Source organism: Xanthomonas indica (assembly GCF_040529045.1).
GTDB lineage: Bacteria > Pseudomonadota > Gammaproteobacteria > Xanthomonadales > Xanthomonadaceae > Xanthomonas_A > Xanthomonas_A indica.
The window spans coordinates 3,847,740-3,904,921 of sequence record NZ_CP131914.1 but is presented as its reverse complement, the minus strand read 5'-3'; the positions used below and the strand labels follow the sequence as shown (position 1 = coordinate 3,904,921).

The 57,182-nt window shown below is 70.9% G+C and carries 46 protein-coding genes and 1 other RNA gene (2 of these 47 cut by a window edge); 24 read left to right on the top strand and 23 right to left on the bottom strand.

From position 1 onward, the window contains the following. From Q7W82_RS16950 to Q7W82_RS16940, 3 genes are all read right to left on the bottom strand, one after another. Positions 1-997, bottom strand: partial view of an alpha/beta hydrolase gene (locus Q7W82_RS16950; RefSeq protein WP_242159455.1) — the 5' portion only. It extends 14 nt beyond the left edge of the window; the window shows 997 of its 1,011 coding nt (coding positions 1-997); its start codon is at positions 995-997; its stop codon lies beyond the left edge, outside the window. Positions 998-1,065: 68 nt separating this feature from the next. Next, positions 1,066-4,152: a ligand-binding sensor domain-containing diguanylate cyclase gene (locus Q7W82_RS16945; protein ID WP_242159454.1), complete on the bottom strand. Its 3,087-nt coding sequence runs from the start codon at positions 4,150-4,152 to the stop codon at positions 1,066-1,068. A 111-nt stretch (positions 4,153-4,263) separates the two neighbouring features. Further along, positions 4,264-5,646, bottom strand: a complete 1,383-nt coding sequence (locus Q7W82_RS16940) for an L-serine ammonia-lyase (RefSeq protein ID WP_010344168.1) — start codon at positions 5,644-5,646, stop codon at positions 4,264-4,266. A gap of 87 nt (positions 5,647-5,733) precedes the next feature. On the opposite strand from Q7W82_RS16940, the gene Q7W82_RS16935 reads away from it, so the two are divergent. Next, the gene (locus Q7W82_RS16935; protein ID WP_242159447.1) at positions 5,734-5,973 is read left to right on the top strand and encodes a glutaredoxin family protein; all 240 of its coding nucleotides are present in this window, start codon (positions 5,734-5,736) and stop codon (positions 5,971-5,973) included. Positions 5,974-6,049: 76 nt separating this feature from the next. Here the strand turns inward: Q7W82_RS16935 and Q7W82_RS16930 are convergent, their stop codons facing one another. Genes Q7W82_RS16930 through Q7W82_RS16920 form a run of 3 tightly spaced genes read right to left on the bottom strand, consistent with a single transcriptional unit; the run spans position 6,050 to position 7,872 of the window. Continuing rightward, positions 6,050-6,619, bottom strand: coding sequence for a YceI family protein (locus tag Q7W82_RS16930; protein WP_242159446.1), 570 nt, complete (start codon positions 6,617-6,619; stop codon positions 6,050-6,052). A 12-nt stretch (positions 6,620-6,631) separates the two neighbouring features. Beyond that, a complete protein-coding gene (locus tag Q7W82_RS16925) occupies positions 6,632-7,198 on the bottom strand; it encodes a cytochrome b (protein WP_242159445.1) in 567 nt (188 codons plus the stop codon). Then, positions 7,195-7,872 (bottom strand): YceI family protein, encoded by a 678-nt coding sequence (locus tag Q7W82_RS16920; protein WP_242159444.1) that lies wholly within the window; start codon positions 7,870-7,872, stop codon positions 7,195-7,197. The genes Q7W82_RS16925 and Q7W82_RS16920 overlap by 4 nt, the downstream gene beginning before the upstream one ends. Positions 7,873-8,103: 231 nt before the next feature. On the opposite strand from Q7W82_RS16920, the gene Q7W82_RS16915 reads away from it, so the two are divergent. Further along, positions 8,104-11,676 (top strand): ATP-binding protein, encoded by a 3,573-nt coding sequence (locus Q7W82_RS16915; RefSeq protein WP_242159443.1) that lies wholly within the window; start codon positions 8,104-8,106, stop codon positions 11,674-11,676. A 92-nt stretch (positions 11,677-11,768) separates the two neighbouring features. Beyond that, complete coding sequence (locus Q7W82_RS16910; protein ID WP_242159442.1) at positions 11,769-15,344, top strand: ATP-binding protein; 3,576 nt, start codon at positions 11,769-11,771, stop codon at positions 15,342-15,344. A 150-nt stretch (positions 15,345-15,494) separates the two neighbouring features. Here Q7W82_RS16910 and mdtD read toward each other — a convergent pair whose 3' ends face one another. The 5 genes from mdtD to Q7W82_RS16885 form a co-directional block, all read right to left on the bottom strand. Then, positions 15,495-16,925, bottom strand: a complete 1,431-nt coding sequence (gene mdtD, locus Q7W82_RS16905; RefSeq protein ID WP_242159441.1) for a multidrug transporter subunit MdtD — start codon at positions 16,923-16,925, stop codon at positions 15,495-15,497. Positions 16,926-17,042: 117 nt separating this feature from the next. After that, positions 17,043-18,044 carry an MBL fold metallo-hydrolase gene (locus tag Q7W82_RS16900; RefSeq protein ID WP_242159440.1) on the bottom strand — a complete coding sequence of 334 codons (1,002 nt, stop codon included), beginning with the start codon at positions 18,042-18,044 and terminating at the stop codon, positions 17,043-17,045. A gap of 344 nt (positions 18,045-18,388) precedes the next feature. Continuing rightward, complete coding sequence (gene hemE, locus Q7W82_RS16895; protein ID WP_242159439.1) at positions 18,389-19,456, bottom strand: uroporphyrinogen decarboxylase; 1,068 nt, start codon at positions 19,454-19,456, stop codon at positions 18,389-18,391. A 10-nt stretch (positions 19,457-19,466) separates the two neighbouring features. Beyond that, a complete protein-coding gene (locus Q7W82_RS16890) occupies positions 19,467-19,721 on the bottom strand; it encodes a WGR domain-containing protein (RefSeq protein WP_160946421.1) in 255 nt (84 codons plus the stop codon). Between the two features lie 66 nt (positions 19,722-19,787). Further along, entirely contained in the window at positions 19,788-20,741 is a 954-nt protein-coding gene (locus tag Q7W82_RS16885) for a helix-turn-helix domain-containing protein (RefSeq protein ID WP_242159438.1), read from the bottom strand. Between the two features lie 92 nt (positions 20,742-20,833). On the opposite strand from Q7W82_RS16885, the gene Q7W82_RS16880 reads away from it, so the two are divergent. From Q7W82_RS16880 to Q7W82_RS16860, 5 genes are all read left to right on the top strand, one after another. Next, the gene (locus Q7W82_RS16880) at positions 20,834-21,457 is read left to right on the top strand and encodes a cysteine hydrolase family protein (RefSeq protein WP_242159437.1); all 624 of its coding nucleotides are present in this window, start codon (positions 20,834-20,836) and stop codon (positions 21,455-21,457) included. Then, a complete protein-coding gene (locus tag Q7W82_RS16875) occupies positions 21,454-21,777 on the top strand; it encodes a cupin (protein WP_242159436.1) in 324 nt (107 codons plus the stop codon). The genes Q7W82_RS16880 and Q7W82_RS16875 overlap by 4 nt, the downstream gene beginning before the upstream one ends. 334 nt (positions 21,778-22,111) lie before the next feature. Next, positions 22,112-23,329 carry an efflux RND transporter periplasmic adaptor subunit gene (locus Q7W82_RS16870; protein ID WP_242159435.1) on the top strand — a complete coding sequence of 406 codons (1,218 nt, stop codon included), beginning with the start codon at positions 22,112-22,114 and terminating at the stop codon, positions 23,327-23,329. Further along, positions 23,326-26,526, top strand: a complete 3,201-nt coding sequence (locus tag Q7W82_RS16865) for an efflux RND transporter permease subunit (protein ID WP_242159434.1) — start codon at positions 23,326-23,328, stop codon at positions 26,524-26,526. The genes Q7W82_RS16870 and Q7W82_RS16865 overlap by 4 nt, the downstream gene beginning before the upstream one ends. After that, positions 26,526-27,968 (top strand): efflux transporter outer membrane subunit, encoded by a 1,443-nt coding sequence (locus tag Q7W82_RS16860; protein ID WP_242159433.1) that lies wholly within the window; start codon positions 26,526-26,528, stop codon positions 27,966-27,968. Before Q7W82_RS16865 ends, Q7W82_RS16860 begins: the two co-directional genes overlap by 1 nt. A 68-nt stretch (positions 27,969-28,036) precedes the next feature. On the opposite strand, the gene Q7W82_RS16855 is transcribed toward Q7W82_RS16860, so the two are convergent. Continuing rightward, positions 28,037-29,062 (bottom strand): alpha/beta hydrolase, encoded by a 1,026-nt coding sequence (locus tag Q7W82_RS16855; protein ID WP_242159432.1) that lies wholly within the window; start codon positions 29,060-29,062, stop codon positions 28,037-28,039. Positions 29,063-29,173: 111 nt separating this feature from the next. On the opposite strand from Q7W82_RS16855, the gene Q7W82_RS16850 reads away from it, so the two are divergent. After that, positions 29,174-29,992, top strand: coding sequence for an AraC family transcriptional regulator (locus Q7W82_RS16850; RefSeq protein WP_242159431.1), 819 nt, complete (start codon positions 29,174-29,176; stop codon positions 29,990-29,992). Between the two features lie 77 nt (positions 29,993-30,069). Here the strand turns inward: Q7W82_RS16850 and aroB are convergent, their stop codons facing one another. Further along, a complete protein-coding gene (gene aroB, locus Q7W82_RS16845) occupies positions 30,070-31,179 on the bottom strand; it encodes a 3-dehydroquinate synthase (RefSeq protein ID WP_242159430.1) in 1,110 nt (369 codons plus the stop codon). Beyond that, a complete protein-coding gene (locus Q7W82_RS16840; protein WP_017910873.1) occupies positions 31,176-31,718 on the bottom strand; it encodes a shikimate kinase in 543 nt (180 codons plus the stop codon). Before Q7W82_RS16840 ends, aroB begins: the two co-directional genes overlap by 4 nt. Positions 31,719-31,851: 133 nt before the next feature. Here Q7W82_RS16840 and pdxH point away from each other — a divergent pair, with 133 nt between their 5' ends. Together pdxH and Q7W82_RS16830 are read left to right on the top strand one after the other, a co-directional pair. Then, positions 31,852-32,451: a pyridoxamine 5'-phosphate oxidase gene (gene pdxH / locus Q7W82_RS16835; RefSeq protein ID WP_160946412.1), complete on the top strand. Its 600-nt coding sequence runs from the start codon at positions 31,852-31,854 to the stop codon at positions 32,449-32,451. 73 nt (positions 32,452-32,524) lie between these two features. Continuing rightward, entirely contained in the window at positions 32,525-33,325 is an 801-nt protein-coding gene (locus tag Q7W82_RS16830; protein ID WP_242159500.1) for a cobalamin-binding protein, read from the top strand. A 146-nt stretch (positions 33,326-33,471) separates the two neighbouring features. Here the strand turns inward: Q7W82_RS16830 and Q7W82_RS16825 are convergent, their stop codons facing one another. Continuing rightward, positions 33,472-34,857: an MFS transporter gene (locus Q7W82_RS16825; protein WP_242159429.1), complete on the bottom strand. Its 1,386-nt coding sequence runs from the start codon at positions 34,855-34,857 to the stop codon at positions 33,472-33,474. A gap of 101 nt (positions 34,858-34,958) precedes the next feature. Here Q7W82_RS16825 and soxR point away from each other — a divergent pair, with 101 nt between their 5' ends. Further along, the gene (gene soxR / locus Q7W82_RS16820; protein WP_242080790.1) at positions 34,959-35,396 is read left to right on the top strand and encodes a redox-sensitive transcriptional activator SoxR; all 438 of its coding nucleotides are present in this window, start codon (positions 34,959-34,961) and stop codon (positions 35,394-35,396) included. 1,024 nt (positions 35,397-36,420) lie between these two features. Here the strand turns inward: soxR and Q7W82_RS16815 are convergent. The 5 genes from Q7W82_RS16815 to Q7W82_RS16795 all read right to left on the bottom strand — a co-directional run bounded on the left by Q7W82_RS16815 (position 36,421) and on the right by Q7W82_RS16795 (position 40,014). After that, a complete protein-coding gene (locus tag Q7W82_RS16815) occupies positions 36,421-36,873 on the bottom strand; it encodes a DUF4426 domain-containing protein (RefSeq protein WP_242159428.1) in 453 nt (150 codons plus the stop codon). A gap of 21 nt (positions 36,874-36,894) precedes the next feature. Then, positions 36,895-36,969, bottom strand: a non-coding RNA gene (locus tag Q7W82_RS16810) — sX9 sRNA. 61 nt (positions 36,970-37,030) lie between these two features. Beyond that, positions 37,031-37,876: a pyrroline-5-carboxylate reductase gene (proC, locus tag Q7W82_RS16805; RefSeq protein WP_242159427.1), complete on the bottom strand. Its 846-nt coding sequence runs from the start codon at positions 37,874-37,876 to the stop codon at positions 37,031-37,033. A gap of 136 nt (positions 37,877-38,012) precedes the next feature. Continuing rightward, positions 38,013-39,041: a hypothetical protein gene (locus tag Q7W82_RS16800; protein ID WP_311195498.1), complete on the bottom strand. Its 1,029-nt coding sequence runs from the start codon at positions 39,039-39,041 to the stop codon at positions 38,013-38,015. Positions 39,042-39,357: 316 nt separating this feature from the next. Continuing rightward, positions 39,358-40,014, bottom strand: a complete 657-nt coding sequence (locus Q7W82_RS16795; RefSeq protein ID WP_242159498.1) for a YggS family pyridoxal phosphate-dependent enzyme — start codon at positions 40,012-40,014, stop codon at positions 39,358-39,360. 122 nt (positions 40,015-40,136) lie between these two features. Here Q7W82_RS16795 and Q7W82_RS16790 point away from each other — a divergent pair, with 122 nt between their 5' ends. From Q7W82_RS16790 to Q7W82_RS16750, 9 genes are all read left to right on the top strand, one after another. Beyond that, positions 40,137-41,174: a type IV pilus twitching motility protein PilT gene (locus Q7W82_RS16790; RefSeq protein WP_010344138.1), complete on the top strand. Its 1,038-nt coding sequence runs from the start codon at positions 40,137-40,139 to the stop codon at positions 41,172-41,174. A 127-nt stretch (positions 41,175-41,301) separates the two neighbouring features. Further along, the gene (locus Q7W82_RS16785) at positions 41,302-42,432 is read left to right on the top strand and encodes a PilT/PilU family type 4a pilus ATPase (protein ID WP_010344137.1); all 1,131 of its coding nucleotides are present in this window, start codon (positions 41,302-41,304) and stop codon (positions 42,430-42,432) included. Between the two features lie 148 nt (positions 42,433-42,580). Next, the gene (locus tag Q7W82_RS16780) at positions 42,581-43,861 is read left to right on the top strand and encodes a PQQ-binding-like beta-propeller repeat protein (RefSeq protein WP_242159425.1); all 1,281 of its coding nucleotides are present in this window, start codon (positions 42,581-42,583) and stop codon (positions 43,859-43,861) included. Then, a complete protein-coding gene (locus Q7W82_RS16775; RefSeq protein WP_242159424.1) occupies positions 43,858-45,357 on the top strand; it encodes a diguanylate cyclase in 1,500 nt (499 codons plus the stop codon). Before Q7W82_RS16780 ends, Q7W82_RS16775 begins: the two co-directional genes overlap by 4 nt. A gap of 281 nt (positions 45,358-45,638) precedes the next feature. Further along, positions 45,639-46,235, top strand: coding sequence for an MFS transporter permease (locus tag Q7W82_RS16770; protein ID WP_242159423.1), 597 nt, complete (start codon positions 45,639-45,641; stop codon positions 46,233-46,235). 197 nt (positions 46,236-46,432) lie between these two features. Then, the gene (locus Q7W82_RS16765; protein ID WP_353949522.1) at positions 46,433-47,107 is read left to right on the top strand and encodes a YitT family protein; all 675 of its coding nucleotides are present in this window, start codon (positions 46,433-46,435) and stop codon (positions 47,105-47,107) included. Between the two features lie 501 nt (positions 47,108-47,608). Further along, positions 47,609-48,994, top strand: a complete 1,386-nt coding sequence (locus Q7W82_RS16760) for a hypothetical protein (protein ID WP_242159421.1) — start codon at positions 47,609-47,611, stop codon at positions 48,992-48,994. Between the two features lie 37 nt (positions 48,995-49,031). Beyond that, positions 49,032-51,137 carry a LodA/GoxA family CTQ-dependent oxidase gene (locus Q7W82_RS16755; protein WP_242159420.1) on the top strand — a complete coding sequence of 702 codons (2,106 nt, stop codon included), beginning with the start codon at positions 49,032-49,034 and terminating at the stop codon, positions 51,135-51,137. Next, entirely contained in the window at positions 51,124-52,266 is a 1,143-nt protein-coding gene (locus tag Q7W82_RS16750) for an FAD-dependent monooxygenase (RefSeq protein ID WP_242159419.1), read from the top strand. The genes Q7W82_RS16755 and Q7W82_RS16750 overlap by 14 nt, the downstream gene beginning before the upstream one ends. Before the next feature lie 254 nt (positions 52,267-52,520). Here the strand turns inward: Q7W82_RS16750 and Q7W82_RS16745 are convergent, their stop codons facing one another. The 3 genes from Q7W82_RS16745 to Q7W82_RS16735 form a co-directional block, all read right to left on the bottom strand. Beyond that, on the bottom strand, positions 52,521-53,429 hold the full coding sequence (locus Q7W82_RS16745) for a DUF72 domain-containing protein (RefSeq protein WP_242159418.1): 909 nt from the start codon (positions 53,427-53,429) through the stop codon (positions 52,521-52,523). An 82-nt stretch (positions 53,430-53,511) separates the two neighbouring features. Then, positions 53,512-54,051, bottom strand: coding sequence for a DNA-3-methyladenine glycosylase I (locus tag Q7W82_RS16740; protein ID WP_242159417.1), 540 nt, complete (start codon positions 54,049-54,051; stop codon positions 53,512-53,514). Between the two features lie 14 nt (positions 54,052-54,065). Beyond that, a complete protein-coding gene (locus tag Q7W82_RS16735) occupies positions 54,066-55,859 on the bottom strand; it encodes a DUF4153 domain-containing protein (protein WP_242159416.1) in 1,794 nt (597 codons plus the stop codon). Between the two features lie 105 nt (positions 55,860-55,964). Here Q7W82_RS16735 and Q7W82_RS16730 point away from each other — a divergent pair, with 105 nt between their 5' ends. The 3 genes in view from Q7W82_RS16730 to Q7W82_RS16720 are tightly spaced (at most 19 nt apart) and all read left to right on the top strand, a layout consistent with a single transcriptional unit that may run on beyond the window. Beyond that, a complete protein-coding gene (locus tag Q7W82_RS16730; RefSeq protein ID WP_242159415.1) occupies positions 55,965-56,531 on the top strand; it encodes a YqgE/AlgH family protein in 567 nt (188 codons plus the stop codon). A 7-nt stretch (positions 56,532-56,538) separates the two neighbouring features. Next, positions 56,539-57,036 (top strand): Holliday junction resolvase RuvX, encoded by a 498-nt coding sequence (gene ruvX / locus Q7W82_RS16725; RefSeq protein ID WP_242159497.1) that lies wholly within the window; start codon positions 56,539-56,541, stop codon positions 57,034-57,036. A 19-nt stretch (positions 57,037-57,055) separates the two neighbouring features. After that, positions 57,056-57,182: the beginning of an aspartate carbamoyltransferase catalytic subunit gene (locus Q7W82_RS16720; RefSeq protein ID WP_242159414.1), read on the top strand. The gene runs 821 nt beyond the window's last position; 127 of the gene's 948 nt are visible here — the first part of the coding sequence; its start codon is at positions 57,056-57,058; its stop codon lies off the right edge, out of view.

Below are 57,182 nucleotides of genomic sequence, written 5' to 3'. Positions count from 1 at the left end.
CCAGCGCCTCAAGCAACGCGGCATTGAAGCGCTGCGGCGCTTCCACCTGCGGGGAATGGCCGAGGTCGTCGAAGGCGACCAGGCGCGCGCCGGGGATCGCCGCGGCCGCGCGCTTGCCCAGGGCCGGATAGTCGCCCAGGGTCGCGGCCAGCGCCGGTGGCGCCAGATCCTTGCCGATCGCGGTGCGGTCGCGCTGGCCGATGAACAGCGTGGTCGGTACGCGCAGTTGCGGGAAGCGCTGCACCACCGGCTGGTTGAACACCATGTCCGAGGTCAGCGCCTGGTTCCAGGCCACGCGGTCGCCGCCGGGGCCGGCGTACAGGCCCGCCTGCATGCTCACCCAGCGGTCGTACTCGGGCTTCCACTGTCCGCCGTAGTAGACGGTTTGCTGGTACTGCTTGATCGAGGCCGCGTCGGTCTTGCGCTCCTTGGCGTACCAGGCGTCGACGCTGCGCCAGGGCACGCCGGCCGCCTTCCAGTCCTCCAGCCCGATCGGGTTCACCAGGACCAACTGGCTTACGTCCTGCGGATACTGCAGCGCGTAGTGCGCGGCGAGCATGCCACCCATCGAATGGCCGACGAACGCGGCACCAGTCACTCCGGCCTGTTGCAGCAACGCATGGGTGTTGGCCGCCAGTTGCGCGAAGGTGAATTGGTAGGCCTGTGGCTTGCTCGACTTGCAGAAGCCGATCTGGTCCGGTGCCAGCACCCGGTAGCCCTGTGCCGCCAGCGCGGCGATCGTCGATTCCCAGGTCGCCGCGCAGAAGTTCTTGCCGTGCAGCAGCACCACCGTGCGGCCGTTCGGCGTGCCGGTCGGCGCCACGTCCATGTACGCCATCTGCAGCGGCTGGCGCTGCGACTCGAAGCGGTACCAGTGCACCGGGTAGGGATAGGCGAACCCTTCCAGTTGCGCGCCGTAGCGCGGCGATGCGTCGATGGCCGTGGCGGATGCGAGCGGCGACAGGGCGAGGGCGGCGAGCAGCAGGCAATGGCGCATGGGAGCGTGGCGGCAGGCGTGATGGAGCACGACCTTAGCCCGGCCTACGCGTGCGAGGCGTCAACGCGTTACGCCGGCGGCAGGCTGCCGCCGTTGTGCACCAGGGTCAGGCAGGCGTGGCGCTGCATCTGCCCCAGCGGTTCCTGCAGCGCCGCCAGCACCTGTTCGGCCTGCGCGCCGAGCACCGGCCGGTACGCGGCCCAGCCGTTGCGGCCCTTGGCCTTGGCCTGGTACAGCGCGCGATCGGCCAGCACCAGCAACTGTTCCCAGCCGAGCAGGTTGTCGGGATCGTGCACGAACGGAAATTCGGCCAGTCCGATCGAGCAGGTGACCCGGCCCTGGCGGCCGTGGTCGAACACGAACGGGTGCGCGGCCACCGCGCGGCACAGCCGTTCGGCGGCCATGGTGAGGTTCTCCCGCGGCGCCGAGCGCAGCACCAGCAGGAACTCCTCGCCGCCCCAGCGCACCACGTAGTCGCTTTCGCGGGTCAGCCGCACCAGCAACTGCGCCATCTGCTGCAGCACCGCGTCGCCGGTGTGGTGGCCGCCGCTGTCGTTGATCGACTTGAAGTGGTCGATGTCGATCAGCGCGAACAGCATGCCCGAGGACAGCATGTCCTCGTCGTTGGCGGCCATGCGCCGGTACAGGGCGATGTCGCTGGGAATGTGCAGCGACAGGTAGCGGCGGTTGCGCAGCTGGGTCAGTTCGTCGGTGAAGCTGGCCTCCTGCAGGCGCTGGTTGGCTGCCTGCAGCGCCTGCGTGCGTTCGCGCACCTGGCGTTCCAGGATCTCGCGCTGGCGCCGGTTGTGCAGCCGCGCCAGGCACACGGCAGACAGCAGCAGGACGAACGCGCCCAGCGCCAGCAGCAGCTTGTAGAACGCCGTTTCCTGGAAGCGCAGCGCGATGCGCAGCGGCAGCCGCGCCGGTGCCGCCGCCCACACGCCGGCATTGTTGCTGCCGGTGACCTCGAACACGTAGTCGCCGCCGGGCAGGTTGGTGTAGCTGACCGCGCGCTGGCGGATGTCGTCGAGGCTGCGCCAGCTGCGGTCGTAGCCGAGCAGGCGGTAGCGCAGCTCGACGTTCTGCGGCGCCTGGAACGAGGCGGCGGTGAACTCGAAGTCGAGGTCGCGCGCGGCTTCGGGCAGCGGCGCGGGCAGCGCCTGCGGCGTCAGCCACTGGCCCAGCGCGCGTACCCGCTCCACCACCGGCTGCGGCGCCACCGGATTCTTGACGATGCCGGCGGTGTCCAGGGCGACCACGCCGTCGCGGCTGGGCAGCCACAGCGCACCCTGCTCGATGAAGCCCTTGCCGTTGCCGGCGCCGTTGCAGCACATGCCTTGCACGCCGCCATGGCGCTGCGCGCGCTCGGTGAGCATCAGCTCGGCGTTCAGCGGCGCCTGCGGCGACGCGGCGTGGCGCTGCAGGTCGGCCAGGCGCACGCGATAGACCCCGCGCAGGCCGGCCACCCAGATCCCGCCGCGGCCGTCGTCGGCGATGAAGAAGGCGGCGTTCACCGGCAGCCCGTCCTGCTCGCCGAACGCGTGCCAGTGCGTCCCGTCGAACAACCACAACTGCTCGTTGAGGGTGCCGACCAGCCACTGCCCATCGGGCAGTTCGTGGATCGCGGTGATGTCGGCGCTGGCCAGCGCCGATCCCGGCGGGGCGAGGGCGACCAGGCGCTCGCCGCGCAGTTCGTACAGGCCCGACTGCGCGCCGATCAGCAGGCGGCCGTCGCGGGTCTCGTGGACCAGGCGCACGCGCGGATCGCGCAGGCCATCGGCCGTGCCGTAGCGGCGCAGCCGCGTGCCGTCGCTGCGGAACAGGCCGTCGTCGCTGGCGAACCACAGCCGCTGCGCGCGGTCGCGGACGATGCCGCTGACCTGTAGGTCGCGCAGCGGCGCCATCCAGGCCGGCTGGCTGAGCCGGCCGTCGCGGTACAGGGCGGCGCCGTGGCGCGTGCCGATCCACAGTTGCCCGGGTTCGGCCAGCAAGGTGTAGGGCGCCTCGTTGTGCAACTGCGCCAGACTCAGGCGCGGCTGGTAACGGCCGTCGCGCAGCTGCGACAGGCCGCTGTCGGTGCCGACCCACAGCGATCCGTCCGGATCGCGCGCCAGGGTCCAGACCAGTGCGTCGTCCAGCCCTTCGTGGGTGCTGTAGCGGCGGGTCCAGCCGTTCCACAGCCGGGTCGCGCCGTTCCAGCTGCTGCCCAGCCACAGGTTGCGCTCGCGGTCCTCGAAGATGGCGTTGACGCCGATGTTCGGCTTGCTTTCCGGGTTGCGTTCGACGATCGCGCCATCGCGCACGCGCAGCAGCGCGCCGGGCTGTCCCACCCACAGGTTGCGGTCGCTGTCCTCGAACAGGGCCTGCACCGCGCGTCGGCTCAGGCCGCTGGCATCGGGCAGCCATTGCCAGCGCCCGTCGCGGCGCAACAACAGGCCGTCGCGGGTGCCGGCCCAGACCGTGCCTTGCGCCTCCAGCAGGTGCTGCACCGGTGCGGCGCCGGCCTCCTGCGGCAGTGCCAGCGCCTCCGGCGCGTCCTGGCCGGCGACGAAGCGCAGCACGGCGCCGCGCGTCCCCACCCACAGCGCGTCGGCGCGCGGCAGCAGCGCAGAGGCGCCGCCGGCGATGCGGTAACGCAGCTGCAGGCGATCGTCCTGCACCGCGTACACGCCATCCTGCGCCGCGACCAGCACGGTGCCGCGCGCATCGGTGGCGATCGCCTCGATGTTGAGCAGCGGCGCCTGCGGATCCTGCGGCAGCAGCCTGGCGAAGCGTCCGTCGCGGTAGCGCGACAGGCCGCGGTAGGTGCCGATCCACAGGGTGCCGGCAGGATCGACGTGCAGCGCCTTGATCAGGTTGCCCGGCAGGTGCGCCGGCGCGCCCTCGTTGAACGGGGTCATGCGCACCCCGTCGAAGCGGGTCAACCCGCCCATCGTGCCGATCCACAGATAGCCCTGGCGGTCCTGCGCGAACGCCTGCACGCTCAGCTGCGGCAGGCCCTGGTCCAGGCCCCAGCCTTCACGCTCGTAGTGGTTGAACTGCTTGTCCGGCTGCAGTGCCCGCGCCTGCGGCACACACGCGCTCCACGCTGTCGAGAGCATGGCCAGCTGTAGCGCCAGCAGGCGCCAGGAGGCGTGTGGGAAACGCAAGAGCATGCCAATGCCGGATCGGCCGACGTCTCTTGCGTTAGCGGCATCGCCGCGCCGATCTTTATCCGCGCAGCGACGGGGACGCTGGCGATCGCACGGGCCAGCGTCCAAGGCGGCTCAGCACTCGATCACGTTCACCGCCAGCCCGCCGCGGCTGGTTTCCTTGTACTTGTCCTGCATGTCGCGGCCGGTGTCGCGCATGGTGCGGATCACCTTGTCCAGGGACACCTTGTGCTTGCCGTCGCCGCGCATCGCCATGCGACTGGCGTTGATCGCCTTGACCGCCCCCATCGCATTGCGCTCGATGCACGGAATCTGCACCAGGCCGCCGATCGGGTCGCAGGTCAGGCCCAGATTGTGCTCCATGCCGATCTCGGCCGCGTTCTCGATCTGCCCCGGCTTGCCGCCGAGCGCGGCGACCAGGCCGCCGGCCGCCATCGAGCAGGCCACGCCGACCTCGCCCTGGCAGCCGACCTCGGCGCCGGAGATGGAGGCGTTTTCCTTGTACAGGATGCCGATCGCCGCGGCGGTGAGCAGGAAGTCGAACACGCGCTGTTCGTCGGCGCCGGGGCAGAAGCGGTCGAAGTAGTGCAGCACCGCCGGAATGATGCCGGCCGCGCCATTGGTGGGCGCGGTGACCACGCGGCCGCCGGCGGCGTTTTCTTCGTTGACCGCCAGCGCGTACAGGTTGACCCAATCCAGCGTGGTCAGCGGATCGCGCATCGCCGCTTCCGGCTTGGACGACAGTTCGCGGTACAGCGCCGGCGCGCGCCGCGAGACGTGCAGGCCGCCGGGCAGGGTGCCTTCCTCGCGGATGCCGCGCGTCACGCAGGCCTGCATCGCGCCCCAGATCTCGCGCAGGCCGGCGCGGATCTCGTCCTCGCTGCGCCAGCACTTCTCGTTCTCGAACATCAGCGCGGCGATGCTCAGGCCGCTGCGCGCGGCCTGCGCCAGCAGTTCGTCGCCGCTCTTGAACGGGTAGGGCAGCGGCGTCTCGTCGGCGACGATGCGGTCGTCGGCGGCGTCGTCCTGGTTGACCACGAATCCGCCGCCGACCGAGTAGTAGTCGCGGGTGGCGACGACTTCGTCGTTGGCGGCATAGGCGGTGAAGCGCATGCCGTTGGTGTGGTACGGCAGCTTCTGCCGCTTGTTCATCGCCAGGTCGCGCTTCTCGTCGAAGGCAATCTCGTGCTGGCCGAGCAGGTTGATGCGCTTGCTGCCGCGGATGCGCTCCAGCGCGCCGGGAATGATGTCCGGGTCGATCAGGTTCGGACGCTGGCCTTCCAGGCCCAGCAGCACTGCCTTGTCGGTGCCGTGGCCGCGCCCGGTCAGGGCCAGCGAGCCGAACACCTCCGCACGCACCCGCACCACGTCCTGCAGGCGGCCCTGGTCGAACAGCCAGCGGTGCACGAAGCGCTCGGCGGCGCGCATCGGCCCCACGGTATGCGAGGAACTCGGCCCGATGCCGATCTTGAACAGGTCGAAGGTGCTGACAGCCATGCGCGTGCCGAAGGGGTGGGCGAAAGACCGTCTATTCTATGCTTCCGGCGTGCGGCACAGGTCCGCAGCGCAGCATTGGACGCGAGCATGTCCCTGACCCTGTACCAGCGCGACGACTGCCATCTGTGCGACCAGGCCCTGCAGGTGCTGGCGCAGGCGCGCGTGGCCGAGCCGGACAGCGTGTTCATCGACGACGACGCGGTGCTGGAGGCGCGCTACGGCGTGCGCGTGCCGGTGCTGCGCGCCGCGGACGGGCGCGAACTGGACTGGCCGTTCGATGCCGCCGGCGTGCGCGCGTGGCTGGCCGCGTTGGACGAACGCGCCTGAGCCGCGCATAAAAAAAGCGGCGGACCCGACGAGGAAATCCGCCGCTCAGCGGCCGCGCGCCGCGGCCTGTGGCGAATCACTTCGCCTTGAATACCACCTTGGTGCTGATCGCGGTTTCGTTGGGGATGATCTTGGTATCGGCCCAGTCGCCGCCGCCCACGCCGAAGTCCAGGCGCTTGACCGTGGCCTTGCCGGCCAGCACCGGTTGCGCGCCCGGGGTCCAGGTGAAGGTCAGGGTCACCGGCTTGGACACGCCGCGCAACTCCAGGGTGCCGTCGGCGGCGAACTGGTTGTTGCCCAGTGCGCGGAACTTGTCGGCGCGGTAGTGCGCGGTGGCGAACTTGGCGACGTTGAAGAAGTCCGGGCCCTGCAGGGTGGAGTCGCGGTCGTTGTTGCCGCTCTTGGCGCCGGCCAGCGGGATGGTCACGTCGAGCTTGGCGCCGGCCAGGTTGGCCGGGTCGAAGCTGAGCTTGGTGTCGAAGCCGGGGAACTGGCCGGTGAACACTTCGCCGTCGTACTTGCTGGCGAACACCAGGGTCGAGCCGGGGGCCTGCACATAGTCGGCGGCCTGGACCGCCGGAGCGGCGGCGAGCAGGGCCACCAGGCTGGCGGCGACGGCGGCGGGGGACGCGAAACGGGTCGACATCGAAACGGCTCCTCAGGACTTGGGGGTGAGCCAACCGCGCGGCAGCATCCGCGCCAGGGTGGCATCGCGTTGGAACAGGTGGTGGTAGAAGGCGGCGCCGGCATGCGCCAGGACCACCGCGATCAGCAGCCAGAAGCCCCACTCGTGCACCGCGTGCGACAGGTCGCGCAGATGCTCGTTCGGAGCGCTGAGCTTGGGCACGGCGACCAGGCCGAACCAGCGGAACGGGCGCAGGCCGCTGCTGGAGTCGTACAGCCAGCCGGACAGCGGGAGGGCGAAGATCATCACGTACAGCAGCACATGGGTGGCGCTGGCGATGCGCTCCTGCCAGCTGGGCGTGCCCGGCACCGGCTTGGGCGCGCCGGCGTACAGGCGCCAGCCCAGCCGCACGATCACCAGCGCCAGCACGGTCAGGCCCAGCGACTTGTGCGCGGTGTAGACCCAGAAATACTTGGGCGTCTTCGGCAGCTCGCCCATGGTCAGGCCGACCACGCCGAGCAGCAGGATCAGGGCGGCGATCAACCAGTGCAGGGTCTGGCTGACGCTCCCCCAGCGTTCGGCGCTGTTGCGTGCGCTCATGGCGTGTCGTCCTGCGCGGCCGGCGCCGCTGGCGCGGGGGTATCGGTGGGTGCGGCCGGTGTGCTGCTGCTCGGTGCCGGCTCCGGCTCGGCCTTGGCGCCGCCTTCGCGGGTGGCCTCGGCCTCGATGCGCAGGTCCACCGTGCCGCCGATCACCGACGGCCAGGCACTGATGCCGAAGTCGGCGCGCTGCAGCGTGGCGGTGGCGGAGAAGCCGGCGGTGCGGCGGAACGGCGGCAGCGGATGGCGCTTCACTGCGTTCAGGGTCACGTCCAGGGTCACCTCGCGGGTGACGGCGTGCAGGGTCAACTGCCCGATCACCTTGGCGTGCTGCGCGTCGATCGGCTCCACGCGGGTGGAGACGAACTGCGCCTCCGGGTAGTGCTCGCCATCGAGCAAGTTGTGCGCCAGCGCGGCGCGGTTCCATTTCTCGTCGCCCAGGTCCAGCCGCTGCAACGGCACCCGCGCCTGCAGCCGCGCGCTGCGCCAGTCGTCCGGGTCGAACACCAGGGTACCGGTGCTGCCGGACACGGTGCCCAGCGCCTTGGAGAACCCGGCGTGCTCGATCGCGAACAGCACCCGCGTGTGCACCGGGTCCAGCGCGTACTGCGCCGGCGCGGCGAAGACGGCGCCCGGCAAGGCCAGCAGGAGGGCCACGAGAGAGGGTTTGAGCATGGAGCGGCGCCGCGCGGGGAGGTCGCCGGATTCTAGTCACAGTCCGGCCCGGCTGCGTACCTGCGGCGCGTAACGGTTCGTTGCATGCCGCGACAGGTGTGATTTTTACGCCGGCGCGGGGTATAAGAACGCTGCCGCGGCGAGCGGCACACGGAGCGGCCGCCGCGCGCGTCCGGCCCCGGCAGTGCGCCGGTGTTCATCCGCCGACGTCCCTTGCCGGAGCCGATGTCCATGTCCCCCATCCCGCGTTCCCCACGCCCGTGGCGCCGCTGGGGGCTGCTGTGCCTGTTGGCGCTGGCCGGCCTCTGCGCCGACGCCTGCGCCGGCGTGCCGGAACTGCCGCGGTTCCGGGTGTTCTCCAGCGAGCAGGGGCTGCCGTCCAGCGACATCTCCGCGCTGCAGCTGGACCGCGACGGCTATCTCTGGATCGCCAGCGGCGACGGCCTGGCCCGCTACGACGGGCGCGAGTTCCGGGTCTGGCGCCACGACCCGGCCGATCCGGCCTCGCTGCGCTGCAACTACGTGCAGGACATGCACATCGACGCGCGCGACCGCATCTGGGTGGCCTGCGAGGGCGGCGGGCTGAGCGTGCTCGGCGCGGACCGGCGCGGCTTCCGCCACTTCAACATGGCCACGCAGCCGGCGATGCGCAGCGACGAGGTGTTCGCCATCGCCAGCCGCGGCGACGCGGTGTTCTTCGGCACCTACCGCGGCGGCCTGTACCGGCTGGGCGGCGATGGCCGGGTGCAGCGCATCCGCGCCGGCGACCCGGCGGTGGACGCGATGCTCGACAGCGCGGTGCTGACCCTGGCCTTCGACGATGCCGGGGTGCTGTGGGTGGGCACCTTCAAGGGCCTGCTGCGCTACGACGGCCAGCGCGTCAGCGCGTATCGCATCGACGACGGCGTGCCGGACAAGGCGCAGGTGATCACGTCGATCACCCCGCTCGGCGACGGCCTGTGGTTCAGCGGCAATACCGGCCTGTTCCGGCGCGACAGCGCCGGGCGCTGGCTGCGCGCGGACTGGGTCGACGCGCTGCACCGCGCGGTCAGCGCCATCGCCGAGGACGGCGCCGGCGGTTACTGGCTCGGCAATGGCGAGGGCCTGTGGCACAAGCCGGCCGACGGGCCGGCGCGGCGGGTGGATACCGGTGGCGCGGCGGTGTCCGGCGCCAGCGTGGTGGAGGCGGTGCTGCGCGACCGCGAAGGCGGCCTGTGGGTACCGCTGCCGACGCGCGGCCTGGGCTACCTGCGCCCGGACTGGCGCCGCCTGGCGGTGCTGGGCACCGCGCAGGGCCTGCCCGCCGACCAGTACGTCGGCCTGGCGCCGGCGCGGGCCGGTGGAGCCTGGCTGCTCGGCTCCGGCGCCAGCGTCTTCCGCCTCGACACCACCAACGGTGCGCTGAGCGCGCCGCACTGGGCCAACGGCGCGCCGAGCGGACGCATGCTGTCGGTGCTGGATGACCCGCGTGGGGCGCTATGGATCGGCGGCAGCAGCACGCTGCTGCGCGGCCCGCTGGACGGCGGCAACCTGCAGCGCTGGACCCGCGCCGCCGGCGAGGCCGATGCGATCCCGGACGGCACCCTGGCCTGGCTGCAACTGGACGCGCGCCAGCGGTTGTGGATCGCCGCGCCGGGCTACGGCCTGCAGGTGCGCGATGGCGCCGGCCACGTCCTGCAGAACATCCCCGGCGGCCAGCACGGCCTGGCCGGGACCGACATCGCCGCCTTCGCGATGGCCCCCGACGGGGTGCCGTGGGTGGCCGCCGAGCGCTTCCAGCACTGGGACGAGGCGGCCGGGCAGTTCCGTACGCCGCCGGAGCTGGCCGGCGAGAAGGTGCAGTCGTTCGCCTTCGCTGACGCGCGCACGCTGTGGCTGCATCGCCTGTCCGGCCTGGAGCTGTGGCGGTACACCGGCACGCACTGGCAGCGCAGCCAGCGCTACGCGGTGGCCGACGGCCTGCCGGCCACCGAGTCCAGCGCGCTGGTCGCCGATCCGCAGGGCCGCGCCTGGCTGGGCATGCGCCGCGGCCTGTTCCGGGTCGATCCGCGGCGCACCCCGGCGGTGCGCGCGTTCGGCACCCGCGACGGGCTCGGCAGCCAGGAGCTGGTGCGGCGCGGCCTGTTGATGACCGCCGACGGCGTGCTGGTGGCCGCGGCTGCCGACGGCAGCGTGGCGCTGCTGGACACGCAGCAGCCGGATCCGGTGCCGGTGCCGCTGTCCCTGAGCATGGAGAGCGTGCAGGTGCGGCGTGGCCCGCGCCTGCTGACCCTGCCGACGCGCGGCGACTTCACCCTGCGCTCGGACGACCGCGACCTGCGCGTGGCGGTGCGGCTGCTGTCCTACATCGATCCCGAGCACATCGTCTACCGCTTCCGCCTGCCGGGCTACGACCGCGACTGGGTCAGCACCGGCGCCAGCGGCGAACGCACCCTGCCGCAGCTGCCCGACGGCGCGCAGGTGCTGGAGATCCAGGCGCGCACCCGCAACGGTGCCTGGTCGCCGACGCTGCGCCTGCCGTTCCGGGTGCAGCCGCCGTGGTGGCGCAGCGTCTGGGGCATCGTCGGGATGCTCGCCACCGCCGGCCTGCTGCTGCTGGTGTCGCTGCGCGCCTACCGGCGCCGCCTGGGCCGCCAGCATGCTTGGGAACTGGCCTTGCACAAGCAGGAACTGGCCGAGCAGGCCTCGCTGGCCAAGACCCGGTTCCTGGCCACGCTCGGCCACGAGGTACGCACACCGCTGACCGGGGTGCTGGGCATGAGTGAACTGTTGCTGGCCACGCCGCTGGATCCCAAGCAGCGCGGCTATACCGAGTCGATCCGTCGCGCCGGCACCCACCTGCTGCATCTGGTCAACGACGCGCTGGACCTGGCGCGGATCGAGGCCGGGCGCCTGCGCCTGGAGTCGCAGCCGTTCGCGCTGCAGGCGCTGATCGCCGAGGTGGTCAACCTGATGGCGCCGCTGGCGCAGGCGCGCGGGCTGCGCTTCGATCTGCACGACGCCATGCCCGGCCCGACCACGGTGGAAGGCGATGCGCTGCGGGTGCGGCAGATCCTGCTGAACCTGCTCGGCAACGCGATCAAGTTCACCAACAGCGGCTCGGTGGCGCTGACGGTGGCGCCGGCGCAGGACAGCCACGGGCTGTGCATCGAGGTGGCCGACACCGGTCCGGGCATCGGCGCCGAGCAGCAGGCGCGGCTGTTCCAGCGTTTCGAACAGGGCGACGGTCCGCGCACCGCGGTGCGCCAAGGCGGCAGCGGCCTGGGCCTGGCGATCAGCCAGGAACTGGCGATGGCGATGGGCGGGCGCATCCAGGTCGAGAGCCGGCTCGGGCACGGCGCGCGTTTCCGCGTGGGGCTGCCGCTGCGCTGGCGCCCGGCGCAGGAACCGGCGGTGGTGGTGCCGGCGGCGGCCCCGCGGGCGCGCACCGCGCTGCGCATCCTGCTGGTCGAGGACGAACCGACCGTGGCCCAGGTGATGGTCGAACTGCTGCGCGGCCGCGGGCACAAGGTGGTGTGGGCCGCGCACGGCCTGGAGGCGCTGACCGAGGCCAGCCAGGGCAGCTTCGACATCGGCCTGCTCGACCTGGACCTGCCGGCACTCGACGGCCTGGCGCTGGCGCGGCAGTTGCGCATGCTGGGCTACGGCTTCCCGCTGCTGGCGGTGACCGCACGTTCCGACGGCGAGGCCGAGGCGGCGGCACGCGCGGCCGGATTCGCCGGATTCGTGCGCAAGCCGGTCACCGGGCAGATGCTGGAAGCCGCGATCGACGCGGTGCTGGACGGCGCGCCGCCGCCGCTCTGAGCCGATGCCGGGCCGGTTGCCAGCGCCGGCGCTTATCGCCGACGATGGCACCGGTGACGCGGGACGGATGCCCGTCGGGGGAGACAGAGGCGATGCGGTCGAGACGGATCTTGGGATGGCTGCTGCTGGCGTGGTCCGCCGTCGCCGGCGCGGCAGTGCCGCCGACGCCGCAGCCGCGCCAGCTGACCGTGGCCGACGGCCTGCCGTCCAACAGCATCAACGGCTTTGCCGAGGACAAGCTCGGCTATCTGTGGCTGGCCAGCAGCGACGGCCTGGCCCGCTTCGACGGACGCGGCTACCGCATCTGGCGGATCGAGGACGGCCTGCATGCCAACAAGATCTGGTGCGTGCACGTGGACGCGCAGAACCGGGTCTGGTTCGGGACCGACGGCGCCGGCCTGGGCATGCTCTCGGCCGACCGCCGCCAGTTCCGCTATTACGATCGCAGCACGTATCCGCAGATCGGCGGCACCACGGTGTGGGCGATCGCCTCCACGCCAGACGGCAGCATCTGGTTCGGCACCGCCACCGGCGGCCTGCACCAGGTGCAGCCGGACGGCCGCCTGCGCCGCTTCATGCCGATCCCCGGCGATGCGCGCAGCCTGCCTTCGGCGACCGTCACGCACTTGGCGACCACGGCCGACGGCACCCTGTGGGTGGGGACCCGCAGTGGCCTGGCGCGCTGGACCGGGCACGACTTCCAGCGCGTCGACGCCGCCGCGCTGCCGCGGCCGGAGGTGCAGGGGCTGACCCCCGAACGCGACGATACCCTGTGGGTGTCCACCCAGGGCGGGGTGCGCCTGCTGCGCGCCGATGCCAGCGTGGTGGAGCCGTACTGGCGCAACGTGCCCGACGAGAGCGTGCTGGCGATGCTGGTCCACGACCGCCACGGCACGCGCTGGTTCGACACCATGGACGGGCTGGGCCGCGAGAGCGAGTCCGGCGTGATCCGCAACGTGCCGCTGTACAGCAACTCCGCGCACGGGCTGGTCAAGCCGAACTGGGCGCTGGCCTTCGAGGACCGCGAGGGCGGCCTGTGGTTCGCCAGTTCCAATGCCGGCCTGTGGCACCTGCCGGCGAACTGGCAGCAGTTCTCGGTACTGTCCTACCGCGTGGACGACCCGGAGTCGATGGGCAATCCCTACGTGCTCGGCACCGCCGCCTCCCGCGATGGCGGCGTGTGGCTGGCCGGCACGCGTGGCGTGCTGGACAAGCTGGATCCGGGCACCGGTGTCGTGCATCGGCACATGCAGGCGATGTTCGGGCGCGACTGGTCGCGCGCGATCGCCGAGGATCCGCAAGGGCGGCTGTGGGCGGCGACCTTCGGCGGGCTGCTGCGCTACGACCCGGTCAGCGGCGAGGTGCGGCGCTGGGCCAAGGATGCCGCCGTCGACCCGGCGATGCCGGCGGAAGTGGAGAAAATCGCCTTCAGCAGCGACCGCCACGCGTGGATCTTCAGCGATATCGGCGGCGTGCAGGTGCGCGACCTCGACGGCCGCGTGCTGCGCACCATGGCGCCGGGAACCGCCGGCCTGCCCGCGGAACTGGTGGTGGCGGAAGTGCGGCCCGGGCCGCAGGGCCAGCTCTGGCTGCTGGGGCAGCACGGCCTGCTCGCCTGGGATCCGGCGCAGGCACGTTTCGCGCCCGTGCCCGGCGCGCCGCAGCGGCCGCTGAGCACCTTCGCGATCAGCGACGGCAATGTGGTGTGGCTGGCCGGCGTCGGCCAACTGGAGCGCTATCTGTGGGATGGCCGCCGGTTGAGCCTGCTCGACCGCATCGATGCCGATCAGGAATTCCCGGCCCTGGCGCCGAATGGCCTGGTGGTCGACGCCAGTGGCGTGGCCTGGCTGAGCAGCGTGCGCGGGCTGATCCGGGTCGATCCGGCGAGCAAGGCGATCCGCTCCTATGGCGTGCACGACGGCCTGCCGAACCAGGAGTTCCGCGCCCGCACCCTGGTGCAGGCGCGCAGCGGGCAGATCCTCGGCGGCACCCCGGACGGGGTGGTGCTGTTCGAGCCGGCGCAGGTGGTGCCGTCGCGGCGACAGCCGCCGCTGGTGATCGAGCGCATCGGCGTGCGCCGCGGCGAGCGCGGGCTGGATCTGCTGCATGCCGACCATATCGCGCTGCAGGAAGGCGACCGCGATCTGCACGTGGTCGCACGCCTGCTGTCGTTCTCCGACACCGACGCCAATACCTACCGCTTCCGCCTCAGCGGCTACGACCCGGACTGGGTCGACGTGGGTGCCAGCGGCGAGCGGCTGTTCTCGCGGCTGCCGTCGGGCCACTACACCCTGGAGATGCAGGCGCGTACGGCCGACAAGGTGTGGTCGAAGGTGATCACGCTGCACTTCCGCGTCTTGCCGCCGTGGTGGCGCAGCCCCTGGGGCGTGGCCGGGCTGGCGGTGCTCGCGGTGCTGGCGCTGTGGCTGCTGGCCTACCTGTACCGGCGCCGCCTGCGCCGGCGCGCCGCCTGGCAACTGGCGGTGCACAAGCAGGAAGTGGCCGAGCAGGCCTCGCTGGCCAAGACCCGCTTCCTGGCCACGCTCGGCCACGAAGTGCGCACGCCGATGACCGGCGTGCTGGGCATGAGCGAACTGCTGCTGGCCACGCCGCTGGACCCCAAGCAGCGCCGCTACACCGAATCGATCCGCGACGCCGGCTCGCACCTGCTGCGCCTGGTCAACGATGCGCTGGATCTGGCGCGGATCGAGGCCGGGCGGTTGGAACTGGAGCAGCAGCCGTTCGACCTGGTCCGGCTGATCGCCGAACTGGAAGCGATGATGGGGCCGATGGCGCGCGGCCGCGGCCTCGCCTTCGCCCTGGACAACGCCATGCCGCCGCACGTCACCGCGCGCGGCGACGCCACGCGGGTGCGGCAGATCCTGCTGAACCTGCTCAACAACGCCATCAAGTTCACCGAGCACGGCAGCGTGCAGTTGCGGGTGGCGCCGCTGCAGCCGCAGCAGGGCGTGCGTTTCGAGGTCGCCGATACCGGGCCGGGCATCAATGCCGAACAGCAGGCGCGGCTGTTCCAGCGCTTCGAGCAGGCCGACGGACCGCGTACCGCCGCACGCTACGGCGGCAGCGGCCTGGGCCTGGCGATCAGCCAGGAACTGGCGGTGGCGATGGGCGGACGCATCGAACTGCGCAGCCGCCTCGGTGCCGGCACCCGTTTCCTGGTCGAACTGCCGTTGCCGTGGACGCCCGAGCCGCTGCCGCAGGCGCCGCGCGACACCCGCGGCTCCAGCAGCGCCGCGACGCCGCAGCGGATCCTGCTGGTCGAGGACGACCCGACCGTGGCCGAGGTGGTCGGCGGCCTGCTGCGCGCACGCGGCCACCACGTCACCCACGCCGCGCACGCGCTGGCCGCGCTGACCGAAGCGGCGGCGAGCAGCTTCGATATCGCGCTGCTGGATCTGGACCTGCCGGGCCTGGACGGCCTGGCCCTGGCGCGGCAGTTGCGCGCCTTCGGCTACGCCATGCCGCTGATCGCGGTCACCGCCCGCGCCGACGCCGACGCCGAACCGCAGGCCCGCGCCGCCGGCTTCAGCGGCTTCCTGCGCAAACCGGTGACCGGCGAGATGCTGGCCGACGCGGTGGAGGGGGAGCCGGGCGTCGACGAAGTGCCAGGAGCCGGGGAGCGCGATGGCAACGACGGTGGCCCTTAGCCCACGCGTCGCGCCGCCGTCGTCGTCGTAGGAGCGGCTTCAGCCGCGACGGGGCGTTCCCGGTGATGCCCCGTCGCGGCTGAAGCCGCTCCTGCGAGAGCCCCAGCCCGTAACGCGCCGCCGTTACGAATCTCCAATCCCCAATCCCGGCTACTCCGCCACCTCTTCCACCTGCTTCGGATGCGGCCGGGTATCCGGCAACTGCCAGAAGATCAGCGTCGAGGTCAGGGTGATGGCGCCGACGCAGACGAAGGTCGCGTGCAGCGCCGCGGTGGCGCCGTGGGTATCGCCGAGGTGGGTGTTGAACGCCGCCAGCAGGCTGCCGGCCGCCGCGGCGCCGAAGCCGGTGGCCAGCATCATCACCATCGACAGCAGGCTGTTGCCGGCGCTGGCCTGGTCGCGGTCCAGGTCGCGCAGGGTCACCGTGTTCATGACGGTGAACTGCAGCGAGTTGACCGCGCCGAACAGCGCCAGCTGCAGCAGCCGCCAGCCCAGCGGCTGGCCGGCGTCGAACAGCAGGAAGCTGGCCATCGCGGTGCCGACCAGCACCGTGTTGGTCATCAGCACCCGGCGGTAGCCGAAGCGTTCCACCAGCTTCACCGCCGCGCGCTTGGAGGCCATGCCGGCCAGCGCCACGGGGATCATCATCAGGCCGGCGTCCATCGGGCTCATGCCCAGGCCTACCTGCAGCAGCAGCGGGATCAGGAACGGCATGCTGCCGCTGCCCACGCGTGAGAACAGGTTGCCGAGGATGCCGATGCGGAAGCTGACGACCTTGAACAGGTGCAACGGGAACAGCGGTGCCGCCGCGTTGGCCGCGTGCAGCCAGTAACCGATCAGTGCCGCCAGCCCGCCGATCGCCAGCAGCATCACGAAGGCGTGGCGCAGGCCCAGCTCGGAGATGCCGTCCAGCGCCAGCGACAGCGCGACCATGCCGAAGGCCAGCATCGCGTAGCCGACCAGGTCGAAGCGGGTGCGCTGCTCGCCGTAGAAGTCCGGCATGATCTTCAGCGCGGCGGCGAACCCGATCGCGCCGATCGGCAGGTTGATCAGGAACACCCAGTGCCAGGACGCCACCTGCACCAGCCAGCCGCCCAGGGTCGGCCCGACCAGCGGCCCGATCAGCGCGGGGATGGCGATGAAGCTCATCGCGCTGAGGAACTGCGCGCGCGATACCGAGCGCATCACCGCCAGCCGGCCGACCGGCAGCAGCATCGCGCCGCCGATGCCCTGCAGCACGCGCGCGGCCACCAGATACGGCAGCCGCGGCGCCGCCGCGCACAGCAGCGAGCCGAGGGTGAACAGCACGATCGCGGTCAGGAAGGTGCGGCGCGTGCCGTAGCGGTCGGCGATCCAGCCCGAGGCGGGAATGAACATCGCCACCGCCAGCGCATAGCTGAAGACCACCGACTGCATCTGCAGCGGGCTTTCGCCGAGGCTGCGCGCCATCGCCGGCAACGCGGTGTTGACGATGGTGGCATCGAGCATCTGCATGAAGATGGCCAGCGACACCAGCCACAGCAGCGGACGGAAACTGCGCGCGTTGGGAACGGCGATCGGATCGGAGGAGGGCGCGGACATCGGCACGCAGGGCAACGTGAGGGGGGAATAGGATCGCGCACATCGCGTTGCGGCGTCGTGCAGCCGCGGGCGGTCAACGCGACGGGATGCCCGGGCACCGTCGTCGTCGGCGTACCGTCAGATTTCCATGAGGTCCTTGCCGACCACGATGTTGCCCTTGAAGTGCCGACGCACGTCCTTGGTCCACATGTCGTCGGTGATGGTGGGGTCGCCGCCGGGCACGAAGTGGCTCAGCACCAGCGTCCCTACGCCTGCTGCCGCGGCGATTCTGCCGACCTGCTCCGTCGTCGTGTGGCTCTTGAGCAGATGGTCGAGCAGTGTGGGAGCGTTGTCGTTCGTTTTCAGCAGCTTTTCCAGGGCGGGCAGATACATGACTTCGTGCACGAGCACGTCGGCCCCTTTGGCGAAACTGGCGAGACGTTCGTCATAGCGGGTGTCGCCTGAGAAGACGACGGTGCGCTCACGCGTTTCGAAGCGGTAGGCGAATGCCGGCTTGATCGTGTAGTGATCGACGAGCGTCGCGCTCACGCGGACCTGATCGTTTTCCAGCACCGTGCGCGGCGCATCGAATTCGTGGACGTTGACGAGCGGACGGAAAGGCGGACGGCCTTCCTCGCGGGTTCGCACGTCGAGGTCGATGGCATTCATATCGACGAAATCGTCGACCATCTTCCCGATACGCGGCGGCCCATACAGATGCACCGGCGTCTGCAGCCCGCTTGCCCACGCGAGGAACACGAGGTTCAGCAGATCGGCGTTGTGATCGGAGTGGTGGTGCGTGATGAAGATGTCGCGGATCGCCGGCAGCCTGATTCCGGCTTTCGTGAGTTGCTGCGCGACGCCGTTGCCGCAATCCACGACGTATGGCTGTCCATCGACCAGCAGCACATTGGCCGGCGCCGCCCGCAACGCGGAGGGAGTGGGGCCACCCTTGGTGCCGAGCAGGATCAGTTTCGTGCCGCGTTCGGTGCCGCCTCGGCCGCCGGAAGAAGGCGACGTGTTGCCGGCGGACGTTTCGGCTCGCGCCGGCGTGAGCCACGGAAGCGACGCGAAACCTGCGGCTGTGACCGCCACGCGCATGAAGTCCCGGCGCGAACGGCTCAAGCGTTGTTCACTCATCCGTATTCTCTTGGCGTTGTCGTGTTGAAGACGGGACTCGCAGAGGCGGCAAACAGATGAAGCGCTAGCGAAGGCGTCACTGTAGCGGCGCAGTGTCTGCGCATCAAACGGCGCAGGTTTCGATGCCGGGCCGGCAGGGAACTGAAGAGCAGCAACGCAACACGCTGCCGAGGGCCGGGTACCGAGATCGCCGCGCGTGATGATGTCAGTCGCAATCGAAGGGTCAGGCGCGGGTCGGCCCATTCCCTCGTATTCTTCTCTTACTTTTCCGACGGCGTGCTGATTGTCCGCCAGCTGCGGCGCGGCGTGCGCAAGTCCATTTCAAGCACGCGTGACCGGCGCGCTCACGCGCGCCGGCTATGTCGCTGTACCGCCTCCACCAGCGCGCCCACGTGCTCGGGCTGCATGTCCGGCGACAGGCCGTGGCCGAGGTTGAACACGTGGCCGTCCAGCGAGCCGCCGTTGCCGTCGGCGTAGCTGCGCAGCACGCGCTGCACTTCGCGGTTGATCGCCTCCGGCGCGCCGTACAGCATCGCCGGGTCCAGGTTGCCCTGCAGGGCAACGCGGCCGCCGGTGCGGCGCGCGGCGTCGACCAGGTCGATGGTCCAGTCCACGCCTACGCCTTCGGCGCCGGCGCCGGCCAGTTCTTCCAGATAGGGCGCATTGCCCTTGCCGAACAGGATCAGCGGGGTACGCTCGGCGCCGTCGCCGCGCGCCAGTTCGCGGGCGATGCGCTGCAGGTAGGGCAGGGAGAACTCGCGGTACATGGCCGGGCTCAGCACGCCGCCCCAGGTGTCGAACACCTGCAACGCCTGCGCGCCGGCCGCGCGCTGCGCCGCCAGGTAGGCGATCACCGCGTCGGTGTTGACCGACAGCAGCGCGTGCAGTGCGGCCGGATCGTTCAGCGCCAGCGCCTTGATCCGCGCATAGTTGTCGCTGCCGCCGCCCTCGACCATGTAGCAGGCCAGGGTCCAGGGGCTGCCGGAGAAGCCGATCAGCGGCACGCTGCCGTCCAGTTCGCGGCGGATCACCCGCACCGCGTCCATCACGTAGCGCAGCTCGGTCTCCATGTCCGGCACGCCGAGCTTGGCGATCGCCGCCGCGTCGCGCACGGGGTGGCGGAACTTGGGGCCTTCGCCTTCGACGAAGTACAGCTCCAGGCCCATCGCATCGGGAATGGTGAGGATGTCCGAGAACAGGATCGCCGCGTCCAGCGGGAACCGCGCCAGCGGCTGCAGGGTCACCTCGCAGGCCAGCTCCGGGGTCTTGGCCATGGCCAGGAAGCTGCCGGCGCGGGCGCGGGTGGCGCGGTACTCGGGCAGGTAGCGCCCGGCCTGGCGCATCAGCCACACGGGGGTCTGGTCCACGGGCTGGCGGCGCAGCGCGCGCAGCAGGCGGTCGTTCTTGAGCATGGGGGATTCCTTAGCGCGGCGCGTCGGCGCCACGGGTGAACATGACCTGGAAGCCGCGCTTGAGCTGGGCGTCGCGGGCTTTCTCGAAGGCGGCGTTGGCGTCTTCCTGCTGCAGGTAGAGTTCGCGCCGCAGCTGCGCGCGGCCGCCGATCTGGCCGCTTTCGCGCAGCAGCTCCCAGCCGCCGAACAGGTCCGGCTGCAGGGTCAACTGCAGGTAGCGTGGCGGCTCGTTGCCGTCGGGGCGTTGCTGGAGGAAGACGCGCATGCGCCGATTGTAGCGGGTGCCGGTGTGGGCGACGTGGCGCGGCCGGCGGAACGCAGCGGGCCGGCCTCAACCGGCACGGAAGCCGCGGCGGTAGGCCGAGGGCGGCACGCCCAGGGCGCGCGCGAACTGCTGGCGCAGCGCGCCGGCGCTGCCGAAGCCGCAGCTGGCGGCGATCCGCTCCAGGGCCAGGTCGGTGCTCTCCAGCAGCTGCTGGGCGCGGACCAGGCGCTGGTGCGCCAGCCACTGCATCACGGTGGTCCCGGTCACCTGGCGGAACTGCCGGGTGAAGCTGCGCCGGCTCATCCGCGCGTGCGCCGCCAGCGCGTCCAGGCGCAGCGGCTGCTCCAGCCGCTGCAGCATCCAGTCCAGGGTCGGGCCGAGCAGCGCGTCGCGGCGATTGGCCGGCAGCGGCTGTTCGACGTACTGCGCCTGCCCGCCCTGGCGGTGCGGCGCCACCACCAGGCGCCGGGCGATGCGGTTGGCGACCTCGGCGCCGTGGCGGCGCCGGACCAGGTGCAGGCAGCAATCGATGCCGGCCACGGTGCCGGCCGAGGTCAGCACGTCGCCGTCGTCCACGTACAGCACGTCCGGCTGCAGCCGCACTTGCGGGTGGCGCTGCGCGAAGCGCGCCAGCGCCGCCCAGTGGGTGGTGGCGGGGCGGCCGTCGAGCAGGCCGGCGTCGGCCAGCACGAAGGTGCCCAGGCACAGGCCCACCACCTGCGCGCCAGCGGCATGGGCGCGGCGCAGCGCCTGGCACAGCGCTGCCGGCGCCGGCTCGGCGGCATCGCGCCAGGACGGCACGATCACCGTGTCGGCGCCGTCCAGCGCGTCCAGGCCGTGCTGCACCTGGATGGCGAAGCCGGCATCGGTGCGCAGCAGGCCCGGCTCGGCGGCGCACACGCGCAGGTCGAAGGCCGGCAGGCCGGTGTCGGGCCGCGCCTCGAACACCTGGCAGGGCACCGCGAGGTGGAAGGGGCTGATGCGGTCGAAGGCGACCACGGCGATGCGATGCGGCGACATGGCCCGATTTTAGCGAAAACGGTGTTTCGGGCCACTCGTCGGGGCGCGGGCGCCCGCCGACACTGGCCGCCCCTTCGCCCCGGAGCCACCGCATGTCCTCTCCCCGCCGCGCCTTGCTGGTCATCGATGTCCAGAATGCCTACTTCGACGGCGCGCTGCCCATTGCCCATCCGCCGGTGGCGCAGTCGTTGCCCAACCTCCTGCAGGCGATGGACGCGGCCCAGGCGCACGGTGTGCCGGTGCTGGTGGTGCAGCACACCGCGCCGGCGCAGTCCCCGGTATTCGCCGACGGCAGCGCCGGTTGGGACCTGCACCCGCAGGTCGCCGCGCGGCCGCACACGCGGCTGCTGCGCAAGACCAAGCCCAGCGTGTTCGCCGGGACTGACCTGGCCGACTGGCTGCAGGCACAGGCGATCGACACCCTGACCGTGGCCGGCTACATGACCCACAACTGCAACGCCTCCACCGTGTACGAGGCCTTCCACCGCGGGCTGGCGGTGGAAGTGCTGGGCGACGCCAGCGGCGCGCTGCCGTACGCCAACGCCGCCGGCCAGGCCAGCGCCGAGGAGATCCACCGGGTGTTCGGAGTGGTGTTCCACAGCAACTTCGCCGCGGTCGCCGACACCGCGCAGTGGATCGCCGCGGTGCAGGCGGGGCGGCCGCTGCCGCGCGACAACGTGCTGCAGTCCAGCCGCCGCGCGCGGGGCCTGGCATGAGCGCCGCGCCGCGGGTGCTGCGGGCGCGCGACTTCACCGGCACCCGCGCCTGGGAGGCGCTGCCGGTGGCGCTGCTGGACGGGATCGGCGTGCGCATCCACTGGACCGACCAGCCCTATGTCTGGCACGTCAACGATGGCCAGGAGGTGTTCGTGGTGCTGGACGGGCAGGTGCAGATGCACTGGCGCGTGCACGGCGTCGAGCAGGCCGCGCTACTGCAGGCCGGCGACGTGTTCCATGCGCCGGAGGGCACCGAGCACGTGGCGCACCCGCAGGGCGCGGCGCGGGTGCTGGTGGTGGAGCGCGACGGCAGTCCGTGAGCGTTCGGGCGCACTCCTGGCTGGCGCGCGCTGCGGTCCTCGCCCACGCGGTGGCGGAGACGTGGGTCCGTCGATGACGTGTGCACAGCGCGGCGCACCCCGCACCTGATGCTGTGCGTTCTATCACGGAGCCATCACTGTCGATCTGGCGTCATTGGGACAGGCTATGCCGCTGCGTGCGCACAGAGATCCTGGTGTCACGGCATCGCCATTCACCACGAGTGCGGACGCGGCCGGCATGCGAAGCCAGAGCGATGGGCGGTTCCCTGGGCAGCACCTTGATGTCGGCGCGGGACGGGATCCCGCGCGGCCTGCTGCCACCTTCCACGATGTCATGCCGCTGCGCGCGCCACGGCGGCGCGCGAGCGCTGATCAAACGCCACGCAAGGCGCGCGGCCTGGGGCGGATCACCGTCTTCGCCGGACTGGCCGCGCTGTGCCTGCTGATCCTCGGCGGCTGGTACTGGGCCGCGCACCGCCAGCAGCCCGCGCCGGCGCCCGAACCCTTGCGCGTGCAGACCATGACCGTCGCACCGCACCGGGTGCCCGACATCATCGAGACCTCCGGCACCCTGCTGTCGCCGCAGACCGTGGAGGTGCGCGCGCAGGCCGACGGGGTGCTGCAGTCGGTGCTGATCCATGACGGCGAACAGGTCCACGCCGGGCAATTGCTGTTCACCATCGATCCGCGGCCGCTGCGGGCGGCGTTGGCGCAGGCGCGCGCCACCCTGGCCCGCGACCAGGCGCTGGCGGCGGATGCGGCCGACACCGATGCGCGCTACGCCAAGCTGTCCAGGACCGGCGCGGTCGATCCCAAGACCTACACCACCGCGGCCGACACGCTGCGCGCGCTGCGCGGCACCGTCGCCGCCGACCAGGCGCAGGTCGAGCAGACGCAGCTGTCGCTGGCCTACACCCAGGTCCGCGCCCCCATCGACGGCCGCGCCGGCGCCATCGCGGTCAAGCCGGGCAATTTGGTGTCCAGCGGGTCCAGCACCGCGCTGGTGACGCTCAACGTCAGCACACCGATCGAGGTGCGCTTCGCCTTGGCGCATGTGCAGGTCGATGCCGTGCGCGCCGCACCGCTGGGGCACCAGGGCCTGGGGCTGCCGGTGCTGGCGCTGGATGCGGTGAACGGCACGCTGCTCGATCGCGGCGAGCTGGCGTTTCTCGACAATGCCTTTGACACCAGCAGCGGCACCCTGGAGCTGCGCGCGCGCTTCGCCAACGCCGGCGCCACGCTGTGGCCGGGGCAGTTCGTCACCGTGCGGGTGATCCTGGCGGAGGACCCGCAGGCCCTGTCGGTGCCCGAGAGCGCCTTGCAGCAGGGACAGCAGGGGCCGTACGTGTACTGCGTGGTCGGTGGGCGCGCGGTGGCGCGGCCGCTCCGCGTAGCGCGAATGATCGACGGGCAGGCGGTGATCGCCAAGGGCCTGCGCGCGGGCGACCGCGTCATCCTCACCGTGCCCAACGAACTGCGCGACGGCACCGCGGTGCAATCCGGCAACCCGCATGCCACGCCGAACGCGACGGCGACGGGACGGCCTGCGTGAACCTGTCGGCGCTGTTCATCCGCCGCGCGGTGATGACCTCGGTGCTGATGATCGGGCTGGTGCTGGCCGGCGGCATGGCCTACTTTGCGCTGCCGGTGAGCGAGCTGCCCGACGTCAGCTTCCCGACCATCACCGTCAACATGTCGCTGCCCGGCGCCAATCCCGAGACCATGGCCGCGGCGGTGGCGACGCCGCTGGAGCGGCAGTTCAGCGGCCTGCCCGGGCTGGACACGATGAGCTCGACCAGCAGCGTGGGCAGCACCCGCATCGTGTTGCAGTTCGCCTTGAGCCGCAATGTCGATGCCGCGGCGCAGGACGTGCAGAACGCGGTCTCGCAGGCGGCGGGGCTGCTGCCGCGCGAGATCAACCCGGCACAGATCCAGAAGGAGGATCCCAGCGCCGCACCGATCATGCACCTGATCCTGCGCTCCAAAACCATCGCGCTGCCGCTGCTCAACCAGTTCGCCAAGGATCGCGTGGCGCTGCGCCTGGCCTCGGTGCCGGGTGCCGGCCAGATCGACGTCAACGGCGCGCAGAAGTACGCGGTGCGCCTGTTCGTCAATCCGCACCTGCTCGCCGCCCGCCACCTGGGCTTCGACCAGGTGGTCTCGGCGGTGCAGGCGGGCAACAGCAACGCGCCGGCCGGCACGCTGATGGGCCGCGCGCGTTCCTACACCGTGCGCGCCGACGGCCAGCTCAAGCGCGCGGCCGATTTCGACGCCATGGTGCTGACCTATGCCGACGGTGCGCCGGTGCGCCTGCGCGACGTCGGCCATGCCGAGGACAGCGTCGAGAACCTGCAGACCGCCGCCTCGCTCAACGGCCAGCGCGCGATCGAGATCAACATCCACCGCCAGCCCGGCGCCAACACGCTGTCGGTGACCCAGGGCATCCAGGCGGCGCTGCCGGGAATCCGTGCGCAGCTGCCCGGCGACGCCCAGCTCGACGTGCTCTACGACCGCGGCGACTACATCGGCGCCTCGGTGGAGGACGTGGAATGGACCCTGGTCGGCTCGCTGGTGCTGGTGATCGTGGTGATTCTTCTGTTCCTGCGCAGCTGGATGGCGACCCTGATCGTGGCGCTGGTGCTGCCGACCTCGCTGATCGGCACCTTCGCGGTGATGCGCCTGCTGCACTTCAGCCTCGACAACATCTCGATGCTGGCGCTGACGCTGTCGGTCGGCTTCGTGGTCGACGATGCCATCGTGGTCATCGAGAACATCGTCCGCCATGCCGAGCAGGGCGCCAGCCGCATGGACGCGGCCATCGCCGCCTCGCGCGAGATCGGCTTCACCGTGCTGTCGATGACGGTGTCGCTGTCGGCGGTGTTCCTGCCGATCGTGTTCATGGGCGGGCTGGTGGGGCGGCTGTTCTCCGAGTTCGGCATGGTCATCGCGATCGCGGTGATCCTGTCCGGGATCGTGTCGCTGACCCTCACCCCGATGCTGGCCAGCCGCTGGCTCGACCCGAGGAAGAGCACGGGCTGGGTGTTCGAGCGCTTCGACCGGCTGGTCGACGCCAGCGAACGCGGCTATGCGCGCTCGCTGGCCTGGGCGACCGAGCGTATCGGCCTGATGTGCGTCATCGGCCTGGCCACCCTGGTCGGCACCGCCGGCGTCTACGCGGTGGTCGAGAAAGGCTTCATCCCGCAGGTAGATTCGGGAAAGATCGACGGCGACACCCGCGTGCCGGAGGGCACCGCGTTCGCCGACTTCGTCGCCAAGCAGGCGGCGGTGGTGAAAATCATCCAGCGCAATCCCAACGTGGCCAATGTCGAATCGGTGATCGGTTCGGACAATTCGCTCAGCAACAGCGGGCGCCTGCTGATCGGGCTCAAGCCGCTGTCCGAGCGCAGCGGCAGCGCCGAGGAGGTGATCCAGGACGTGCGCAAGCAGGTCGCCGCGATCCAGGGCATCACCCTCAACATGCGCAATCCGCCGGCGATCGACATGGGGCCGACGGCCTCGAACGGCTCGCTGCAGTACGTGCTGCAGTCCACCGACCAGAAGGCACTGTACGCCCAGTCCGACACCATCCTGCAACGCCTGCGGCAACTGCGCGACGTGCAGGATCCGCAGAGCGACCTGCAGCTCAAGAACCCGGAGATCGAGGTGGTGCTGCACCGCGAGCAGGCGGCCGCGCTGGGCGTCACCGCCGCCGGCCTGCAGGACACCCTGGCCAGCGCCTACGGCGGCCGCAAGATCAGCACCATCTACGGCGACACCGATCAGTACGAGGTGCTGCTGCAGGTCGACCCCGCGGCGCAGGCCGACCTCAACGGCCTGGATGCGCTGTCGTTCAACGGCAACCAGAACCCGGGCATCACCGCGATCGGCACGCAGACCTCCAACAGCAGTTCCGGCACCAGCGCGGTGCTGACCGCGGCCGGCGGGCCGATGGTGCCGCTGCGCGCGGTGGCCGACGTGCGCATGGGCGTGGGGCCGGTGGCGATCAACCATTACGCCGGCCTGCCGGCGGTGACCTTGTCGATGAACCTGGCGCCGGGCGTGTCGCTGGGCGATGCCGCCGCCGGCATCGGCAACCTGATGGCGCAGACCCTGGGCAAGGGCGACGCCCGCGCCATCAGCGGCCAGTTCGCCGGTTCGGCGCAGGCCTTCGAGAATTCGATGAAGACGCTGCCGATGCTGCTGCTGATCACCGTGCTGCTGATCTACGGCGTGCTGGCGATCCTGTACGAGAACGCGCTGCATCCGATCACCATCCTGACCTCGCTGCCGCTGGCCGGGTTCGGTGCCATCCTCATGCTGGTGCTGTTCCGCCAGGAGCTCAATCTCTTCAGCTTCGTCGGCCTGATCCTGCTGGTCGGGCTGGTCAAGAAGAACGGCATCATGATGGTGGACTACGCGCTGGACCTGGAGCGCTCGGGCGAGGAACGCTGGAAACAGCCGCGTGCGGCGATGCTGGAAGCGGCGACGGTGCGCTTCCGCCCGATCATGATGACCACCCTGGCGGCAGTGCTGGGGTCGTTGCCGATCGCGTTGGGCGTCGGCGCCGGCGCCGAGGCGCGCCGCCCGCTCGGCATCGCCGTGGTCGGCGGCCTGCTGTTCTCCCAGGCGCTGACCCTGTACCTGACCCCGGCCTTCCACATCGCGATGGCCGAATGGCTCGCACGCCGCCGCGCGCGCCGCGACGGCGCAGCGCCGCCGTCCACGCCGACGCGGCCGGAGCCGGCCTGATGCGCGCGCTCGCATTCGGTGCCGCGTGCCTGCTGTCGGCGTGCAGCCTGACGCCGGCCTATGTGCGGCCCGCTGCACCGATCCCGCCGTCGTGGCCGGTGGGCGACGCCTACCTGGCGCAACACGAGGCCACGCTGCCGTCGCTGGGCTACCGTCAGGTGTTCGGCGACCCGCGGCTGCAGGCGCTGATCGCGCAGGCGCTGGACCACAACCGCGACCTGCGGATCGCCCTCGCCGCTATCGCCCAGGCGCGGGCGCAGTACCGGATCCAGCGCGCCGCGTTGCTGCCGGAGGTCGGCGCCAGCGCGACCTATGCGCGTTCCTACCGCGGCAAGGGTGCGGCCCCGGCCGACGGGGCGCAGGGCGGCACCACCGCGGCCGCGCCAGCGGCGGGCTATGCGAGCAGCTACGACCTGGGCCTGGGCGTCACCGCCTTCGAGCTCGATCTGTTCGGCCGGCTGCATGCGATGACCGCGGCCGCGCAGCAGCGCTACCTGGAACAGGAGGCGGCGGCACGCGCCACCCGCCTGACCCTGGTCGGCGACATCGCCACGGCCTGGCTGACCTATGCCAGCGACCGCAGCCTGCTGACGATCGCGCAGGACACCGTGCGCAGTGCCGGCGCCAGCGTGGTGCTGACCGCACAGCGCGTGGACGGCGGCATCGTGCCGCATTCGGCGCTGGATCAGGCCAACCAGGTGCTGCATGCCGCGCAGGCCGACCTGGCCGCGCAGACCACGGCGATGGCGCAGGACGTCAATGCGCTGCAGTTGCTGGTGGGCGCTCCGGTCGATCCGGCACTGCTGCCGGTCTCGATCGAGGAGGCCGCGGCGCGCATCGGCGATCCGCCGGCCGGCCTGGACACGGCCATCCTGCTGCGCCGGCCCGACGTGGTGCAGGCCGAGTACGAACTGCGCGCGGTCAATGCCGAGATCGGCGCCGCCCGCGCCGCGCTGTTTCCGCGCATCAGCCTGAGTGGCCTGTTGGGGCTGACCAGCACGGCGCTGTCGGACCTGTTCACCCATGACGCCTTCAACGGCTCGGTGGGTGCTAGCGCCGCCTACACCTTGTTCGATGGCGGCGCGGCGCGTGCCAACGTGCGCTACACCGAGGCGCAGCGCGACGCTGCCGTGGCCAGCTACGAGAAGTCCTTGCAGACCGCCTTCGGCGAAGTGGCCGATGCCCTGGCCCGGCGCGGCACCATCGATGCGCAGTTGCGCGCGCAGCACGCTCTGCTCGCCGATGCCGCCAATACCTACGATGCCAGCGCGCAGCGCTACCGCGTCGGCGTGGAGAGCGCGCTGTCCAACCTGGATGCGCAGCGCAGCTACTACGCCGCGCAGCGCAGCCTGGTCGCGGTGGAACTGACCGCGGCCACCAATCGGGTGACGCTGTATCGCACCCTGGGCGGGGATGCGTCGCTGGAGCGCGCCCAGCCCTGAGTGCGCGGGGCGCGGGTTGGCGGGACGCTGCAGCCGGGACGCTGCATGGCGTGCCGCCGGTGGTGCGCTTACTTCAGGTGCTCGCGCAGGCCGTCGCCCGCCTGCTGGATGGCGGTCCGCACCGCGGGCACGTCGCGCAGGGCATTGAGCAGGCCGAAATCGTGGATCAGCCCGTTGTAGCGGGTCACCGTGACCGTCACTCCGGCCTGGTCCAGCTTGCGGCCGAAGGCTTCGCCCTCGTCGCGCAGCACGTCCAGTTCGGCGGTCTGGATCAGCGTCGGCGGCAGGCCGGCGAGCTGCGCCGGCGTGGCGCGCAGCGGCGAGGCGGTGATCTCGGCGCGGGCCTTGGGGTCGGTGGTGTAGTTGTCCCAGAACCAGGTCATCATGTTGCGGGTGAGGAAGTAGCCGCTCTGGAACTGCTGGTACGAGCCATCGTCGAAGCGGGCGTCGGTCACCGGCCACAGCATCAGGTCGTAGCGCAGCGCCGGCGTCCCCGCGGCCTTGGCCTGCAGCGCCACGGCCGCGACCATGTTGCCGCCGACGCTGTTGCCGGCCAGCGCCAGGCGCTGGCCGTCCACGCCGATCTGCGCGCCGTGCTCGGCGACCCAGCGGGTGGCGGCATAGGCCTGGTGGATGGCCACCGGGTACTGCGCTTCCGGCGACGGCGTGTAGTCTACGTAGACCGCCACCGCGCCGGAGGCGTTGACCAGGTCGCGGATCAGGCGTTCGTGGGTCGGGAAGTCGCCCAGCACCCAGCCGCCGCCATGGAAGAACATGAAGGCCGGCAACACCTGGCCGGCGCTGTGCGGCGGCCGCACGATCACCAGGTTCAGCGGCTTGCCGTCGGCCTGGATGGTGGTGCGGCTGATCTCGGCCGGCGGCAACGGCGTACTGGCCTGGGCATCGCGCAGCACCTGCCGCGCCTGCGCCGGCGTGAGCTGCTCGATCGGCTTGCCGCCGCTGCCGTTGAGCGCATCGAGGAACGTCGCGACCGGGCGCAACGGCGCGGGCTGGTCGGCCGGCGTTGCGGCGCTGGCGGTGCCGATCGCACCGGCCAGCAGCGAGGTGGCGAGCAAGGGACGCAGGGTCTTCATGGCGGTTTCCTGTGGCATGCCGGGCGGGGTGCCGGCGACAGGGGTGACTTTGCGCGCCAAGGCGATACGATGGGTGGCGAATCGTCCACGAAACTTTACCCGGAGTCCTGAGTGACCGACCGCCTGGCCGCCTTGTTGACCCACTTCTCGGTCAGTGCCGAGGTCTTCCACGCCGGCACGCTGTGCGGCCTGCACCGGCTCGACGACGGCGACCGCGGCCAGTTGCATCTGCTGCGCCAGGGCAGCGTGGTCGTCCACAACGGCGATGGCAGCGTGCTGCGGATCGACCGGCCCAGCCTGCTGCTGTACCCGCAGGCCATGCCGCACCGCTTCGAGACCGATGCGCAGCGCGGCGCGGATTTCGCCTGCGCGCATTTGCGCTTCAGCGGCGGTGCGGCCAATCCGCTGGTGCGCGCCTTGCCGGCCTGCATCTGCCTGCCGCTGGACGCGCTGCGCCAGGGTGAGACGCTGCTGCACCTGCTGTTCGAAGAAGCGTTCGCCCAGCATTGCGGGCGCCAGGCGGTATTGAATCGCCTGTTCGAGGTGGTGCTGGTGCACGTGATCCGCGAACTGATGGAGCAGGGGCTTACCGATGGCGGCATGCTCGCCGGGATGGCCGATGCGCGGCTGCGGCTGGCGCTGACCGGCATCCACGACGCCCCGGCGCAGCCGTGGACGCTGGAGAGCCTGGCCGCCCGTGCCGGCATGTCGCGCAGTGCGTTCGCGCGCAGTTTTCGCGAGACCCTCGGCTGCACGCCGGGGCAGTACCTGCAGGACTGGCGCATTGCCCTGGTGCAGCGCGGCCTGCGCGAAGGACGGCCGTTGAAGCAGCTTGCCGACGAGGTGGGTTACGGCAGCGAGGCCGCGGTGTCGCGTGTGTTCAAGGCGCAGGTCGGGCAGAGCCCGCGCGCGTGGCGGCAGGCACCCTGAGTGTGGCTGGGGGCGTGTGCAGGCGCGCCAGCGCCACCGGCGCGCGCGGACGACTGCTGCGTAAGCGCTGCGCCGGCTCAGCCGGCGGCCAGTACCGCCAGCACCTCGGCCTCGTCCACGTCGGGCACGATCTCGGCGTGGCCGATGCCGCGCCACAGCACCAGCCGCAGGCGCCCGGCCAGGTTCTTCTTGTCCAGGCGCATGCGCGCCAGCAGCGCCTCCGGCGCCAGCCCCGCCGGCAGCGCGGTCGGCAGGCCGAAGTCCTGCAGCAGCGCGCGCAGTTTCTCCGTGTCCTGCGCGCTGGCCATGCCCAGCCGGGCCGACAGTTCCGCCGCCAGCACCATGCCCACCGCCACCGCTTCGCCGTGGTTGAGGTTGGCGTTGTCCGGGGCGCCGTAGCCCTGCTCGGTCTCGATGGCGTGGCCGAAGGTGTGGCCGAGGTTGAGCAGGGCGCGCTCGCCCTTCTCCAGCGGATCGCGGGCGACGATCTCGGCCTTGTGCTCGCAGCTGCGCGCGATGGCCTGCGCCAGCGCCGCCGGCTCGCCGGCCAGCAGCGCGCGGCGTTCGGCATGCAGCCACTCGAAGAACAGCGGGTCGCGGATGGCGCCGTACTTGATCACCTCGGCCAGCCCGGCGCGCAGTTCGCGCGGCGGCAGGCTGCGCAGCGTGGCGGTGTCGGCCAGCACTGCGCGCGGCGGATGGAACGCGCCGACCAGGTTCTTGCCCTGCGGGATGTCCACCGCGGTCTTGCCGCCGACCGAGGAGTCGACCATCGCCAGCAGCGTGGTCGGCAGTTGCACGCAATCCACGCCACGCATCCAGCAGGCGGCAGCGAAGCCGGCCAGGTCGCCGACCACGCCGCCGCCCAGCGCCAGCACGCAGGCGTCGCGGGTGGCGCCGAGGGCGGCCAGTGCGGCGATCGCCGCGGCAAAGTGGTCCAGGGTCTTGGAGGCCTCGCCGGCGGGGATCACGAAGTCGCCGATCTGCAATTCGGGGCGCGCCGCCAGCAGCGCGCTGCGGACCTGCGCGGCATACAGCGGCGCCACCTGGCTGTCGCTGAGCAGCAGGACGTGGCGTCCGCGCACGTGGGTGGCGAGGGCGGTGCCGTCGTCGAGCAGGCCGGGGCCGATGCGGATGGTGTAGGCCGGGTCGCCAGTGACCTCGACCGTGCGCGATGCTGCCGTCATGCAGTGGGTTCCGGAAGTTTCCACGACGCGGCCAGGCGCACGACCAGCTGTGCGGTGGCTTCGGCCGGGGTGAAGTGGTCGGTGTCCAGGATCAGGTCGGCGACCTCGCGGTACAGCGGTTCGCGCACCGCATGCAGGTCGCGCAGCACCTGCTCGCGGTCGCCGCGCTGCAGCAGCGGACGGCTGCGGTCGCGGTGCAGGCGCTGCAGTTGCGCGGCCACGCCGACCCGCAGGTACACCACGAAGCCGTGTTCGCGCATCTCGCGGCGGCTGTCGGCGTTGAGCACGGCGCCGCCGCCGGTGGAGATCAGATGGCCGGGCGTGCTCAGGATGCTTTCCAGCACCGCGCGCTCGTGCTCGCGGAAGCCGGCTTCGCCGGCGTGCTCGAACAGCGAGGCGATGCTGGCGCCGGTGCGCTCGACGATGGTCTGGTCGCTGTCGACGAAGACCAGGCCGAAGCGCTCGGCCAGGCGGCGGCCGATGACGCTCTTGCCGGCACCCATCGGGCCGACCAGCACCAGGTTGGGGGCGGGATTCATCCGCCGATGCTAGCAGAGACCGATGCCGCCTCGCGCGCCGCGCAGACCCCTCGGGCGGGCGCCGCGCGGCGAGGCGTGCGTCGCGCGGTGCATGGCGCGACAATGGCGCATCGTCCGCCGAGTGCCTGTCGCCATGCCCGATCTCTACGCCGAAGCCCTGTCCACGTTCGCCGACCTGTTCGCCGAGGCGCGCACCAGCGACGAGGCCGAATACAACGCCATGGTCGTGTCCTCGGCCACGCTGGAGGCGCGCCCGTCGTCGCGGGTGGTGCTGCTGAAGGCCTACGACGCGCGCGGGTTCGTGTTCTACACCCACCTGGACAGCCAGAAGGGCCGCGAGCTGCAGGCCAATCCGCAGGCCTCGCTGCTGTTCCTGTGGCGGCGCATGCGCGAGGACGGGGTGCAGGTACGCATCGACGGCGAGGTGCAACTGGTCGCCGCGGCCGAGGCCGACGCCTATTTCGCCTCGCGCCCGCGCATGAGCCAGATCGGCGCCTGGGCCTCGGCGCAGTCGCGCACGCTGGCCTCGCGCGAGGAATTCGAGGAGCGCGTGGCCAAGGCCGAGGCCACCTTCGAGGGCCGCGAGGTGCCGCGCCCGGACGGCTGGGGCGGGTTCCGCGTGGTGCCGCGCAGTGTCGAGTTCTGGTACGGCGCCAAGTACCGCCTGCACGAGCGCTGGCGCTACGAAGCCGACGCCGCCGGCCACTGGAGCAAGCGGATGCTGTTCCCGTGAGGGGTGCCGGCCCGGCCTGCCGCGGCGGTGGCGCCGCCGCGGTCAACGCGTGCCCGCACGAGGCGCGGTGAGCATGGGCCCGCAGCGCATCGTCTGCCTGACCGAAGAGCCGACCGAAACGCTGTACGCGCTCGGCGAGCAGCAGCGCATCGTCGGCATCAGCGGCTTCACCGTGCGCCCGCCGCAGGCGCGCCGCGACAAGCCCAAGGTCAGCGCCTTCACCAGCGCCAAGATCGGCGAGATCCTGAAGCTGCAGCCGGACCTGGCGATCGGCTTCTCCGACATCCAGGCCGACATCGCCGCCGAACTGGTGCGGCACGGCGTGGAGGTATGGATCGCCAACCACCGCAGCGTCGACGGCATCCTCGACTACGTGCGCCGGCTCGGCGCGCTGGTCGGCGCCGGACCGCGCGCTGACGCCTACGCCGACGAGCTGCAGCGCGGCCTCGACGCCATCGCCGCGCAGGCCGCCACCTTGCCGCGCCGGCCGCGGGTGTACCTGGAGGAATGGGACGAGCCCATCATCACCGGCATCCGCTGGGTGGCCGAACTGGTGGGCATCGCTGGCGGCGACGACGTGTTCCCGGAACTGTCGGTGCAGCCGCTGGCCAAGGCGCGGATCCTGGCCAATGGCGACGAGGTGGTGCGGCGTGCGCCGGACATCATCCTCGGCTCCTGGTGCGGCAAGCGCTTCCGCCCCGAGCGCGTCGCCGCGCGGCCGGGCTGGACGGCGATTCCGGCGGTGCGCGACGGGCAACTGTTCGAGATCAAGTCGCCGCTGATCCTGCAGCCGGGGCCGGCCGCGCTCACCGACGGCGTGCGCGCCATCGCCGACATCATCCAGGCCTGGGCCAGGGGCGTGGGCGCGCGCTAGGGCGCGCTTGCCAGGCCACCAGCCGAACGGGCGCAACGCGCATCCATGGCCGCGTCATCGTGCGGCCATGGACGATCGCCGCTTCCGCGATCCTTCTTGTCGCGCACGCCACCACGCCGCGGCAGACGCTGCAAGCGGCGATTCCGTCAGCCATGCGTGGGCTGGGTACGGCCGGCGATGCCCAGGCCGAGCAGGGCCATGAGCGCGGCGACGGCGAAGGTCGACAGGTAGGCCGCATTGGCCGAGTACGCCAGCAGCGCGGCGAACAGCGAGCCGCCGACCGCCAGCGTGGTGGCCACCGCGATCGCCTCGCTCAACTGCAGCGCCGAACTGTTGCGGCCCTGCCGCGCCGGCGGCGACAGGGTCAGGGTCAGCACCGCCAGGGTCGGGTAGATCAGGCCCATGCCCAGGCCGGTGGCGGTCCAGCCGCCGATCGCCAGCACCGCCGGCACCGCCGGCAGCAGCGCCAGCGTCGTGGCCGCGATGCCCAGCGCCATCAGCGTGCAGCCCAGCCGCAGCCGCTGCAGGCGGGTGGCGTCGCGGCCGTAGTGGCCCTGGTACCAGGAGCCGGCGAACCAGCCCAGCGCGCCAGCGCTCAGCGCCACGCCCGCCCACACCGGCGACAGCCCGCGTTCGCGCGACAGCAGCAGCGGCAGGAACGCCTCGCAGCCGAAGAACGCCGACCCGGCGATGCCGCGCAGCGCGATCACGCTGGGCAGGCCGCGTGCGGCACGTAGCGTGCCCGCAGGCAGCAGCCGCCAGGTGCACAGCCCCAACAGCGCCAATGCCGAAGGCAACAGCAGCGCCGCCCACAGGCCGCGCTGCTGGCCGCCCAGGTACAGCAGGCAGACACCGGCCGCCGCGCCCAGCGACCACAGCCGCGACGCGCCGCTGGCGCCGTCCGCGCTGGCGGCGTGCGGCAGGCGCCGCAACGCCGGCCACAGCAGTGCTGCCGCGGGTAGCGCCAGCAGCGGCACCGCCAGGAACACCCAGCGCCAGCCGACGTGCTCGACGATCAGCCCGCTGATGCTGGGGCCGATCAGCGACGGCACCACCCAGCCGGCGGAGAACGCGGCGAACATGCGCGGGCGGATCGTCTGCGGATACAGCCGTGCGACCAGCACGTACAGCACCACCGAGATCGCGCCGGCGCCCAGGCCCTGCACCAATCGACCGGCCAGCAGCAACGTCATCGACGGAGCGAAGCCGGCCAGCAGCAGGCCGCACACGAAGCAGGCCAGCCCGGCCCACAGCGGCGCCGCCGGCCCGTGCAGGTCGCTCCAGCGCCCGGCCACGGTCATGCCGATCACGCTGGTGGCCAGGGTCCCGCCGAAGGCCAGCGCATACAGCCGCAGACCGTCCAGTTCGCGGGCCACGGTCGGCATCGCCGCGGCCACCGCCAGCGCCTCGAAGGCGATCAGCGACACCAGCGCGATCATGCCGATGGTGGTGGCGCGATAGGTCGGCGCCAGCACGGAGCCGGCAGCGGCGGGGGCGGGCGGGACATCGGCGGCGGTGGCGTGGTCTTGCATCGGGATACCTGGGAAAGCGGATGGACGGCTGCCGGTGGCGACTTGCATCGGCGCCTGCAGGCCATGCAGCATGCAACCTCAACCGGACTCGAGGTCAAGCGATGCAGGAGGAACTGAGCGTGGGGCAGGTTGCCGCGCGCAGCGGCGTGGCGGTGTCGGCGCTGCATTTCTACGAGAGCAAGGGCCTGATCCGCAGCGCACGCACCGCCGGCAACCAGCGCCGCTACACCCGCGACGTGTTGCGCCGGCTGGCGGTGATCCGCGTGGCGCAACGCGTCGGCGTACCGCTGGACAGCGTCAAGGCCGCCTTCGCACAGCTGCCCGACGCGCGCACGCCGACCCGTGCCGAATGGGCGCGGATGTCGGCGGCCTGGCGCGAGGAACTGGACGCGCGCATCCTGCAGCTCACTCGCCTGCGCCACCAGCTCACCGACTGCATCGGCTGCGGCTGCCTGTCGCTGCGCCGCTGCCGGCTGAGCAACCCGGCCGATACTCTCGCCGCGCACGGTGATGGCCCGCAGCGCTGGGCAGAGGACTGAGCGGCGCGTCTGCGCGCAGCAACCACGTGTGGTGTCGGTGCGGTCGCCAGGTCTGGCCTGCGTAGGAGCGGCTTCAGCCGCGACCGGGCTTTCCCGGTCACGCCCGGTCGCGGCTGATCCAAAACCGGGGACAAGAGCGGCTCCTAAGAGACGCGACGGCGACGCGATGTGGGTCGAGGTGATGTGGGTCGAGGTGATGTGGGAGGGACTTCAGTCCCGACGCGGTGCCGGTGGATGTCGCGGCGCTGCCGCTTGTGCGCTCAGAAAATGCGCGCGGTGATGGCCTGGACGCGCGAGTCCCGAGTTTGTCGAGGACGGTGGAGACGTAGTACTTCGCCGCGCACAGCAGCCGCGACGAGTGAAGAGGAGGGCGCCTGATGCTGCATGCAGTCGGGACTGAAGTCCCTCCCACAACGGGCGCCTGTGCTCACCGCGCTCGTGTGCATCGGCCAGTCTGTCGGGCTGTCCGTAGGAGCGGCTTCAGCCGCGACCGGGCGTTATCGGGAAAGCCCGTCGCGGCTGAAGCCGCTCCTACGAGGCGCGACGGCGATGCGATGTGGGTCGAGGGGATGTGGGAGGGACTTCAGTCCCGACGCGGTGCCGGTGGATGTCGCGGCGCTGCCGCTTGTGCGCTCAAAGGATGCACAGGGTGATTGCCTTGAGCCTGGTGCGGGTGGCGAGCTTGTCGAGAATGCTGGAGGTGTGGCGTTTCACCGCGCTCTTCAGCAGCGACGAGCGAATAGGCAAGGCGCCTGATGCTGCATGCAGTCGGGACTGAAGTCCCTCCCACAAGGTATGCCTGTGCTCACCGCGCTCGTGCGCATGGGCTGGTCTGTCGGGCTGTCCGTAGGAGCGGCTTCAGTTGCGACTGGGCGTTACCGGGAGGTCCACATCGCGGCTGATCCCACAAAAAAGTGACATGAGCCGCTCGTACGAGAGATTGTCCTGCCTGCCTGCCTGCCTGCTTGCCTAGTCTGCCTTCTGCCTTCTGCCTTCTGCCTTCTGCCTGCGCAGCACGCGCACACTAGAAATTGCGGGTAAAGCGCACCGTGCCACTGCCGTCGGCGCTGCGCACCTGCACCACGAAGCGCAATTGGTCGTGGGCGCTGCTGCGCACGGTGCCGACGTAGTCGGTGTAGGCGTCGGTGCGGACCGCGCGCAGCGCCACGGGCTGGCGTTGGCCGCTGAGGTCGGTCGCCACCGCCTCCACCGTGCCCACGGCCGGCGATTCCTCGCCGCCGTGCAGGGTGCGCAGCGCGATCATCACCAGGGCGGTGTCGGCCTCGCGGGCGATGCCGTAGCGGCGTGCCGCGTCTTCGCTCATCGCCAGCGTGGGCAAGGCGTTGTAGTGCACGCGCAGCGCGCCGAAGTCGGCTTGCGCCGGGGTGGCGGCGAGCAGCGTCGCCGGACGTGGGGTGTCCTGGTCCGAACAGGCGGCCAGGGCCAGGCACAGCAGCACGGCGGGCAGGGCACGCATCGGCGTTCTCCGGCTCAGAGTGGCGAGCACAACGTTGCGCGCGGTCGCCAGTGGGTGCGGACGGCGCGCCGGAACCGCAGTGTACAAGCGGTTCCCGGGGATGCCGAGCGCCTTCCGCGCCCGCCTGGCGGTGGCGCAGCGGTGGTGTTGGCCGCGCTTAGTCGTCGTTGGCGGCGGACAGGGCCCGCCCGCGTGCCGCCGCAGCCGCGATCGCGGCCGCGGTCAACGCCTCGAAGCCGCCGTGCTGGAAGGTCTCGATCGCGGCCTGGGTGGTGCCGTTTGGCGAGGTCACCCGCCGGCGCAGTTCGCTCGGCGCTTCGCCGGACTCGGTGAGCATGCGCGCCGCGCCGAGCACGGTCTGCAGGGTCAGGGTGCGCGCGGTGTCGGCGGGCAGGCCCTGGGCGATGCCGGCCGCTTCCATCGCCTCGGCGAGCAGGAACACGTAGGCGGGCCCGCTGCCGGACACCGCGGTGACCGCATCGATCAGCGCCTCGTCCTCGACCCACACGGTGACCCCGGCAGCGGCCAGCACGCGCTCGGCGTGGGCGCGCTGCCCGGCATCGACACCGGCGCTGGCGAACAGGCCGGTGACGCCGGCGCCGAGCAGGGCGGGCGTGTTCGGCATCGCGCGGACCAGGGCGTGGCCGCCGCCGAGCCAGCGGTCCAGTTGCGATGTGGTGATGCCGGCGGCGATGGACACCAGCAGCGGCCGCTGCGCCTGCGCCAGCGCGGCCAATTCGGTGCAGACCCCGCGCAGCACCTGCGGCTTGACCGCGAACATCCACAGCGCCGCGCCGTCGGCGGCCTCGGCCGCGCTGGCGACCGCCTGCACCGCGTACTCGGCGGCCAGCGCCTCGCGCAGCGCCGCCACCGGCTCGGCCACGCGGATGCGGCGCGGATCGGCGCCCTGCCGGACCAGGCCGGCGATCAGGCTGCGCGCCATGTTGCCGCCGCCGATGAAAGCGAGATCGGCGGCGTGGGAATCGGGGGAAGCGGAAGCCATGGCGCAACACCGTCGCGAAGAGGGAGCGTCATGGTAGCGGCTGCGCCGCGCCGCAGTGCTGCGGTGCGGTGCGGTGCAACCGGATCGTGCCAGGCGGGAACGCGCCGGCCGCTGTGTGCGGACCGGCGCGGCGGCCTCAGTTGGACTCGGTGAAGGTGATCGACGGCGTGCTGCCGCCGGCCACCGAGCAGCTGCCCAGATTGAGGTTGTTGGTCTCGCCGGTGCTGCCGGCATTGGCCGCGCAGGTCGGGGCGGCGGTGGAGCCGTTGGTGGCGGCCACCTTCACCGTGATCGACGAGCCGGAGTTGAAGTTGGCGCTGGAACCGCCGGCGTTGCCGACCACGTTGAACTCGGCGTCCTTCCACACCGTGGCCAGCTTGACCACGCTGTCCTTGGCGCTGACGCTGTAGGCGGTGCCGTTGTTGGTGAAGGTGATGGTGTCGTTGCCGTTGGCGGTGGCCGAACCGGTCAGCTTGAGGTTGGCCAGCTGCGTGGCCGGCACGTCCGGCGCGCTGACCGCGTTGCTGTTGCGGTAGCAGTCCGAGCCGCCGCCGCTCATCCAGCCGCTCGGGCAGCTGCTGCCGTAGCCGATCAGCCAGTACTGCATGAACACCGCGGCCTGGCCCTGGGTTTCGTAGTCGGTGGCGTAGACGAACTGCTGCCACACGGTGCAGCCGGAGCGGCCGCCGCAGACGCTGGTGGTGGCGTCGTAGTTGGAGTTGATCTGCAGCGAGTACTCATTGGGGCCGAGGATGCCGCCGCCGCCGAAGGAGGCCACGCCGACGCCTTTCTCCGAGGTCACCCCGGTGACCTGCGGGAAGCTGCCCACGACCTTGCTGATCAGGCTGCTGGAACGCAGCGCGTAGTCGTAGCCGTTGCCGGTGGTCTCGGTGGCGCCGAACAGGATCTTGTGCGGGATCGGATGCACACGGCGGGTCAGGGTCTTGCAGACGTCCGTTTGCCACTGCGTATCGGGGAAGCTGGCATGGAAGCAGCCTTCCGCCGGGGTCGGTTGATGCGCCATGGTTTCGCGCCAGGCGGTGCGCGCCTGGACTTCCGCGGGCGACATCATCGCTTCTTCGTTGGTCCAGGCCGGCGTCGCCGTCGGCGCGGCCATGGCCGCGGGGACGTGCAGCAGACCGATGAAGCAGGAGGCGAACAGCAATCGGGTGGATGCTTGCATCTGTGACCTCGTTGGAGCCGAGCGCATTCGGCGATGGACCTGCGGATGAGCCGCGGTCGCCGCCATGGAAGCCGAAGCGCGCGCATCTGAAACGTGACTGAATTAACGGTTCGCAACCGTGTCGCACGGTTCAGCAAGCGGTGTCGGAGCGAACCTTTCATTCATCCCGAAACGCTATGGTTTTCAATAGGATCGGCTACGACAGAATTCCGATCTTGGTGAACCGATTTTGAAGCGGCCGTAGACAAATCATCACTCTGTCACGGGTCCTGCGGTAATGCGGCGCGACAGCAGCGGATCAGCCCGCGATACGCGGGCCGCGCGCGCCGAACAGGGCGGTGCCGACGCGCACCATGGTGGCGCCGGCGGCGATGGCGTCGGCGAAGTCGCCACTCATGCCCATCGACAAGGTGTCCACCTGCGGATGCGCGGCGCGCAGTCGCGCGAACAGGGCGTGCATGCGCGCGAACGCGTCGATGCGGCGCGCGGCCTCGGGCCAGGGCGCGGGAATGGCCATCAGCCCGCGCAGGGCCAGCGCCGGCTGCGCGGCGATGGCCGCGGCCAAGGCGTCCACGGCGTCGGGCTGGCAGCCATGCTTGCTGGCCTCGTCGTCGATGTTGACCTGGATCAGCACGTTCAGCGGCGCGCGCCCGGCTGCGGTCGCACGGCCCTTGGCCAGGGCGGCGACCAGCTTCGGTCGGTCCACGGTCTGCACCCAGTCGAACAGCGTCGCCGCCAGCTCGGCCTTGTTCGACTGCAGGTGGCCGATCAGATGCCATTCCAGTCCGGCATCGGCCAGCGCGGCAATCTTGGCCGCTGCTTCCTGCACGTAGTTCTCGCCGAAGGCGCGCTGCCCCTGTGCGGCCAGCGCCGCCACGGCCTCGGCCGGCTGGGTCTTGGACACCGCCAGCAACCGCGCGTGCGGCCGCCCTGCGGCGTCGGCGGCGCGGTCCATGTCCAGGCGGATCTGTTGCAACGGCGAGAGGGGCACAGGCGGCGTTCCGGCAAAGGGAAGGGCGCTATACTGCCGGCCGGGGAATCATCCTTCCAGTCGCAGCCCAAGGGGAAAAGCAGCGTATGGATATCGCTGAACTATTGGCGTTCTCGGTCAAGAACAAGGCGTCCGACCTGCACCTGTCCGCGGGCCTGCCGCCGATGATCCGGGTCGATGGCGACGTCCGCCGCATCAACATCCCGGCGCTGGACCACAAGCAGGTGCACGCGCTTGTCTACGACATCATGTCCGACAAGCAGCGCCGCGACTACGAGGAATTCCTCGAGGTCGACTTCTCCTTCGAGATTCCCAGCCTGGCGCGCTTCCGCGTCAACGCGTTCAACCAGAATCGCGGCGCCGGCGCGGTGTTCCGCACCATTCCCTCGGAAGTGCTGACCCTGGAAGACCTGGGCTGTCCGCCGATCTTCCGCCAGCTGATCGACCAGCCGCAGGGCCTGATCCTGGTCACCGGGCCGACCGGTTCGGGCAAGTCGACCACGCTGGCCGGCATGATCGACTACATCAACAAGAACGAGTACGGCCACATCCTCACCGTCGAGGATCCGATCGAATTCGTGCACACCTCGCAGAAGTGCCTGATCAACCAGCGCGAGGTGCACCGCGACACCCACGGCTTCAACGAGGCGCTGCGCTCGGCGCTGCGCGAAGACCCGGACATCATCCTGGTCGGCGAGTTGCGCGACCTGGAAACCATTCGCCTGGCGCTGACCGCGGCGGAAACCGGCCACCTGGTGTTCGGCACCCTGCACACCAGTTCGGCGGCCAAGACCATCGACCGCATCATCGACGTGTTCCCCGCCGGCGAAAAGCCGATGGTGCGCTCGATGCTGTCCGAATCGCTGCGCGCGGTGATCTCGCAGGCGCTGCTGAAGAAGGTCGGCGGCGGCCGCACCGCGGCCTGGGAGATCATGGTCGGCACCCCCGCCATCCGCAACCTGATCCGCGAGGACAAGGTGGCGCAGATGTATTCGGCGATCCAGACCGGCCAGCAGAACGGCATGCAGACCCTGGACCAGCACCTGCAGGACCTGGTCAAGCGCAGCCTGATCACCCGCAACCAGGCCCGCGAGTACGCCAAGGACAAGCGGTTGTTCGAGTGAGGCCGGGAATCGGGAGTGGGGAATCGGGAATGGGAACAGCCACCGCCCCATCCTTTCCGCTTCCGGATGCCCGCTGCTGCGATTCCCGATTCTCCATTCCCGATTCTCAGCTCCGAAGGAGCAAGCCATGAGCACCATCGACTTCACCTCCTTCCTGAAACTGATGGCGCACCAGAAGGCGTCGGACCTGTTCATCACCTCGGGCATGCCGCCGGCGATCAAGGTGCACGGCAAGATCACCCCGATCACGCAGACGCCGCTGACGCCGCAGCAGAGCCGCGACCTGGTGCTGAACGTGATGACGCCGGCGCAGCGCGAGGAGTTCGAGAAGACCCACGAGTGCAATTTCGCCATCGGCGTGGCCGGGGTCGGGCGCTTCCGCGTCAGCTGCTTCTACCAGCGCAACCAGGTCGGCATGGTGCTGCGCCGGATCGAGACGCGCATTCCCAGCGTGGACGAGCTGAACCTGCCGCCGGTGATCAAGACCCTGGCGATGACCAAGCGCGGCATCATCATCTTCGTCGGCGCCACCGGCACCGGCAAGTCGACCTCGCTGGCGGCGATGATCGGCTACCGTAACCAGAATTCCACCGGGCACATCATCACCATCGAGGACCCGATCGAGTTCGTGCACAAGCACGAGGGCTGCATCATCACCCAGCGCGAGGTCGGCATCGACACCGACAGCTGGGAGAACGCGCTGAAGAACACCCTGCGCCAGGCGCCGGACGTGATCATGATCGGCGAGGTGCGCACCCGCGAGGGCATGGACCACGCCATCTCCTTCGCCGAGACCGGCCACCTGGTGCTGTGCACCCTGCACGCCAACAACGCCAACCAGGCGATGGACCGCGTGATCAACTTCTTCCCCGAAGACCGCCGCAGCCAGCTGCTGATGGACCTGTCGCTGAACCTGCGCGGGGTGGTCGCGCAGCAGCTGATCCCGACCCCGGACGGCAAGGGTCGCCGCGTGGCGATGGAGATCATGCTCGGCACGCCGCTGGTGCAGGACTACATCCGCGAGGGCGAAATCCACAAGCTCAAGGACGTGATGAAGGAGTCCACCAACCTGGGCATGAAGACCTTCGACCAGAGCCTGTTCGAGCTGTACCAGGCCGGCGAGATCAGCTACGAGGATGCGCTGCGCCACGCCGATTCGCAGAACGAGGTGCGCCTGCGCATCAAGCTGGCCCAGGGCGGCGACGCACGCACCCTGGCGCAGGGCCTGGACGGGGTCGAGATCGCCGAGGTGCGCTGAGTCCGTCCTGCAAGCGGGCGCTCGCGGCGACGACGCGCAACCCACGTCGCAGTGGCGGTCTCCAGGTGATCCACGGGTGTCGTGTTGTCAGTCAGGCGTCCGCCGGAAGTCCAGCGCGGACGCTTCAGCCGAAGGGAGGGGAGCCGCGATGAACGACGTGCCTGAAGTGCTCTGGTCCAAGCAGCCGCATGCCGGCTACTACATCAATTCGGTGGCGGTATCCGACGATGGCAATGTCATCGTCGCCGGCACCTTCTTCCACCAGTACGGCGGCCTGTCGCAGATTCCCGGGCTGGAGGCGGTGCCGGTCGAGCAACGCAAGATCTTCGAACGCATCGCGCCTGCGGCGACACGCAGCGACGAGTGCGGCAACCAGCAGGGGTGTTTCGGCACCTATGCCTGGGACCGGGCCGGCAACCGCCTGCTGACCAAGGAATTCGAAGGCTGGCAAGGCGTGTACTGGGTCGACGTGGCGGGGGACGGCGGCACCATGGCGAGCTGCGGCTGGAAGAGCCAGGCGCCGTATGCGGGCTTCGTCAGCGCCTGGGCGGTCCCCGGCGGCGACGAACTGCTGTCCTTTGCGCTCCCGGTCCGCGGCAACATGGTGTCGCTGGATGCATGCGGACGGACGTTGCTGGCCGGCGCCGACCAGGGCTATCTGTTCTACCGCGATGGCGACGCGGCTTTCTCCGCCACGCCTGCGTGCATCGCGCTGACCGCGGGTGGGACCGGTGACAGCGCCGACAGCGTCGTCGCCACCGACATCGCCGCCGACGGCACGATCGGGCTGGTGGCCAGCGCGCAGGGCGAGATCATCCTGTTCTCGATCGCGGCGGGACAACCGGGGACGCCGACGCGCTGGCAATTGCCCAAACAGGCCCGCGTCCATGCCGCAGCGCTGTCCGGCGATGGGCGCCGGGCCTACGTCGGTGCCAGCGACGGCACGCTGTACGCCTTCGACGTGGTGGCGTTCCAGCAAACACCCGCGCCGGTCTGGACCGCAGCGGTGCCCGAGGGCGCCACGACCATCTACGGGGTGGCCTGCGATCGCGCCGGCGACAAGGTCGCGATCGCCGGCAACCTCACGGGCGGTGGCGTCGTCGCCGTGTACGCCGATGCCGGCAGCGCCGCGACGCTGCAGTGGACCGCGCACAGCGCGCACTCGCCCAACGACCTGGCGTTCGACCCGGGCGGCCAGTGGCTGGGGCTGGCCGATGGCCATCCCGACGGCACGCCGGGCACGTTCACCCTCTGGAACGCGGTCGACGGCACGCTGCAGTGGTCCTATGGCACTGGCAACATGAGTTGGCCGATCCGTCTGAACAGCGATGCCACGGTGGTGGTGGGCGGCAGCGACGACAGCACGGTCACCGCCTTCGTCGGCCCCGGTTCGGCCATCGGTCGCGGCCGCTCGGAGGCGGATGGATGACAGGCTGGGACGCCGAGGCGCCGTTCCCCACGCGCGTCGCGGCGCCGCGCCGTCCCGGCGCGCTGCTGGTGCTGTCGGCGGTGCTGGTGGTGGCGTGGCTGGCGGTCTTCGAGTTGGCGCGGGTCCTGGACTATCAGCTGCATGCCAGCCTGTGGTTCCCGCCGGTGGCGGTGACGCTGGCCACGTTCATGGTGCTGGGCTGGCGCGGTGCGCCGGCGATCGCCATCGCCTGCGTGCTGGCCACGCTGCTCAGCTTCTATCGCACCAGCGGCCACCCCGGCGTCCCCGGCCGGGCGGTGCTGGGGTATGCGCTGCTGTTCACCGCGCAGCAGTTCGGCATCTGGGGCGGGCTGGCCTGGCTGCTGCGCCGGGTCGGCCAGGGCGTGTCCTCGGGCAGCCTGCCGCGTGTGGTCACCTGCTTCATCCTCGGGGGCGGCGTGGCGTCGCTGCTGTCGGCGGTGCTGGGCGGCGCGGGGCTGGCGGTCACCGGCGCCCTCGACCTGCCGAGCATGCTGGCGCAGTTGATCCCGTGGGCCATCGGCGACTACGCCGGCCTGCTGGCGCTCGGCCCGCTGGCGATCGTGGCGGTGCTGCGTCTGGCCGAGCGACTGCAGATCACGCCGCAGCCGGGGATTCCGCGCCTGTCGGGGATGATCGCGCCGGCCGGCAGCGTCTCGGCCTATCTGATCAAGCTCGCCCTGCTGCTCGGCGTCACCCTGGCGGTGATGTCGTTGGCGGCGGCGTTGCCGAAACAGCCGGCGGTGGTGTTCGCGCTGTTCGTGGTGGTGGTGATCCAGTTGTGGATCGTGCATACCCACGGGATGCTGCAGGCGCTGGTGGCGATCGCCGCCTTCAGCCTGTTGATCGCCCTGGCCACGCCGTTGCTGCGGCTCCAGGCGCAGGCGCTGGCGCTGCAGTTCGCGATGATCAGCCTGGCGGCGAACAGCTACTTCGGCCTGGCCGTGCCCGGGCTCTACGCCGACAACACCCGGCTGCGCCATGCGCTGGTGCGCGATCCGGTGACCGCAGCGCTGTCGCGGACCGGATTCCTGGAGCAGGTGCTCAACGACCTGCACGTCGCCACACAGGACCCGCGTCCGCTGGCGCTGATCGTCGCCGACATGGACAACCTCAAGGCGATCAACGACCAGTTCGGGCATGCCGCCGGCGACGCGGCCTTGCGCGCCTTCGTCAAGCGCTGCCGGCACTGCCTGCGCCCGGGCCAGTTGCTGGGGCGCCGAGGCGGCGACGAGTTCGCGCTGTACCTGCCGCTGACCACGCCGGAGCGGGCGCACGCCCTGATCGACACGTTGCGCGCGTCGCTTGCCACGCCCGGCGAGGACGACGGGTTCGCGACCGGGCTGTCGGCCAGCTTCGGCCTGGCCCTGTGCCACCGCCGGGATCTGGACGCGGAGGCGCTGGAGGAGTTGCTCGAAACTGCCGACGCGGCGATGTATGCGGACAAGCGGCAGCACCGTGCCGTGGCGGTTCGCTGAGTGTTTCCCTGCTCCCGTCGGGAGAAGGTGCCCCGCAGGGGCGGATGAGGGGACGGGCGCAGCCTCGTGTTCTTGTTTCAGCGAGACGTTTCGCGCCGTACCCTCACCCCAACCCCTCTCCCAGTGGGAGAGGGGCTTTAGCTGTTCCTTCTCCCGTCGGGAGAAGGTGTCCCGCAGGGGCGGATGAGGGTAGGGCGCAGCCTCGTGGATCAAGTCAATGCGCCGCTTCGCGCCGGACCTCTACCCGACCCCTTGAGGGGATGGTGAGTCAAAATGCCCCAATGCAACCAGACAACCCCTATGCCGCCCCCACCGCCGCGCTGGCTGACACCGCGACCGCTGCGGCATCCGCCGATCCCCTGTCCACCCTGTTCGCGCCGTCGGCAACCAAGTTGGCCTTGCTGTGCGCAACCAGCCTCGGCTGGTATGCGTTGTACTGGTTCTACCGCAACTGGCGCGCCTTGCGCCTGCTGTCCGGGCGCCGGCGCGTCTCGCCGGTGTGGCGCTCGGTGTTCTCGCTGCTCTGGGTGTTCGCCTGCTTTCGCGGGCTGGAACGCACCATGGGCGCGCAGCGTGGCGCGCTGGTCGGCTGGCTGGGGCCGGCGCTGGTCTATGTCTGCCTGAGCCTGCTCAGCGTCTGGCCCTCGGCGCTGTCGCTGCTGACCCTGCTGGGTTGGACGCCAGTGCTGCTGGTCAACCAGCGCCTGTCCCGCTTCAAGCGCGAGCGGGGCCTGCCGCGCACCGCCGCAGAACGCTTCACTGCCTGGACCTGGACGTGGCTGGCGATCGCCGGGCCGATAGCGCTGCTGGTGATCGCCGGAATGGTGGTGGCCATCATTGCTGGATCGCATGACATCCAGGTCGACCTGCCCAACTGATCGATCGGCACTGCGGCATTTAGAGGGGGGGCGGGGGCGCCCGTACCACGAATCCAGTTGCTGGGGAGAGGGGTCGTACGTTTGCCTTGAAAGTTTCATGTGCAACAACCTCCCGCCTGGTGTCTAATACCGCCCCCCACGCCGCGCCCCCTCCCGTGAGCCTTCCCGATTCCGATCTGCGTCCGGACCTGGACCCGTTGCCCGACGACGGCACCGTCGTCACCGCCGGACCGCTGACCCCGCCGCCGGATTCGGCCGGCACCGCGCAGGATGCGCGCGCGCTGCGCCACAGCGTGGCCGAGGACGTGCAGGGCATGCTGCTGGCCACCCTGGTGGCCTCGCTGGGGCTGGCGGTGTTCGCCCATGGCGGCTTGATGATCGGCGGCATGGCCGGCGTGGCGTTCCTGCTGCACTACGCGCTGGGCTGGAACTTCGGCCTGATGTTCGTGCTGGTCAACCTGCCGTTCTACTGGCTGGCGGTGCGGCGCATGGGCTGGGAATTCACCCTGAAGACCTTCGGCGCGGTTGCCGCCTGTGGCCTGCTGACCGACCTGCTGCCGCGCTGGGCGCAGTGGGCGACGATGACGCCGCTGTTCTCGGCGCTGGTCGGCGGCGCGCTGGTCGGCCTCGGCATCCTGTTCTTCATTCGCCACCGCGCCAGCCTGGGCGGCGTCGGCATCCTCGCGGTCTACCTGCAGCGCAGCCGCGGCTGGAGCGCGGGCAAGGTGCAGATGGGCTTCGACGCGGGGCTGATGGCGGTGGCGTTCTGGCTGCTGGCGCCGCAGCAGGTGCTGTACTCGGCGATCGGCGCGGTGGTGCTGAGCCTGGTACTGATGTTCAACCACCGCGCCGGGCGCTACATGGGCGTGTGAGTCCAGCGCCGGTCGCCGTCGCGCGATCGGCGACGTGCGCATCGCCGCACGCAGGTATTCCTCGCGGAGGCGCGAACGTCTCGCGATCTGCACGCGCCGCATCTGATCACGCATGACATGCATGCACTGGCTGCAGACCAACGACGCACTGTCGCGCCGTGCTGCGCGCGACAGCCGCCGCGCAGCACGGCAACTGTCTACGGAATCTCCGCGGTGTCTACGGAATGGTCTTGCTGTCCAAGTGTGACGCAGCGCATGCTGCTGTCGAAGAAAGGGTGAGTGCGCACAGACGGCGCATGCGATCGCGGGGAGCGCGATCCACCTGCATGACATGACCACGATGTTCGACGCCGCGCCTGCGCGGCGGCGCGGTGCCGCCTGTCCGGCGCACTGCGGCGGATGCCGGCGCCTACAGCTTTTCCACGGAACGAGGACAGTGCGATGAAACGTGCGATGGGATTCGCGGCATTGGTCTGTGTGGTGGTCGCGGCGTGTTCTGCCGTGAATCCGGGGTCCGGGCCGAAGCCCGGCAGCGGTGTCGGTACGCCCACGCCGGGGCCAGGGCCGGCGCCGAGCGCAGCGGCGTGCGCGCCACCGGCGGCGCCAGCGCCCTCATGGTTCCCACATGCGCAGACGCCGGCACCGGATTCGGCGGGCTTCCAGTCCAGCAGCAATTGCGCCTTCCATCAGTGGTCGTGGAACGCCTTCCTGTGGCTGACCCAGGATGTGGGCGGGCAGCCGCGTTTCCTGACCATGCCCAGCGACGGCATCGGCGGCGTCGCCGACGGCGTGCTCGATCCGTTGATCGGCCGCTCGCAGCAGGCGCGCACGGTGGAGCTGATCGACCAGGCAGGCCCTGATGGCGTGCTGGTGGACCGCCATGGGCGCGCGGTCTATTACTCGATCCATTCCAACGACGTGTTCGGCCAGTTCATGGCCAGCAATCACCTGCAGGATCCCAAGGCGTTGCGTGCCTTCGATCCGAAGACGCCCTTCCCGGTCGGCAGCATGACCCTGAAGGCGGCATGGAAGGTGGTGCAGCCGGGCGAGGACGTGTCCACGTTCTATACGCGGCAGGCCACGATCGCCAAGCTGGGCATGCGCAAGGGCAAGCTCGTCGCCACCAGCGATACCGAAACCCAGACCGTGGCGCTGGTCGGTTTCCACATCGGCGGCACGGTCAACGGCCATCCGGAGATGATCTGGGCCACGTTCGAGCACCAGGACAACGCGCCCGACCTGCCGAAGCCGGCGGAGGAGATGCTGCCCAACGACGTCGTTTCCGCAAAGGACTGGACGTTCTACCAGGCAGGCACGCCGATGAAGCAATGCAACGTCAACGCGGCCGGTGCCGGTGCGCTGACCTTGAACGCGCAGACGCAGACCCTGAGCCCGGTCACGCAGGTGTGCCGCATGGTGCCGTTTGGCGGGCAGAAGCCGTGCCCGAGCGGTCAGGACTGCAACATCGCCAACATCCAGTCGATCAACGCGTCGGTGCAGGGCCAGTTGAACGACGTGTGGAAGAACTACTTCGAGGTCGGCGCGATCTGGTTCGTCGCCGAGGATGCGTTGGCGCCCAACTGCACGTTCCAACCGGGTTCGGCCCTGGAATGCATTCCCACGCCGACACCCGCAGGTGCGCCGCCGCTGCTCACCGGCTCGATCAAGCTGTCCAACTCCACCATCGAGACCTTCACCCAGGTGCAGAGCACGCAGAACAACTGCTTCGCCTGCCACAACACCACCCAGGTGATCTCGCCCGATCCGCGCGCGCAGTCGTTGCCGGGGCTGAACGTCAACATCAGCCACGTGGTGATCAACGACTACTTCCAGGCGCAGCTGCCGCAGAAGGCACCGCCGGCGGTGCGGCCGGCCACGCCGCGCTGAGGCGCGTCCCTCTCACCCGGATCAGGAGCAAGTCACCATGACCAGCAACGTGTTTCGCGTGCATCCGGCGATCGGCATCGGCCGCGTCGGCGACAGCCAGGAGTTCTATCTCGCGCCGGTCACCGCGGCCGGTACCCGCGATGCCGACGGCCTGTTCGGCGGACTGCCGGTGCAGCCGGATACCGAATCCACGCCGATCACCGCCGCGCAGTTCCGCGACGCCGACGGCAACGTCAAGCGCCAGGCCGCGCGCTTCCACATCTACGCCTACCCCAGCGGCAGTTCCGGCACCTATCCCAACGGCGGCGGTGTGCGCGTGGACGTGGGCAGCACGATCGACGGCAAGACGGTCAAGGACATCGTCTGGACCGTGCACCTGGCCAACAAGAAGCTCAACAACTATTCGACGGTGAGCCAGGGCGGCCAGTTCCGCGGCATCGGTGCCTACGAGGAGCCCGCCTTGCTGGAACTGCGCAACCCGAACTATCCCGATGCGGCCAATCCGGCCGATCCCAACGATCCGACCCGGTTGCGGCAGTTGGTGATCGATGCGGGCCCGCGCGCACTCAGCGCCGCCGCCGCGGGCAGCAGCGTGGTCGCCTTCGACATGACCACCACCGCCAGCTACGCAGATGCCGGCGGCACGATCCAGCAGCAGCCGGCCTATCCGGTCAGCTTCCCCTCGATGTTCCATACGCTGCACGAACCGCTCGGCAAGCTCGATTCGTTGGGCGACATGCGCGTGGAGGCCAACGGCGCGCTGATCGTCGCCGGCGGCTTCGCCCGGACCTCGGCGGTGATCGGGGCCGATGGCAAGTATCCGGAGTTGGGCGACCCGACCGAGAACGGCCTGTGGTACGACGATGCCGCCGATGGCCCGGTCAATGCCGTGTTGCTCTTCACCGACGGCAGCACCGCCAGCGTGCAGGGCGCGTGGTACGTCACCGGCGATCCGGGCTATGCGCCGCAGACCCGCAACGTGGTGTCCACCTGGGACGACGTCTACGACGTGTGGGTACGTACACTGGGCCTGGTGCCGTCGCTGTACGCCAACGGCGGGTTCCTGCCGACCTATAAGCCGTCCTTCAGCGACGACATCCAGCCGATCTTCCACGCGGCGATGCTGCAGCGCTGGAACACCAACCTGCCGTCGGGGGCGGTCAAGGGCCACGACACGATCGGGCAGATCCTTCCGACCGACGATCCGAGCGCCAAGATTCCCAACCTGAAGACGCTGATCCGCGATCCGGCTTCCGCCGCGGACACCGAGACCGGCTCGCCAATGATGCCGCTGTCGCTGGGCGATGCGCAGAAGAGCTTCCTCAGCGTCAGTTCCACCCAGTACTTCCTGCTGAGCCAGTGGCACGGCAACAACTACGTGCAGGTGGGCGCGCCGACGCTGGGGCCGGGCGAAGCACTGGACCGGGTCACCCTGCAGAACTGCCTGGGCGGCCGCTACAGCCCGGGCATCGAGGTGTCGTTCCCGATCCGCGACGTCAATCTCTATGTGCAGGACTGGCAGGCCAAGGACTGTGGCCCGTTCCGCATCAACCAGGCGCCGCTGGACTACAGCAAGGCGAGCAAGGACAGCGCGTTCCTGAGCTTCGGCTATGTGCCGTTGCAAACGCATCCGGTGGAGCCGGGCGATCTGTCCAAGTTCATGTCGGTACCCTGGCACACCGACTACAACTCCTGCGCCACCCATCTGCCCGATCCCAATCCCGGGCAGCAGACGGTCAATCCGAACAACACCCTGTTCTGGTCGTGGCCGGCGGAGCGGCCATTCGCGGTCTACCCGCTGGAGTTGTGCCAGTTCGACGAGCAGGAGCAGACGTGGTACGTGAGGCAGCAGGTGTATTCGGTACGCGGCAACGGCACCGATACCGACTACCCGGCGCAGGCCGGCCGCTTCCAGGAGTACGAGGACTTCGTGGCCAACTGGGCCAAGGTCGGCTTCATCATCAGCGGCGCGCAGATCCCGCAGGCGACGGGGCTGCCGCCGTACCCGCCCGACCTGTTCCTGGAAGTGGCCAGCGAGTTCGAGGTGGGACAGGAGTTCGTCGCCCCGTGGCCGATGGCGAACATTCCGGCCTATTCGCCGGGATCGGCCAAGGCGCGCGCCGACAGCGATGGCCTTGCCTGAGCCGGCGGCTGCGCTGACCTCGGACGACCGCTGCGCCGTCGCCATCGTCGGCGGCGGCGCCGCCGGCTGCGCCACCGCGCTGGCGCTGGCCGCGCGCGGGGTCGAGGACGTGGTGGTGGTGGACATGGGCCGCGCCGCGGGCTGGCGGCTGGGCGAGGCGCTGGCGCCGACCGCCAGCGCGGCGCTGCAGCGGCTGGGCGTGTGGGAGGCGTTCCTGGCGCAGCGGCCGCTGGCTTCGGCCGGCAGCTGCGCCAGTTGGGGCCGGCCGGAGCTGGGCTACAACGATTTCATCGTCGCCGGCCAGGGCAAGGGCTGGCACGTGGACCGCGCCGCCTTCGATGCGATGCTGGCCGCGGCGGTGCCGGCGCAGGGCGGCACGCTGCTGCGCGGCCTGCGCCTGGGCGCGGTTGGCCGCGCCGCCGATGGCGATCACGTGCTGGAGCTGCACGGCGCGCAGGGCGACGTGCGCCGGCTGCGCGCCGGGTTCCTGGTGGATGCCAGCGGCATCGCCGCCGCAGCCGTGCGGCGGTTGGGCGTTGCCCGCAACGAGGTGGACTGCCTGGCCTTCGTCGCCGGCGTGTTCGCGCTGGAGCAGGCCGAGGCGATTCCCTCGCAGGCCTTGCTGGAGGCCTGCGCCGACGGCTGGTGGTATGCGGCGAAATTGCCGGACCAGCGCCTGATGCTGGCCCTGGCGCTGGAGCCGCGCCGGCAACGGCACTTCCTGGACCGCGACGCGTGGCTGGCGGCGGCGCACCAGACCCGGCACGTTGCGCAATGGTTGGCGCAGGGCCAGGCACGTGCGCCCGAGGCCGATGGCCTGATCGCGGCGCTGGGGCCGTCGGCGATTCTCAGCCGCGTGGTGGGTGAGGACTGGCTGGCGGTGGGCGACGCGGCCAGCGCCTACGATCCGCTGACCGCCCACGGCATCGTCAAGGCCTTGCAGGACGGCGAGGCGGCCGCGCACGCGCTGGCAGCGCATCTGCAAGGTGCTGGCCCGGCACCGCTGGCGGCGTACCAGGACGGCGTGTTCGCGCGCTTCCGCGCCTACCTGCGCGAACGCGGGGCCTTGTATGCGCGCGAGCGGCGCTGGGCGCAGGCGCCGTTCTGGCAGGCGCGGCTGGCGGGGTGATGCGGTTGCGCTGGGGCAAGGCGCCTGGCCCGCCCCAGTGCGTCGGCAGCGCGTCTTTGAGCACGATGGGAGAGGCAGGCACGCGCAGGCGTGACGTCCGCGATCCTTTCATCACGACGAAAGGCAGTGCGCAGGAGCGGCTTCAGCCGCGACGGGCATGGCCGGTACCGCCGCGTCGCGGCTGAAGCCGCTCCTACGGGACAGCGGTGGGACAGCGCCCTGGTGTGACGCGCAGTTCCGGCACAGCGGGCTGCTCAATCCTCGCTGTTGCTGTCGCCGCGCGCCAGGCACGGCGTCGGCACGCCCAGCCGTTGCGCCAGGCGCCGCGCGTCGAACGGCGCGTGCACCTTCATGTCGTTGTCGAAATAGCAGTACACGTCGCGCCGCGCCCGCGTCGGCGCGCGCGGGCCGACCCGCTGCGCGTCGGCCGGCTCGCTGCCGCGATGCCAGGCGTCGATGCGCTTGGCCCAGGCGTCGAGCGCCTTGTCGTCGTAGCCGCTGGCGTAGAGCTGCGCATCGCCGTGCAGGCGCAGGTACAAAAAGTCGGCAGTCACGTCTTCCAGGTACGGCCACTTGCCGGCGGTGTCGGCCTGCACCAGCGCCACCCGATGTTTCCGAAGCAAGGCCACCGCCTCCGGCGTGGCGAAGCTGGGGTGGCGCACTTCCAGCGCATGGCGCAGGCGCCGGTTGCGGTCGATCCGCAGCACGCTGCGCTCGCGCATGCGCGCAGTGTCGCGTTTGCGCGCCAGCGCCAGGGCGGCTTCGCTGGTGCGCGGCAGCAGCGAAAGGAAGGCGTCCAGCAGGTCGTGGTCGAAGGCCAGCGAGGGCGGCAACTGCCACAGCAGCGGCCCCAGCTTCGGCCCCAGCGCGAGCAGGCCGGAGGCGAAGAAGTTGGCCAGCGGCTGCTCGCAGTCGCGCAGCCGCTTCAGGTGGGTGACGAAGCGCGGCCCCTTGACCGCGAACACGAAGCCGCGCGGCGTGGCGTCATGCCAGGCGGCGTAGCTCTTCGGGGTCTGCAGCGAATAGAACGAGCCGTTGAGTTCCACCGAGCGGAAGCAATGCGCGGCGTACTCCAGCTCCCGCCGCTGGGTCAGCTCGGACGGGTAGAAGACGCCGCGCCAGCGCGGGTAGCGCCAGCCGGAAATGCCGATGCGCAAAGCCATGCACCGACCATGCCGGCGGCCTCGTGCAGTGCCCGTGCAGGCGGCGGCAAGGCGGTGTCGTGCCGGGCCTCGCGCAGTGGGCTCAGCCAGCGCGCATCCATGGCGGATCCAGCTGCGCGATGCGCGCGAACGCCGGGCAGTCCTCGCGGTGCGCGCCGGGCAGGTAGCCCAGGCTCATCAGGAACTCGCCGGTGATCTCGCCGCCGGTGAAGCGGAAGGTGCGCTTGAACAGCTTGATCCACTCGGCCTTGCTGCGCGGGTGCTGCGCGTCCAGCCAGGCGGCGAAGCTGCCGTGGCTGGCGCGCAGGCGCTGGATCACCTGCGCGTTGTGGATCGCCGCCTGCACCTTGAGCCGGTTGCGGATGATGCCGGCGTCGCCGAGCAGGCGCAGCACGTCGGCCTCGCCGAAGGCCGCCACCGTGTCCACGTCGAACCCGGCGTAGGCGGCGCGGAACCCGACACGTTTCTTCAGCATCAGCTCCCAGCTCAGCCCGGCCTGGTTGATCTCCAGCACCAGCCGCTCGAACAGGTCGGCTTCGGCGCGTTGCGGGACGCCATACTCGTGGTCGTGATAGTGGCCGTGCACCGGGTGCCCGGGGGCGATATCGCAATAGCTGCTCATGCGGCGGGTGTCCGTCAGTCGGTCTGGTCGTTGGGGTCGGCGGCGTACACCTCGGTCCGCCGGGTTCCCGGCAGCTGCAGGTCGGGCCAGCGCCGCGGCAGCAACTGCAACTTGCCGTCGCGCAGCGCCTGGTACAGCGCTTCGGCGTTGTCGCCGCGACGCGGGAAGAAATGCGTGCGCGCCACGTCGCGCCAGCCACTGCCCACCTCGGTGTGGATGCGGCATTCGACGCCGTAGCCGACGCTGGCATTGCACAGCAGCACGTCGTCGTGGCCATCGCCGTCCAGGTCGCGGCGCAGGACCACGCAGTGCGCGCCCTCGCGCCGGCAGTTGGCGTCCTCGATGCGCCCGGCCAGCAGCGCCTGCCACCAGACGGCGTCGGGGTCGGCGCTGGCGGCGGCCAATACGATGCGCTGGCGCACCTGCAGCGGATCGGTGCTGCGCGGCGCATCGTTGGTGTCGCCACCCCAGCGCTGCTGCCGCTGCAGCATGCGTTGCAGGCGTTCGCGCTGCACCGGGTCGTCGGCGAAGGCGGGCACCTCGCGCAGCGCCTGTACCGCGCGGTAGCCGCGGCGGCCGCTGTCGAAGCGCAGGTAGGCCAGGTCCAGGTGCGCCGCGCTGGTGCGGCCGTCGGCCATGCGCTGCATCTGATCGCCGACGACGATGCGGTAGGGGTCCAGCAGCGGCGAGCTGGCCGCCAGCGCCAGGCCGATCACCACCCACGACAGCACCCGGTTCACCGGCGCCAGCGGCTGCAGCCAGCGCGCGCCCGGCCGCAGCACCGCCCAGGCATAGCCGCATGCGTAGCCGCAGGCGACCACCGCCACCAGCACGCCGGCAAAGCGTTCGGCGCTCCAGCCGTACTGATCGATGCGCAGCCACAGCGCGTACAGCGCCAGCCCGGCGTACAGCGGCAGGCTCAGCAGCCCGGCGTCGATCACCCGTTGCAGCCAGGCCGGGTAGGGCGCCTCGGCGGTGCCGTCCTGGTACACCGCGTTGACGAAGACCACCAGCGTGACCACCACCGCGATCAGGATGCTGGCCGCCGCGCGGGTCTCCCACAGCGGCTGCAGGCCGGTGAACGGAAGGCTCAGGGCGAACAGCACCGCCACGAACGCCAGCAGCGGCAGCAGCCCGGTGCAGATCGCGAACAGGATCTGCCGCAGCACCTGCACCGCGCGCTGCTGGGTGCGGCCGATCAGCAGGCCCAGGCCGAACATGGTGCCGGTGGCCAGGTAGACGAAGGCGGTTTGCCGGAACAGGTCGCGGAACAGGGTCAGCTTGACCAGCGCGAACAGCGCGCCCCACAGCCACAGCACCAGCCAGCAGATGCCGACGAACAGCAGCGCCAGCGCCAGGGTCAGCGCGTTCTGCCAGGCATGCTCGAACAGGTCGCGGTACGGCGCCTGCCAGCGCCCGTGCTGCAGCCGGCACTGCAGCCACGGCAGCAGCACGAACATCGCCAGCGCCACGGTCGCGCCGAACGGGCCCAGCACCTCGCTGGCGCGCAGGCCGGGGGCGCCGGTGGCGTTCCAGACGGCCCAGGCGGACAGGGCCGCCACCAGCACCGCCACCGCGATGGTGTGCTGCCACAGACGCAGCGCGCCCAGGTGCCGCACCGACAGCAGGGTCATGGTCGGCACGGTCAGCACCAGGGTGTACCAGCACACCCGTCCGCCCAGCGAGCCGAACGGCCACAGCCCGCTCTCGGCGCCGCGCTGCGCCAGGTACAGCAGTGCGCCCTGCAGCAGGGCCACCAGGACGATGAAGGCGCGGGTCTGGCGTGGCAGGTCGGGGGGCGTGTCCATGCGTGCGTGCTCCTGGGCGCCCGGTCGGGGCCGCGATCGGGCGGATTATGGCAGCCCGCCGCAGCCCGGGCAGCGCGCACGCGGGAGGGACGATAGAATGGGGCCATGTCCGCTTTGCCCACGCCTCTGGCCAACCAACTGCTGATCGCGCTGCCGGCGCTGTCCGATCCCAACTTCGCCCGCAGCGTGGCGCTGATCTGCCAGCACGACGAGAACGGCGCGATGGGCGTGGTGGTCAACCGCGCCTCCGAATACACCCTGGGCGAAGTGCTGGAGCAGATGGGCATCGACACCATCGATGCCGCGCTGCGCGAGCAGGTGGTGCTCAGCGGCGGGCCAGTGCATCCGGAGCGCGGCTTCGTCATCCACGATGGCGCGCACGGCTGGGATTCCAGCCTGGCGTTCGGCGACGGCCTGTTCCTGACCACCTCGCGCGACGTGCTCGAGGCGATGGCGCGTGGCGAGGGGCCGCGCAACGCGGTGGTCGCGCTGGGCTGCGCCGGCTGGGGCGCCGGCCAACTGGAATACGAATTGGGCGAGAACAGCTGGCTGACCGCCCCCGCCGATGCCGAGCTGCTGTTCGAGCTGCCGCTGGAGCGACGCTGGCAGACCGCCGCCGGGCGCATCGGCGTGGACCTGTTCCGCCTCACCGATTACAGCGGGCATGCCTGAGTCCGGCCTGCCTGAGTCCGGAGCGCCTGCGCCCGCCAGCGCCACGCCCGCGACGATCCGCCGCGACGGCACCGTGCTCGGCTTCGACGTCGGCCACCGCCGCATCGGCGTGGCCGTCGGCAGCCCGTTCGGCACCGGCGCGCGCGCGCTGGCGGTGATCGACGTGCACGCGCAGGGGCCGGACTGGCCGGCGCTGGACCGCCTGCACGCCGAATGGCGGCCGCACGGCCTGGTGGTCGGCGATCCGCTCACCCTCGACGGTGCCGACCAGCCCAACCGCAAGCGCGCGCATGCCTTCGCCCGCGAACTCGGCGCGCGCTACCGCCTGCCGGTGGTGCTGGTCGACGAACGCTCCAGCTCGGTCGAGGCCGCGCAACGCTTCGCGGTGGACCGTGCCGCCGGCCGCAAGCGCCGCCGCGATGCCGCCGCGCTGGACGCGGTGGCCGCCGCGGTGATCGTCGAGCGCTGGCTGGCCGCGCCCGACGACGCCATTCCCCTTTCCTGATCCCCAGCCCGGACCCGCCATGACTGATCCGCAACTCGATTCGAACGGGCGCCTGCGCCACCTGCTGACCCTGGAAGGGCTGCCGCGCGCGACCCTGCTGCAACTGCTGGACCGCGCCGGGCAGATCCGCGACGCGGCGGTGGGCC

Coding starts and splice junctions, on each gene's coding strand:
- Q7W82_RS16945 (WP_242159454.1), bottom strand. CDS start 4,152: ATGCTCTTGCGTTTCCCACACGCCTCCTGGCGCCTGCTGGCGCTACAG.
- Q7W82_RS16940 (WP_010344168.1), bottom strand. CDS start 5,646: ATGGCTGTCAGCACCTTCGACCTGTTCAAGATCGGCATCGGGCCGAGT.
- Q7W82_RS16935 (WP_242159447.1), top strand. CDS start 5,734: ATGTCCCTGACCCTGTACCAGCGCGACGACTGCCATCTGTGCGACCAG.
- Q7W82_RS16930 (WP_242159446.1), bottom strand. CDS start 6,619: ATGTCGACCCGTTTCGCGTCCCCCGCCGCCGTCGCCGCCAGCCTGGTG.
- Q7W82_RS16925 (WP_242159445.1), bottom strand. CDS start 7,198: ATGAGCGCACGCAACAGCGCCGAACGCTGGGGGAGCGTCAGCCAGACC.
- Q7W82_RS16920 (WP_242159444.1), bottom strand. CDS start 7,872: ATGCTCAAACCCTCTCTCGTGGCCCTCCTGCTGGCCTTGCCGGGCGCC.
- Q7W82_RS16915 (WP_242159443.1), top strand. CDS start 8,104: ATGTCCCCCATCCCGCGTTCCCCACGCCCGTGGCGCCGCTGGGGGCTG.
- Q7W82_RS16910 (WP_242159442.1), top strand. CDS start 11,769: ATGCGGTCGAGACGGATCTTGGGATGGCTGCTGCTGGCGTGGTCCGCC.
- mdtD (WP_242159441.1), bottom strand. CDS start 16,925: ATGTCCGCGCCCTCCTCCGATCCGATCGCCGTTCCCAACGCGCGCAGT.
- Q7W82_RS16900 (WP_242159440.1), bottom strand. CDS start 18,044: ATGAGTGAACAACGCTTGAGCCGTTCGCGCCGGGACTTCATGCGCGTG.
- hemE (WP_242159439.1), bottom strand. CDS start 19,456: ATGCTCAAGAACGACCGCCTGCTGCGCGCGCTGCGCCGCCAGCCCGTG.
- Q7W82_RS16890 (WP_160946421.1), bottom strand. CDS start 19,721: ATGCGCGTCTTCCTCCAGCAACGCCCCGACGGCAACGAGCCGCCACGC.
- Q7W82_RS16885 (WP_242159438.1), bottom strand. CDS start 20,741: ATGTCGCCGCATCGCATCGCCGTGGTCGCCTTCGACCGCATCAGCCCC.
- Q7W82_RS16880 (WP_242159437.1), top strand. CDS start 20,834: ATGTCCTCTCCCCGCCGCGCCTTGCTGGTCATCGATGTCCAGAATGCC.
- Q7W82_RS16875 (WP_242159436.1), top strand. CDS start 21,454: ATGAGCGCCGCGCCGCGGGTGCTGCGGGCGCGCGACTTCACCGGCACC.
- Q7W82_RS16870 (WP_242159435.1), top strand. CDS start 22,112: ATGCCGCTGCGCGCGCCACGGCGGCGCGCGAGCGCTGATCAAACGCCA.
- Q7W82_RS16860 (WP_242159433.1), top strand. CDS start 26,526: ATGCGCGCGCTCGCATTCGGTGCCGCGTGCCTGCTGTCGGCGTGCAGC.
- Q7W82_RS16855 (WP_242159432.1), bottom strand. CDS start 29,062: ATGAAGACCCTGCGTCCCTTGCTCGCCACCTCGCTGCTGGCCGGTGCG.
- aroB (WP_242159430.1), bottom strand. CDS start 31,179: ATGACGGCAGCATCGCGCACGGTCGAGGTCACTGGCGACCCGGCCTAC.
- Q7W82_RS16840 (WP_017910873.1), bottom strand. CDS start 31,718: ATGAATCCCGCCCCCAACCTGGTGCTGGTCGGCCCGATGGGTGCCGGC.
- pdxH (WP_160946412.1), top strand. CDS start 31,852: ATGCCCGATCTCTACGCCGAAGCCCTGTCCACGTTCGCCGACCTGTTC.
- Q7W82_RS16830 (WP_242159500.1), top strand. CDS start 32,525: ATGGGCCCGCAGCGCATCGTCTGCCTGACCGAAGAGCCGACCGAAACG.
- Q7W82_RS16825 (WP_242159429.1), bottom strand. CDS start 34,857: ATGCAAGACCACGCCACCGCCGCCGATGTCCCGCCCGCCCCCGCCGCT.
- soxR (WP_242080790.1), top strand. CDS start 34,959: ATGCAGGAGGAACTGAGCGTGGGGCAGGTTGCCGCGCGCAGCGGCGTG.
- Q7W82_RS16815 (WP_242159428.1), bottom strand. CDS start 36,873: ATGCGTGCCCTGCCCGCCGTGCTGCTGTGCCTGGCCCTGGCCGCCTGT.
- proC (WP_242159427.1), bottom strand. CDS start 37,876: ATGGCTTCCGCTTCCCCCGATTCCCACGCCGCCGATCTCGCTTTCATC.
- Q7W82_RS16795 (WP_242159498.1), bottom strand. CDS start 40,014: ATGGACCGCGCCGCCGACGCCGCAGGGCGGCCGCACGCGCGGTTGCTG.
- Q7W82_RS16790 (WP_010344138.1), top strand. CDS start 40,137: ATGGATATCGCTGAACTATTGGCGTTCTCGGTCAAGAACAAGGCGTCC.
- Q7W82_RS16785 (WP_010344137.1), top strand. CDS start 41,302: ATGAGCACCATCGACTTCACCTCCTTCCTGAAACTGATGGCGCACCAG.
- Q7W82_RS16780 (WP_242159425.1), top strand. CDS start 42,581: ATGAACGACGTGCCTGAAGTGCTCTGGTCCAAGCAGCCGCATGCCGGC.
- Q7W82_RS16775 (WP_242159424.1), top strand. CDS start 43,858: ATGACAGGCTGGGACGCCGAGGCGCCGTTCCCCACGCGCGTCGCGGCG.
- Q7W82_RS16770 (WP_242159423.1), top strand. CDS start 45,639: ATGCAACCAGACAACCCCTATGCCGCCCCCACCGCCGCGCTGGCTGAC.
- Q7W82_RS16755 (WP_242159420.1), top strand. CDS start 49,032: ATGACCAGCAACGTGTTTCGCGTGCATCCGGCGATCGGCATCGGCCGC.
- Q7W82_RS16750 (WP_242159419.1), top strand. CDS start 51,124: ATGGCCTTGCCTGAGCCGGCGGCTGCGCTGACCTCGGACGACCGCTGC.
- Q7W82_RS16745 (WP_242159418.1), bottom strand. CDS start 53,429: ATGGCTTTGCGCATCGGCATTTCCGGCTGGCGCTACCCGCGCTGGCGC.
- Q7W82_RS16740 (WP_242159417.1), bottom strand. CDS start 54,051: ATGAGCAGCTATTGCGATATCGCCCCCGGGCACCCGGTGCACGGCCAC.
- Q7W82_RS16735 (WP_242159416.1), bottom strand. CDS start 55,859: ATGGACACGCCCCCCGACCTGCCACGCCAGACCCGCGCCTTCATCGTC.
- Q7W82_RS16730 (WP_242159415.1), top strand. CDS start 55,965: ATGTCCGCTTTGCCCACGCCTCTGGCCAACCAACTGCTGATCGCGCTG.